Below are 57671 nucleotides of genomic sequence, written 5' to 3' on the forward strand. Positions count from 1 at the left end.
TGACGTTAGCAAGGTCGACGCCGGAGTTGTCCGCCTTGACGCGAACCTTGACGTTGTAGTCGACCACTCGTTTGACAGCTACAAGAACCTTCATGGATTCCTCGTTACTCTCCGGTGAATAGATAGTCGCCTGGGGCTGAGCCCGGCGATGCGCGTGGGTACAAGGGCACCTCTAAAAACGTACCGGGAGCCAGTATCTTCACTGTGACCGAACAGTCTTGTCCGGACTCTTGCGACAAATACTCACGGGTCATTTTCTGTCGTGGCGTGTAAACTCCACTACAAACCGGCCCAAGGCCGCAAAACCCTGCTCCACACCTGGTCTTTAGAGGTGTACCTGCGCCCGGCTGCAAGCCTACGGCGAACGTAAAACCGCTCGTATCTTGACCGTAACACCCCATCCGGTCAATACGGCAAATCGGTCACCCTCCAGCCGTGTTCCTTTGATTTTACTGGCCTGCGGCAAATTCAAACAAACGTTTGTATTGGACCCGCCAAGTGGTGTAGATATAATGCGCGGCCAAGACAAAACGGTGTAGTCCGTCATTTGCGCAGCTACAGTTTCGCTCCCGTGATGAGCCACTGCGCGCAAACACCCATAAGACAAAGCAACAGCACGAGCCTTGATGAGTAGGAGAGAACCAGTGGAACGCGAATACATGGAATTCGACGTGGTCATCGTCGGCGCCGGCCCGGCAGGCCTGTCCGCCGCCTGCCGCCTGAAGCAGAAGGCCGCCGAAGCCGGTAGCGAAATCAGCGTCTGCGTGGTGGAAAAAGGCTCTGAAGTCGGCGCCCACATCCTCTCCGGCGCGGTGTTCGAACCCCGCGCCCTGAACGAACTCTTCCCCGACTGGAAAGAGCTCGGCGCACCGCTGAACACCGAAGTGAAGCGCGACGACATCTATGTGCTCAAGGATGCCGGCAGCGCCACCAAGGTGCCGGACCTGTTCGTGCCCAAGACCATGCACAACCATGGCAACTACATTATCTCGCTGGGCAACCTGTGCCGCTGGCTGGCCCAGCAGGCAGAGAACCTGGGCGTGGAAATCTACCCGGGCTTCGCCGCCCAGGAAGCGCTGTTCGACGACAACGGCGTGGTCCGCGGCATCGTCACCGGCGACCTGGGTGTCGACCGCGAAGGCAACCCGAAGGAAGGCCTGTACACCCCGGGCATGGAACTGCGTGCCAAGTACACCCTGTTTGCCGAAGGCTGCCGTGGCCACATCGGCAAGCAGCTGATCAAGCGCTTCAACCTCGACAGCGAGTCCGATGTCCAGCATTACGGCATCGGCCTGAAAGAAATCTGGGAGATCGACCCGGCCAAGCACGAGCAGGGGCTGGTGGTGCACACCGCCGGCTGGCCGCTGGACGTGGTAGCCAAGGACAACACCGGTGGCTCGTTCCTCTATCACCTGGAAAACAACCAGGTGGTGGTCGGCCTGATCGTCGACCTGTCCTACGCCAACCCGTACCTGTCGCCGTTCGACGAATTCCAGCGCCTGAAGCACCACCCGGTGATGAAGCAGTACCTCGAAGGCGGCAAGCGCATCAGCTATGGCGCCCGCGCCATCTGCAAAGGCGGCCTGAACTCGCTGCCGAAGATGGTGTTCAACGGTGGCGCATTGATCGGTTGCGACCTGGGCACCCTGAACTTCTCCAAGATCAAGGGCAGCCACACCGCGATGAAATCGGGCATGCTCGCGGCCGAAGCAGTAGCGGACGCACTGATTGCTGGCAGCGAGGGCGGCGATGCGCTGAACACTTACGTTGACGCCTTCAAGGCCAGCTGGCTGCACGAAGAACTGTTCGCCAGCCGTAACTTCGGCCCTGCGCTGCACAAGTTCGGCCCACTGTTTGGTGGTGCATTCAACTACGTCGACCAGAACTGGTTCGGCGGCAAGCTGCCGTTCACCCTGCACGACACCAAGCCGGACTACGCCTGCCTCAAGCTGGCTGCCGACTCGAAAAAGATCGACTACCCGAAACCGGACGGCAAGCTGAGCTTCGACAAGCTCAGCTCGGTATTCCTCTCCAGTACCAACCATGAAGAGGAACAACCCTGCCACCTGAAGCTGACCGACCCGAGTATCCCGATCGCCAGCAACTTGCCGCTGTACGACGAGCCGGCCCAGCGCTACTGCCCGGCGGGCGTGTACGAAGTGGTCACCCAGGAAGACGGCAACAAGCGCTTCCAGATCAACGCGCAGAACTGCGTGCACTGCAAGACCTGCGACATCAAGGACCCGGCCCAGAACATCACCTGGGTCACCCCTGAAGGCGCTGGCGGGCCGAACTACCCGAACATGTAAGGCCTCTGCCCTGGCGGCAACAAAAAGCCCCCGGTTCTCACGAGCCGGGGGCTTTTTGTTACCGCCAAAATCAGGCAGTACGCACTTCCTCGAAGAGCTCTGGATGGCGATCCAGCAGCTTGAGCAGTTTCACCAACGCCACGGGTGGTGTGGTCTTGCCATTTTCATAACGGGAGAACGCGTTGACGCCACCACCGAAAATTTCCCCCGCTTCACGCTGGTCGAGATCGAACTTCCGGCGCATTGAAGCAATGAAGGAAGGATCCACAACAGTTGCGTTGACTTGGCGCTCGAATGCCGTCATCAGGTTACTGACACGCATGGCCTCATCGTGACTAAGTACACATTCACCACATGCGGAACAGTAATCGCCACTTACGTCAGGGATGACGGTTGCCCCTCCTTTATAGCTATAGGGCATGCCTTGAACATCAGGTGCAAGCTCCGCACCGCCGCATATTGGACATCTCATGGTTACAACCCCTTGAAAGACACGATGAGCACGTCGTCTACCACGGACACTTTCAGATAAACGTACCCAATTGCTGTAAGCGGACGATAGACGTCCTGCCAAACCCGATGATCCATATGGCTGGTCATGCTCTTGTAAAAATCAGTGCGCTCCAAACTGGAGATCACTTCAAGCATGCCCGGATAATCCATTCCCAGCGCTTTGGCGCCTCTCAGTGCAGCGCTTGTAGGGCTGATGCGCCTTGCAGCAGCCAAGACTTTTACCCGTTCCAGCGGACAGTGAGGCGTTCTCTTTTCCATGAGAAATTAACCTTCCAGGTTAAATTTGGCCAATAGGTTATTCCAATAACCCCCGCCCGGAAGTCTGCCTCAGCGCCTCGATAGCGTTACCCTCTCATTTGTCACCACACATGATCGGCATCGGCTCTGCCGCAAACGCCAATGGCTCGCGGCGCCCGAAATACAGGGCCGTCAGCAGCCCCACCATACCCATGATCAGACAAAACCCGACACACACCCACGGGCTCCACGGCATCAGCGCGATCAATGCCAGCGGCGTGGTACTGGCCCACAGTGCGTAGGCCACGTTATAGGTGAAGGAAATGCCCGAAACCCGGATCTCGGCGGGGAACAACCCGACCATCACCGACGGCACCACCCCCACCACGCCGCAGGACAGCCCTGCCAGCGCGTAGGCCAGCCAGGTCATGCCCCACTGCCCATTCAGGCTGGCGTACAACGCGCCGATGCCCAGCGGCAGCAGCACGCTGTAAAGCATCAGCGCACGCCAGGCGCCCACGCGGTCAACCAGCAGGCCGGCGAGTACGCAGCCGATATTGAGGAAGACGATGCCCACACTGCTCAGGGCAAAGGTGTGCCCGGCGCTCATGCCGAAGCGCTGCTGCATCACCGTCGGGGTTATCACCACCAGCACCACCACGGCAGAGGTCAACACGCAAGTCAGCAGCGCCGCCGGAATCAGCGCACGGCGGTGCTCGCCCAGTACCCGCCGCAGGGGGAACTTCACCGGCTGTTCCTGACGTGCGCGCAAGGCAAGAAACACCGGTGTTTCGCTCAGCCAGCGACGTAGCCACACGCCAATCACGCCAAACACCCCACCCAACAGGAACGGGTAACGCCAGGCGTAGTCGAGGATCTCCTGCGGTGTGAATACTTGCGCCAGCAAGGTCGCGGTCAGCGCCCCCAGCAGGTAGCCGAAGGTCAGCCCGGCCTGCAGGAAGCCCAAGGCATAACCGCGTCGGCCGGCTGGCGCGTGCTCGGCAACGAAGGTCCAGGCACTCGGCACCTCGCCCCCTACCGCCGCACCCTGGAAGATACGCAGCGCCAGTAGAATCAGCGGCGCGGCATAGCCGATGTCGGCATAGGTCGGCATCACGCCGATCAGCAGGCACGGCAGGGCCATCATCAGGATGCTCAGGCTGAACACACGTTTACGCCCCAGGTGGTCCGCAAAGTGCGCCATCAGGATGCCGCCCAGCGGCCGCGCCAGGTAACCGGTGACGAAGATGCCGAAGCTTTGCAGCAGGCGCAGCCACTCGGGCATTTCGGGCGGGAAGAACAGCTGGCTGAGGGTCAGCGCAAAGAACACGAAAATGATGAAGTCGTAGATTTCCAGCGCGCCACCCAGTGCCGCCAGGCCCAGGGTCCGGTGATCGCCGCGGCTGAACCGGGGCGGGCGAGCGGTATCGATGGCAGTCATGGCAGGGGTCCGCAAATCGGCAAAGGGCAAGAGGATAACAAATAGCTGCCCCGTTGCCCTGCACGCTGCGCCGCTAGCGGTTGAACACCGTGTGCGCGAAGTTGGCCCGCGGCCGTGGCCGCGCCACGGTAGCCGGCATGCTGCCCGGCAGCGGCAACTTGCCGACCACCAGCGGCGCGTCGATGATCGCCATGAATGACTCCAGCGCCTCGTTATCAGGCACCTGCGGGAGGCTCAGGCTGACCGCCTGGCGTTCGGCCTGCGGTACTGAAGGCACTTTCAACTGACTGGAGTGGTAAAGCAGGGCGTGCTGGATCTGCGTGCTGACGCGGCAGAAGCGCGCCAGGTCGACCCCGGCATGATTGGCCAGCTCGATATTGCCCAGCAGCAGATGAAAAGGCTGCAAGGCGCACTGAACAAGGCGCTGGAGCTCCTCGAAGCTCTCCACGGGGGCGATCCGGTAATAGCCCAGGCCATTGAGCAACCGCTCCAGCTGCAGGCGCTGGCACGGGTGTGCGTCGGCGATGAGGATGCGCAGGGTCTTGTTTGCCATGGTGGGACCTGGGCAGTTGGGTAATGGGTACGCTCCATGACCATACTGCGCCAGTACCGGCTACTGCCATGGCCAAGCCTGGCAGCGGTCTTCTTTGATAGAAGTCGGGAAACCCGCATAAATCAAGTGATTGACTGACGGAATTTGCATTTGCCTTTAAGCCGGCCTTCACGATTCCCACTCGCGCATGCGTAGCCGGCAGTGCTTCATCGCATTGACGATGTGTTTCTCCACCATGCTGCGGGATATGCCCAGGTGCTCGGCAATCTGCGGGTGCGACAGGCCATCGAGCTTGCGCAGCAGGAAGCAGTCGCGACACACCTTACTCAGCTCATCCAATGCACGCTGCATCAACGCCAGCCGCTGATCAAGCTGCAAGTCATGGGCCGGCGCCGCCGTGTGCCAGCGCTCGTCGCTATCCAGTACTTCCAGCGGCTCGGCTTGGCGCACCTGGTATCGCCTGTGGCGGTCAACCACCAGATTGAGCGCCGTGCGGTAGAGGAAGGCGCGTGGGTGCTCGATACGCTCGGCGTCGGTGCGCTCCAGCACCCGCAGGTAAGCATCGTGCGCCACATCCTCGGCGGCCTGACGACTGCCCAGGCGTGCGGAGAGGAAACCCACCAGTTCGCGATAGTAATGTTCCACGACGATACCTGAGATGTCCTGCCAGCTTTTGCCAGAAAGCCCTTTCAGGCAGCAATGCAGGACCGAGTGATGTCAACGTGCGATCTTACAAATTATAATTATTCTCAGCAACAAGCGCGGCTGGCCACGTGTTAGCCCGCACCCCTGCTAAATCCCCCGCTACCGCTTTCGTCTATCTGGCACCCGGTCCGCGCCCGCCACTTAATGCGCGTCCCCACACCCCTTGGCTGGATGTCTGCATGAGACCTTTAACCAACACCCGTCGCCGTGCCCTGCTCACTGGCCTGGGCTTGCTCGGCCTAGGCAGCCTGCTGGCCTTGAAGGCCCTGCCCTACGGCGCCCAGCCGTTGAGCACGGTCGCCGTGACCCGCACTGATATCGAGAGCAGCGTTACCGCGCTGGGTACTTTGCAACCGAGACGTTACGTGGATGTTGGCGCCCAGGCCTCCGGCCAGATCCACAAGCTGCACGTTGAAGTTGGCGACACCGTGCGCAAGGGCCAACTGCTGGTCGAGATCGACCCCTCCACCCAGCAAGCGCGTCTGGATGCCGGGCGCTTCTCTATCGACAACCTCAAGGCCCAGTTGGCCGAACAGCGCGCGCAATACCTGCTGGCCCAGCAGCAGCTCAAGCGCCAGCGCGACTTGGCCGCCGCTGGCGCCACCCGCGATGAAGACGTGCAAACCGCCTTCGCGCAGATGAAGGTCACCCAGGCGCGCATCGACATGTTCCTGGCGCAGATCCGCCAGGCCCAGGCCAGCCTGCGAAGCGACGAAGCCGAATTGGGCTACACGCGCATCTACGCCCCCATGGACGGCACGGTGGTGGCGGTTGATGCCCGCGAAGGGCAAACCCTCAACGCCCAGCAGCAAACCCCGTTGATCCTGCGCATCGCCAGGCTCTCGCCGATGACCGTGTGGGCACAGGTGTCGGAGGCCGACATTGGCAAGGTCAAACCAGGCATGACCGCCTATTTCACCACCCTGGCAGGCGGCAAGCGCCGCTGGACCAGCACCGTGCGGCAAGTGCTGCCAATCCCGCCCAAACCACTGGAACAGGCCAGCCAGGGCGGCGGCAGCCCGGCCAGCGTCAGCAATGGCAGTGCCGGCAGCCAGGTTGTGCAATACAGCGTGCTGCTGGATGTCGACAACCCGGACGGCGCGCTGATGGCCGAGATGACCACGCAGGTGTTCTTCGTCGCTGGCAAGGCCAGCCAGGTGCTGACGGTACCGCTGGCTGCGCTGGATGACGGTGACGGCCTGCGCCTGGCGCACGTGCTGACTGGGGACGGCAAGGTGGAACAGCGTCAGGTACGCACCGGGCTCAGTGACCGGCTGCGGGTACAGGTGCTGGACGGCCTCAACGAAGGCGAGCGCCTGGTCATCGGCGCCCCCGCCGTGAGCGGAGGCTGAATGAGCACACCTTTGATCGAGCTGATCGACATCCGCAAGTCCTATGGCGGTGTGGGTACCCCCAAAGTCGATATCCTCCATGGCATCAGCCTCAGCATCCACCCCGGCGAGTTCGTCGCCATCGTCGGAGCCTCAGGCTCGGGCAAGTCGACCTTGATGAACATCCTTGGTTGCCTCGACCGCCCAACCTCTGGCAGCTACCGCTTTGCCGGCAAAGATGTGGCCGAACTGGATAGCGATGAACTGGCCTGGTTGCGCCGCGAAGCATTTGGCTTCGTGTTCCAGGGCTACCACCTGATCCCCTCGGGCTCGGCCCAGGAAAACGTCGAGATGCCGGCCATCTATGCCGGCATTGACGCCAGCGAACGCCACGCCCGCGCCAGCGCCCTGCTCGGCCGTCTGGGCCTGGCCAGCCGCACCGGCAACCGCCCGCACCAGCTGTCCGGCGGGCAGCAGCAAAGGGTTTCGATTGCTCGCGCACTGATGAACGGCGGCCATATCATCCTCGCCGACGAGCCCACCGGCGCCCTCGACAGCCACAGCGGCACCGAGGTGATGGCACTGCTCGACGAACTGGCCAGCCAGGGCCATGTGATCATCCTGATTACCCATGATCGCGAAGTGGCCGCGCGGGCGCAGCGGGTGATCGAGATCCGCGACGGTCTGATCATAGGTGACTCGGCCGGCGAACAGCCGGCGATCGACCAAGGCCAAGGCCTGCAAGCCGAACAGTTGCGCCAGCGCCTGGACCGCGGCGCTACCCTGCGCGGGGCATGGAAGGGTGAACTGCTCGAAGCCCTGCAAGCAGCCTGGCGGGTCATGTGGGTCAACCGCTTCCGCACCGCCCTGACTCTGCTGGGTATCGTCATCGGCGTGGCCTCGGTGGTGGTGATGCTGGCCGTGGGCGAAGGCAGCAAGCGTCAGGTCATGGCTCAGATGGCCGCCTTCGGCTCCAACATCCTCTACCTCAATGGCAAGCCGGCGACGCTTGGCGAGCCTGCCGGCACCATCACCCTTGATGATGTGGCAGCCATTGGCGAACTGCCGCAGGTCAAGCATGTGATGCCGGTGATTGGCGAAAAACTGATGGTGCGCCATGGCAACAACAGTCAGACATTCTACGTAGGCGGCAATAACACCTTTTTCCCGGAGATCTTCAACTGGCCGGCGGCCAAAGGCAGCTTCTACAGCGAAAGCGACGAAGCCAATGCGGCCGCCGTGGCCGTGATCGGCCAGAAAGTGCGGGAGAAAATGCTCGACCCAGGGCGCGATCCGCTGGGGCAGTACATCCTGATCGGCAATGTGCCCTTCCAGGTGATCGGCATCCTGGCTGGCAAAGGCGCAAGCTCCGGCGACCAGGACAGCGATGGGCGCATCGCCGTGCCCTACTCTGCCGCCGCCATCCGCCTGTTCGGCCAGCGCGACCCGGACTACATCGCCGTCGCTGCCCTTGATTCTACCCGGGTCAACCAGGCCGAAGCAGCCATCGACCAGCTGTTGCGCCAACGCCACAATGGCCGCCAGGACTTCGAGCTGACCAATGACGCGGCACTGATCCAGGCCGAAGCACGCACGCAGAACAGCCTGTCGCTGATGCTGGGGGCGATCGCCGCAATCTCGCTGCTGGTAGGCGGCATCGGCGTAATGAACATCATGCTGATGACCGTGCGCGAGCGTACCCGGGAAATCGGTATCCGCATGGCCACCGGCGCGCGACAGCGCGACATTCTGCGCCAGTTCCTCAGCGAGGCGGTAATGCTGTCGATGGTCGGCGGCCTGGCTGGCATCGTACTGGCCCTGGCCATTGGCGGCGGCCTGATGCTGGCCGAGGTGGCAGTAGCCTTTGCCCTGCCAGCCATGCTCGGTGCCTTTGCCTGCGCCGTCGTCACCGGCATCGTGTTCGGCTTCATGCCGGCGCGCAAGGCCGCCCGCCTCGATCCGGTCAAAGCCCTTACCAGCGAATAACCCATGACATTGCCTAGCCGCATCAGCCTGTTGACGTTGTGCCTGCCCCTTTGTGCAACCATTGCCGCCTGCAGCACTCCCCCCACGCCTACCAGTGGAATCGTCGCGCCACCTGCCTGGCAAGGCGATGCCGCAGCGCCTTCGGCCCACCTGCCCGCAGCACAGTGGTGGCACAGCTTCGCCAGTCGCGAGCTGGACCGCCTGGTACAGCACGCCTTGGTCAACGCCCACGATCTGGCTGCTGCCACGGCGCGCGTCCGCCAGGCCCAGGCCCGCGCGCTCATTGCAGGCGCACCCTTGTTGCCAGAACTGCAACTGGACCTGAACGGCAGCCGCCAGCGCCTGCTGCATGGCGAAGGCAATGACCAGTTGGACGTAAGCCGTAACGCGCCCACCAGCACATCGTTCGACGCGCAGCTCAGCGCCCGCTACGAAATCGACTTCTGGGGTGGCCTGCGGGCAACGCGCGACAACGCCCTGCGCAGCCTCGACGCCAGCCGCTTCGACCGCCAGACGGTGGAGCTGACCTTGGTCAGCGCAGTCGCCGACAGTTACCTGCAGGGCCTGGCCCTGGAAGAGCAGCTGCGCATTGCCCGCCTCAACCTGCGCAATGCCCAGGACGTGCTAGGCCTGGTAGAGACGCGCCAGCGTAGCGGCTCCGCCACGCGTCTGGAACTGGCCCAGCAGCGCAGTCTGGTGGCCACCCAGCAACGCCAGCTGCCATTGCTGGAGCAGAAATGGCAAGACAGCCGGGTTACGCTGGCAACCCTGCTCGGCGACCCCGTGCAGTCGCTGCCCGCCAGCCCGGAAGCGATCGATGCGTTGCAATGGCCGACCATTGGCAGCGGTCTACCCAGCGAACTGCTCACACGCCGCCCGGACATTGCCGCAGCAGAAGCGCGGCTGGCTGCAGCCAGCGCCAATGTGCAGGTCGCCCGCGCCGCCATGCTCCCCAAGCTGACCCTAGGGGCCAATCTGGGCGCTGGCGCCAATACCTTTGCCCACTTGTTCGACAGCTCGTACTACACCCTCACCAGCGGCCTGGTCGCGCCGATTTTCAACAACGGCCGACTACGCGCTGCCCGAGAGCTGGCCGAGGCTGAACAGGAAGAATTGCTGGAGGCCTACCGCAGCAGCATCCTGGCGGGCTTTGCCGATGTCGAGAAAGCGCTCAATGCGATCCACGGTGTGGACCAGCAGCGGCAATGGCAGGATGAAGAGGTGCAGCAGGCACGACTGGCATTCGACCTTGCTCAGCAGCGTTACGGCGCGGGGGCCGAGACCTTGTTGAGCGTGCTTGAAACCCAGCGCACATTGTATGTGGCGCAGGACCAGCAGGCGCAACTGCGCCTGGCCCGCCTGCAGGCTAGCGTGGCGTTGTACAAAGCATTGGGTGGGGGGTGGCAGGTCGAACGTTAGTCCGAGTCTTCTTCGGGGGCTGCTGCGCAGCCCAATCGCGACGCATGGCCGCACCCACATTGACCGCGCAAGATTCAAGCCGTGCGCCGACCTGCGGGAGCGGCCTTGTGACGCGATTGGGGCGCAACGCGCCGCCAGTCAGCCCGAACGCTGCGCCACCCTGAGGTTACGCGCATACCAAGGCCGCTTCGGTACTTTGGGCTGCAACTTGTCGAACAGGTCTTCATCACTGTAAATGATGCGCAATGCCAGCTTCATCGTCTCCGGGTCCATCTCCACGCTGCGCCCGGGCCGTAGTCCCGGTACGGTCGAGCAACCGTGGGTGTCCGGCCCCAGCCACGGGTCTGCCACCTCGACCCAACGCCCCGGCGCAAACCACTGCACACCGTTAACCTCCAGCCGCCGCACCTCGCCCGGGTGCAGCCGCTCATGGGCACGGAACCAGTCTTCGATACGGTCGTCGATCCAGCCGTGAAAATGCCAGAACACCGGGTTCACATGAGAAGAAAACGGGTCTCCGAGAAAGTCGTTGTCCGCCGCGAACCAGCGTTCGGCAAAATCGTCCGGGGAGCGCGCCGTCGGCACCGGCATGCCGTTGGAAGGGTCCCGCGGCACCGATGCCCAGCGCATGTGCAACCAGTCGTGCAGGCCCAGTTCCACCTCCGAGCCGAACTGGCCCAGGGTCAGGCTGCTCAAGTAATCCGGGTCGGTGTACCGCGACTCCCAGACCTGGAAATTGCCGTGGAAGGTATCCGGTGACTTGATGTCACGTACCCACTGGGTGTACTCCTCGTCATCACTGGCCAGCCAGGTGGGTGGCAGGGCATTGCCGTCGTGGTTATCGAAGTAGCGGGCAAAGCCTGCACGGTCACGCTCCAGCTCCGGTTGTGGCAGCGGAAAGCGCGGCCAGGAGGGCAGGTCTTGGAGGGCACGGGCGCTGCCAAGCATGTGCCGGTGCATGAAGAAGAAGTCCTCACCCGAACCGTTGCGGTCCTTGTGCCGCCCGCGTGCGTCACGCTCGCGGTCACGCGGCCCCGGTTGCCAGCCAAGGCCACGCAGGGCCTTCTGCTTGCTCTTGTCCAGCTTGTGCCATTTGTCCCGCGAGGAGTGCCACAACTGATGAAAAAGGCGATGCTCCGGCGCAATGAGCCAGGCCAGCAGTCGAGGGTTCAGCGGGGTTCGTTCGCGCGCTTCGGGGAAGGTGCGTTTCAACGCCAGGAAGTGGTTGTCCTCCACCGGCAATGTCAGCGCACGGTCCATGCGCGCAATGTGCCCGTTGAGGGTTGCCGGACCGGCATTGCCGAACCGCCCCCAGACTTCATCGAGCACGATGTGGCATTCATAGCGCGCCTGGGCCGAAAACAGCCGCCAGCGCACGGTGCCCGGCTTGTCCGCCAGCAGGTCGCCGACCACCCGGTAGCGCGGCTCCTCGTCCCCACGCAGGCGCTCTGGAGTGTCCAGGTAACCGCGCAGTGCACGACCGCTGGCTGCCACATCCAGGAACAACTCCAGTTCACCTCCCGGCAGGCCATCCAGCCCCGCATCCTTGCCCTGCAGGGTCCAGCGCCAGATGCCGCGCAGGGTATCGCCCAACTGCTGCAAGGCGGTGTCGGCCAGCTCGACCACGGCCTCGCCAGGGGTTTGCGGAAACGCTTCGGCATCCCGCTGGCGCTGCACATACAACGCACCCAGCGCGCCAGGTACCACCACACCCGTCAATGCCACACCGGCGATGAAACCGCGTCGGGAAATCGTCATTGCTTACCTGTGCATTCATTGCGGCCATGGAGCACGGCCCGTCCAAGGCTAGAACGTTGCACGGACAGCGAAATTTAACGGCGCATGGCCAAGGACGCTGGCTAAATTTTGCGCGTGCGAGCTCGTTCATTGCAGGTAGCGGCGGCCTCTGTGCCCATCCCTGACGGTGAACCTACTGAGACCAAGATGACGACTCCACGCTGGAAGAAAGCCCTGTTTATCAGCCTGGCCACGGCGATTGCCGCCGGTGCCGGGTTTGCCGCCTGGCACTACCTGGCCACCCCAGCCGGCTATTCCCGCGAGGTGACCCGCCAGGCCAACGACCTGCAGGAACGCATCATCTCGTTCGACAGCCACATCACGTTGCCGCTGACCTTCGGGACCGAAGGCAGCGAGGCCGACAAGGATGGCAATGGCCGCTTCGACCTGGCCAAGGCCGCACAGGGCCGTTTGTCAGCAGCCGCCCTGACCATCTTCGCCTGGCCAGAATCCTGGACCGGCAACGATGGCCCGCACCGCCCTACCCCAGGCTTCGTCGAGGCCGCGCGCCACACCCAGGAGGTGCGCTACAACGCCATCACCGCCATGGTCCGCGACTTCCCGCAGCAGGTCGGTATTGCCTATACCCCGCAAGACATGCGGCGCCTGCATGGCGAAGGCAAGTTCGCGGTATTTCTCAGCATGCTAAACGCCTATGCCCTGGGTGACGACATCGACCAGCTCGACCGCTGGGCCGCGCGCGGCGTGCGTATGTTCGGCTTCAGTTACGTGGGCAACAACAGCTGGGCCGACTCTTCGCGCCCGCTGCCGTTCTTCAATGACACCGTCGATGCGCTGGAAGGCTTGTCACCAACCGGAAAGCGCGCCGTGCAACGGCTGAATGACCTGGGCGTGATCATCGACGTGTCGCAGATGTCGAGCAAGGCGCTGGCCCAGGTGGCCGCCCTGAGCCGCGCGCCGTTGGTGGCCTCGCACTCGGCGCCACGAGCGATGGTCGACATCAACCGCAACCTCTCCGACAAGGAGCTGCAACTGATCAAGGACAGCGGCGGGGTAATCCAGTTGGTGGCCTTCTCCACCTACCTCAAGCCACTGAGCAGCAAGACCCAGGACAAACTCGACATCCTGCGCGCCCGCTACGGCCTGCCGCCCTTGGCCAACCTTAACTACGCGCTGATGCCTGGCGACCCGGTGATCGCCGGCTGGCCCGAGCAGAAGGTCGGCCAGTACGCCAACGAGCTGTACGGCATCCTCGACGAAGAACCACCTGCCACGCTCAAGGACTATGGTGACGCCATCGACTACACCGTACGCAAGGTCGGTATCGACCACGTCGGCCTGAGCTCGGACTTCAACGAAGGCGGCGGCATCGAGGGCTGGCAGAACGCAGGCGAAGCACGCAACGTCACAGCCGAACTGATCAGCCGCGGCTATTCCGAAGCAGATATCGCCAAGCTCTGGGGCGGCAACTTTCTGCGCGTGTGGGAGCAGGTGCAGCGCGCCGCGCAACCCGTCGCCACTTCGTCCCCATGACCCTTGCGAGCACCTTGATGAACGACCGTCGCACATTCCTCAAGCAGGCCGGCCTGCTGGCTGCCGCCCTGCCACTGACCGGCCCCGGCCCGCTGCTGCCTGTCGCCCACGCTGCACCGGCCAAGCCCGCCACGGCCGATGACTGGGCCGCGTTTCGCGGCCTGTTCGAGCTGGACCCGACCTACGCACACTTTGCCAACTTCCTGATCACCTCGCACCCAAGGCCCGTACGCGAAGCCATCGAAGCCCTGCGCGCACAGTTCGACCGCCAACCGGCCTACATGGTCGACTGGGACAGCCAGTCGGAATGGAAGCACGAAGCTGACGTGCGTGAATGGGCTGCGCGTTACCTTGAAGTGAAACCGCGGCAGATTGCCTTGACCGGCAGCACCACCGAAGGCCTGGGGCTGATCTATGGTGGGCTGAAGATTGCGCCGGGGCAGGAAATTCTGACTACCGTGCACGAGCACTCGGCGGCCCGCCATACCATGGGCTTTCGCACCGCGCGCGATGGCACGGCTGTGCGGCGCCTGCGGCTGTTCGACGACCCCGCCAAGGTGAGTACCGACCAGGTGCTGAGCACGATTTCGGCCGCGATCGGGCCGAGAACCCGGGTTCTTGGCATGACCTGGGTGCATTCGGGCAGCGGCGTGAAACTGCCCGTGGGCGAGGTCGGCAAGCTGGTACGCGAGGTCAATCGCCAGCGTGACGAGCAGGACCGGATCATCTATGTGATTGATGGCGTGCATGGCTTTGGCGTCGAAAATACGCACTTCGCCGATTTCAACTGCGATTACTTCATCGCCGGCACCCACAAGTGGATGTTCGGGCCACGCGGTACAGGGATCATATGTGCAGCCTCCACCGAGCTGAAACAGCTGGCCCCGACCATTGCCACGTTCTCCGAAAATGAAGACTTCGCCACGGTGATGACCCCAGGCGGCTACCACGCGTTCGAGCACCGCTGGGCGCTGGGCAAGGCCTTCGAGTTGCACCTGCAACTGGGCAAGGCAGCCGTACAGGCGCGTATCCACGGGCTTAACGACTTCCTCAAGCAGCGCCTGGAGGCACTGCCGGGGATAGAACTGGTAACACCGCGCAGCGCTCACTATTCCGCAGGCTTCACCTTCTTCAGGGTCAAGGGGCAGGATGCCGATGAGGTGGCCAGGCACCTTAACAGCCAACGCATTGTGGTGGATGCAGTATCGCGGGATGCGGGGCCCGTGGTGCGCACCGCGCCTGGGTTGTTGAACACCGAGGCCGAGATCGAGCGATTGGTGGATGTATTGAAGCGCTATCGGCGCGCTTGAGGGCTGGCTTGTCGGCGATGGGGCGCGAAGCGCCCCTGGCAAGGCTAAGTCATGGCTGGCCGGCAATCCCTCCCAACCACTGCCCGACATCCCGGTAAATCTCCTCCACCTGCCCCACAATCCCCGACATGCGCAAGAAGTCGTGGGTCAGCCCTTGCAGCCGCGCAAACGTCACAGCCGTCCCGCCGGCCAGCAACCAGTCACGGTAGGCAATGCCCTCATCATGCAACGGGTCATACTCAGCCACGAACAGGTAGGCCGGCGCCAGCGGCTCACACAGCGTCGACAGAAGCGGCGACACCCGCCAGTCCCGGCGCTGCTCCGGCTGCGGTGCATAGTGCTGGTAGAACCACTCCAGGGTTGGCGTCTCCAGCAGGTAGCCCTCGGCATGCTCGCGATGCGAGCCCCGCTGGCAGGAAATATCGGTCACCGGATAGAACAGCAACTGTGCCAGTGGCTTGAACGCCAACACTTCGGGCTGCTCGACCGCCGTAATCGCCAGCACCGCCGCCAGACTGGCGCCCACGCTGTCCCCTGCCAGCACCACTCGGCGGTTGTCCAGGCCCAGCACCGCTGCCTGTTCGGCCAGCCAGTTGGCAACATCCAGCACGTCGTGCAGGGCGACCGGGAACTGCTGTTCCGGTGCCAGCCGATAATCCGCCGCCAGCACCGCGAACTCACCAAGGGCCGCAAGGCGGCGGCACACCGAGTCGTGGGAGTCGAGGCTGCCAACCACATAGCCGCCCCCATGCAGGTAGAAAATCACCGGTCGCAAGTCTGCGCCCGCTTCGCCCTGGCGATACAAGCGCGCATCCAGGCTGGCACCGTCGCGCGCGGTAACCTGCAACTCGCTGACCGTGACATTGCCCGGTGGGCTCGGGTCGAGCACCTGCGAGCTACCGGCGAACTCGGCCCGGGCCTGGGCCACGTCCATCGCGTGCATGGGCAGGCTCCTGCCCGTCAGCCGGCCAAACTCGACCAATTCCAGAAATGCCGCCAGATCAGGGTGCAGTGCCATGTGGGTTCCTTGGGTAAACAATGTGACTCAAGCCTCCCTACGGGACGTAGCAGCACACCGAAAAATTAACCGCCATACGGCTAAATCGTTGGCGCAGGCGCTCGTTATCCCTGCACAACGAAACACCGCCCGAGGCACACCGTGGACCTTCAGAGCATCCTCAGCAAACTGTTCGCCAACGCCCATGCCGTCGGCATCGAAGGCGTATTCCAGTTCGTCTTCGCCCAGGACCTGGCCTTCTGGTCGGAGGTACGAGACACCAGCCGCACCGGCGCCGGCCGGCACAGCGCCCCCGATGTCACCATCGAGGTGGCCGAGCGCGACTTTCTCGGCATCATGGGCGGTACGGCCAACGTCGAGGAACTGTTCGCCAGCGCACGACTGAAGATTACCGGCAACATGGGCCTGGCCACCCTGCTGCCGCAGATCATCAGCAACGCCCGTCGGGGTGCCGCAGCGGCCAAGGTGTCGATGAACCAGCGTTACCCGACCCCTGCCCGCCTCAGCGAACGGGTGTCGATCGCGCAGCCCGTGCAGCGCGAGGTGGCACGCATTGCCCACTCCGACATGCCAGTGGCACGCTTCAAGAGCGAGTATCTGAAGCACGGCACGCCGGTGGTCATCAGCGCTGCCTTGCAGGACTGGCCGCTATTCACCATGGGCCGCGAGGCATCACTGGAGCACTTCGCCGAATTGCAGGGCATCACCCGACACGGTGATTACGTGAAGAAGACCTTCTCCACCGACCGCGATTTCCGCTCAACCTCCATGGCCGCGTTCATCGCCTCGCTGGACACCCCGACCAAACCGGGGGCCCCCCCGGCCTACATGGGCAACAACATCGTGCCGGAGAAGCTGCTGGCGCTGATCAACTACCCGCAATACTTCAGCCGCGACAAATTCATCGCACCGCGCATCTGGATCGGTCCAAAAGGCACCTTGACGCCCCTGCACCGCGACGACACCGACAACCTGTTCGCCCAGGTGTGGGGGCAGAAGTCGTTCATCCTCGCCGCGCCGCATCACCGCCCTGCGCTGGGCACGTGGTCAACCAGCCCCAAAGGCGGCCTCGACGGCTGCGATTTCAATCCTGACGCCCCGGATTACCAGCGCTTCCCCGCAGCGCGCGACGTGCCGTTCTTGCGCGTGGTGCTGCAGGCCGGCGACCTGCTGTTCCTGCCGGAGGGCTGGTTCCACCAGGTGGAATCGGTGTCGACCTCGCTGTCGGTGAACTTCTGGGTGAACTCCGGGCGCGGCTGGTAACGGCCGATGCGGGGTTAATTTGCAGCGCCAGCGGCTCGTCCTAGAGGAAACCGCTTGCAAGAGGCCCATCGCATGTCCAGCTCCGCCAGCATCACCCATGCGCTGCAGCAAGGGCTGCGCCGCTTGATCAGAGGCCGCGCCCCCGCCACCGGCGCCTACCGCATTTTCGACCTGGTGCTTGCCCGGCGCATCCACCTCAGCCCCTCGCTGGCTCGCCTGGTATTCACCGGCCCGGATGTCGCCCAGATGGTCACCCTGGCGCCGGACCAGCGCGTCAAGCTGCTGTTTCCCGCGCCCGACGGCTCACTGCCCAACCTGAGCAACGCGCAGCATTGGAAGGCTGCGCACAGCGCCTTGCCGACAGCCCGGCGCCCACCGATGCGCACCTACACCATCCGCGCCTTGCGACCTGAGGCACTGGAGGTGGATGTCGACTTCGTACTGCATGGCGTCAACGGCCCCGCTTCGGCCTGGGCCACGCACGCGCAAGTGGGTGAGAGATTGCAGATGGTCGCGCCCAATCTTGCCCATGAAGGCGACCCCGGCGGGTATGAATGGAAACCGCCGCAGGGTGTACGCAACGTGCTGTTGGTTGGTGACGAGACGGCATTGCCGGCAATTGCCGGCATTCTTGAGCAACTGGCCGAAGACCAACCCGAATTGCCGGTGCAAGCGTTTATCGAAGTACCGCTGGAAGCGGACTGCCTGCCTTTGCGCCATGGCAACGCTACCGACCTTCACTGGTTGCCGCGCGAGTTGCTCAATTGCGAGCATGGCCAGGCCATGCAGCATGCAGTGCGCGAACTGGCCAGCCTGCCGCAGGTGCAAGCCGCGCCGCGAGTAAAGCTGGAAGAGGTGGATATCGACACGCGGATACTGTGGGAGCAGGCCAGTAGCGCCAACAGTGCGTTCCATGCCTGGGTGGCGGGGGAATCAGCGACAGTCATGGATATTCGCCGCTACCTGATCAAGGAACGCGGGCTGCAGCGCGAGTGCCTGACCTTGATGGGCTATTGGCGGGCCGGGCGGACCTTTGATTGACTGGAAATAACCGGGGGCGCTTTGCGCTCCTTTCGCCGGCAAGGCGGCCCCCGCCATGATTCAGACCGCCGCGATCAATGCCTTGGTAAAACGCTGCGCCACTTCATCAACCTGCTCGGCGCTGATGATCAGTGGCGGCAGGAAGCGCACCACCGCACCATGGCGCCCGCCCAGTTCCAGGATCAGCCCGCGCTTCAGGCACTCACGCTGCACCTTGGCCGCCAGCTCGCGGTTGGCCAGCGGGTGACCCAATGCATCCGCATTGCCCTGTGGGTCCACCAGTTCGACCCCAAGCATCAAGCCACGCCCGCGCACATCACCCAGTTGCGGATAATCGCGCTGCAACTGCAGCAGGTGCTGGCGCAAGCGCTGCCCCATAGCCTCGGCATGTTCGGCCAGGCGGTGCTCGACCAGGTAGTTGATTACCGCCGACCCCGCCGCCATGGCCATCTGGTTGCCACGGAAGGTGCCGGCATGTGCGCCCGGCTTCCAGGTATCCAGCCAGTCGCGGTACACCACTACCGCCAACGGCAGGCTGCCGCCAATGGCCTTGGACAGCGTGACCACGTCCGGCACGATGCCGGCATGCTCGAAGGCGAACATGCGCCCGGTGCGGGCAAAGCCGCTCTGGATCTCGTCGATGATCAGCGCCACACCGGCCTGCTTGGTGATACGGCGCACACCCCTGAGCCATTCAATATCGGCCGGGATCACACCACCCTCGCCCTGCACCACCTCAAGGATCACCGCCGCCGGAAGTGGCACGCCGCTTTCCGGGTCGAGCAGCAGGTTTTCCAGGTAATGCAGGTTGGCCTTCACCCCGGCTTCGCCGCCCAAGCCGAACGGGCAGCGGTAGTCGTAGGGGTACGGCATGAACTGCACGCCGTTGCCGAGCAAGGCGCCCAGCGGCTGTTTCGGCCCATTGCTGCCCATCAGGCTCAGCGCGCCCTGGCTCATGCCGTGGTAGGCGCCATGGAAGGCCAGCACCGTGCTACGACCGGTAGCCGTGCGTACCAGCTTGAGTGCCGCCTCCACGGCATCGGTGCCGGTCGGGCCGCAGAACTGCACCTTGGCCTCGCGGCGCAGCGCCTCGGGCAGGATGCCGAACAGGTCCTGGACGAAGCGGTCCTTGACCGGCGTGGTCAGGTCCAGGGTGTGCAGGGGCAGCTCATCGGCCAGCACACGCTGGATGGCCTCGACCACCACCGGGTGGTTATGGCCCAACGCGAGCGTACCGGCGCCGGCCAGGCAATCGATGAACTGGCGGCCTTCGACATCCTCCACGTAGATGCCACGGGCGCGCTTGAGCGCCAGCGGAATGCGCCGCGGGTAGCTGCGGGCGTTGGACTCCTGCTGTTGCTGGCGTTGCAGCAAGGGTGATTCGGTAAACTCGTACAAAGGTTGCGACGCGCTGACCGGTGCAACCTGGGCAAGGCTGGAAGCGGTGGACATGGGTAAATCCTCGCAAGCAAGCGAATGGGCAGTTATCGCTTGGAAAACGCTTGAGTGCCGGGAGGATTTAGCGGTTGTTACTGGATTTTACTTTGCCTGCGCCGGCCTCTTCGCGGGTGAAGCCGCGAAGAGGCCGGCGCAGCCGATAAAGATCAATGCCCGGAGCGCGCCGGTACTTGCAAGAGCACCCGCAATCCATCACTACGGCTGTCAAAGCGCAGGTTACCGGCACAACGTTGCACGATCGCCTGGACAATCGCCAACCCCAACCCGCAGCCCCCGCTCTGCCCATTGCGCCAGAAGCGCTCGGTCAGGTGCTCAAGGTCGGCTTCGGCAATCCCAGGCCCGTGGTCGCGCACCATGAAGCCCACTTGGCCGTCGGCCATCTGCACCTCCAGCTCCACCGCCTCGTCGCCGCCATGGCGCAGTGCGTTGTCCAGCAGGTTGCGCAGGGCGGCCACCGCCAACGGTGCGGGCATGCCGAGGTAGACCTGAGTGGCTGCTTCAGGCAGACGTAGCACGATACGGCGGTTGTCACCCCCACCGGCGTCCTGCACTGCCTGGCGGGCCACCTGCTCGGCACTGCACTGCACACCATCTTCGAAGGACAGGCTGCCTTCTACCCGCGCCAGCATCAGCAACTGCTCCAGCGTGCGGTGCATTCGGTCGGTGCCCTGCTCGGCATGCTCCAGCGCCTGCTCGCGCACCGCGCCATCGGTCATGCGTGCCACCTGCAGGTGGGTCTTGATCGCGGTCAGCGGGCTGCGCAATTCATGGGCCGCATCGTCGGTCAGGCGCCGCTCGCGCTCGATGGTCTGGGCAATGCGCAGGAACAGCTGGTTCTGGGTTTCCAGCAAGGGCTGCAACTCGCTGGGCATGCCCGCCACCTGCAACGGCTCGACACTGTCCGCTCGCCGTCGGCGCAAGGCGTCGCGCATGCGGTTGAGGGGTTCCAGGCCTTTGCCCAGGCCGATCCACAACAACCCCAGGCTGCCGAGCAAGGCCATCAGCACGGGTGCCGACGCCGCCAGCAGAATCGACTGGTTAAGCGCCTCGCGCTCCATGTGCCGGTCGGCAGTGGTGATGCGCACATCACCGTGGTTATAGGTGAAGGTGCGCCACAGTGCATCGTCGATAGTCTGGTCACGGAAGCCGCTGCGCTCGTCGTCCATGGCGCCATCGTGCTTGTGGTTGCTGGCGAGGATCTCGCCACGCAGCGAACTGACCTGACAAGCCATGCCGTCCGGCACACTGAACTGGTCGGCAGAAAAGTGCGCCTCCCCGCCCTTGGCGGTCAGCGGTTGTGGCAACTGGTCGATCAGCCCGGCGACCATACGCGCCGATGCCACCAGGCGCTGGTCGAGGGAAAACATCATCTGCTGGCGCAGGTCACGCAGCATCCACGCCGCGGCCAGCGCCCAGATGATCACGAAAGCGCTGCCCAGGATCAGGCTCAGGCGAACCCGCAGGCTCATGATGCAGCCTCTTCCGGTGCCTGCGCCGGGCCCAGCCGGTAACCCAGGCCACGCACGGTCTCGACAATGCTGTTGCCCAGCTTTCGCCGCAGGTGGTGGATATGCACGTTCAGGGCGTTGCTTTCGACTTCGTCGCTGAAGCCGTACACGCAGTCTTTCAGTTGTTCGCTGGACAGCACCCTCCCGGGGTTCTGCAGCAGTGCCTGGAGCAAGGCCTGCTCACGGCGGGACAGGTCGACGGGCTGCCCGGCCAGGCTCGCCTCGCAGCTGCTGGGGTCATACCGCAAGGGCCCGTGCTCGATCACATTCACCGCCCGCCCGGCAACCCGCCGCAGCAGGGTATGCAGGCGAGCGGCCAGTTCGCGCAGGTCGAACGGCTTGAGCAGGTAGTCGTCGGCGCCGGCCTGCAGGCCATCGACGCGGTCGGTGACGGCATCGCGGGCAGTGAGCACCAGCACTGGCAAGTCCACCCCCTGCTGGCGCAAGCGACGCAGCAGCTTGAGGCCGTCTTCGTCGGGCAGGCCAAGGTCGAGGATCATCACGTCGAACTGCGCGGCCTGCAGCATCGCCCGCGCATCGGCGGCATTGCCCACCCGGTCCACGGTCAGGCCCTGGGCGGTAAGACCGGCGCAGATGCCGGCGGCGATCAGGTCGTCGTCCTCGCAGAGCAGAACGTGCATGGTGGGGCTCCCGGAGTGGTGTGGCTGGCATTGCACCTTGGGCGGATTAAGGGGGGATTATGGACCTTTTAGGGAGGGTTGGGGGGAGATCGAGCGCCGCGCGGGGTCGCCACCCTGCCCTAAGCAGCCTCACCCCAATCCCCGAGCTTCTCGAACACAACAGAAACGAAGTCGCCTTTTCCTACAGCTGACGCAGAAACCTCTGATCCGAATCCATGATGGGATTTCCCCCTGCACACGTTGTCAGGGAGACACCTCATGTACCTGGATTACCTCGTGCCCTCGTGGCACGAGATCGAGTCACGTGTCATCGCCATGGTGGGCTACCAAAGCAGTGGCCAGTTCCGCACCAGCCTCAATGAAGAAGTCGCCTCACTGGGCCTCAACCTGCGCCGGGTCAACGCTGTACGCACAGCCTTCTACCAGGCTGAATGGCAGGCGGCGCACATGCTACGCCAGCGCTTTGCCGACCTCGACCTCGACATCAACAGCATCAGCGACGAACTGCTGAGGATCGTGCAGCAGATGGCGATGATCGTCGCCGGCAGCACCATTACCGGTGGCCTGCTTGGCGCGGGGGTAGGCGCATTCGCCGGCGGCGCCGGAACCATTCCGTTCGCTGGCGCAGGCGCGGTCATGGGCCTCAAGGTCAGCGGCTGGATCCTCGGCGCGCTGGGGCTGGCCTCCATTACCGAGTTCTTCATCGACGGCTTGCCGCGGATCGGTGAGTACTACGTCGATGGCATCCGCTTCGCCTGGGAAGGCACCTGCGGCAATGAAGGCACCGGCCCGTTCTGCCGGGACGACCCCTATGCGATATCCCGGGCCACGCATCAGATTGCCCAAGGCCATGTGGAAGTCGTGGTGCTGTTGTTGGGGGCGATCGTGTCGTACCTCACCCGCGGGCGCGGCGATGCCCGAGTGCTGGCCCAGGAGATGGCGGCCAGCCGCAAAGGCGCGCGGCTGGGGCAATGGATGCTCCAGCATGAAGAGGGGTTGAAGAAACGGCCGGATCTGCAGGTGCCGGAGCGGCGCAAAGGGGCGATGGATGATCCGCAGCCAGTTCAGCCGAATCGGCAGGCGGGAAAAGACAAAGAGCCCTCTACAGCTAAGCCCGGTAGGATGCCGTTGCATACGGTGGCGTGTTTCAAGGCAGATAAACTGCCAGCGTCGAAGCATGGCGAGTTTGAGCGGCAGTTAAAGGGACAACAAGATGGACTCAATCGGCTGACGATTGAAGAGTTCCTGGAAAATATTGCAAACCCCATAAATCGAGATCCGAAAACTGCGAGAAAAGCAAGACAAAAACTGTATGACGACCTAAGGAAAAGAGCTTATAGAAAATTGCCCAAGGACATGAACCCAATTGAAGCAAGAACAATTTCAACGATGCAGGCTAAGGAAACGATGTCCTCTCTTGCTGCGCTGCACAATCCAGATCTAATCGCCGGCGGCAAGGATGTCATCTCTGACTTCGGGGATAGGCAAGTAAATTCCACTATAGGTCCCCAATGGAGAAGCAGGGTAGGAGAGCTGACAAGATCAGTCGAAGAACAAGCCAAAGATGGCCGCGCATCAGGCTTTTTAAATGTCAGACTGCACAAATGCTAACAAGATAAGGAGCGCGACAATGGACGAATTTTTCTCCCTCTTCATAGAAGAAATGGGCGAGCCGATTTTCAGGCAGGAGGTGGCACCTTCTAGCATAGAGCGCTACAGCGGTAAATTGCCGAAGAAACTGTTGGAATACTGGGCCGAGCATGGATGGTGCGGATATGGTGATGGAATATTCTGGACGGTCAATCCGCAAGACTACGAGGGTGTCGCCGCCTCATTCATAGAGGGCACTGCGCTCGAAGGGCGAGATACCTATCACGTCATCGCTCGAGGCGCCTTTGGTGATCTCTATCTGTACGGAGAAAATTCCGGGTTTTCATTAGACATCGTAGCCCACACTTCACAATACTGCGGCAGAGTGAATAAACTTGATGCAGGCAACATGGACAAGGAGGTGCAAGGCTTCTTTCTATTGATCGAACGGGAGTCCAACGACTTTGGCGATTTATTCGAGCCTGCATATAACAAATTAGGCAAACTCAATCATGATGAGATGTATGGTTTCGTTCCAGCCTTGGCATTCGGTGGACCCTGCGATCTTGCCCACCTAGAAAAAGTCAAAGCTGTCGAGCACTTGATACTACTTGCACAGATCTCCCCCCTCGAACCCTATAGCTTTTCTGACTTCTAAACACAGTATTGGCCCTGAAAAGCGGCGGATGAGATGCACGGCTTCGTCCCGGCGTTGGTGCTGGGCGTGTCTGCCAGCCTGGCCAATCTTCAGCGGCTGAAGGCCGACGTGCATCTGATTCTGCTAGCGTAGACGGGCGAACTGGGACCCTACGAACTCGATGAAAAGGAAGATGATTAGCACGCGCTTACAACGCTCACTGGCGCAGCGCATCGGGCGAATCGACATCCTGCAGCACGCCGACATCTTCGACATCCAACCGGACGCAACGGTCCGCATGGGTCTTCAGCACCGAACGCGCCCCTTCATCACCCTTCAGCCGGGCAAGCGCCGGCCAGAAATCACGCCCGAACAACACCGGATGGCCCTGTCGTCCAGCATGACACGGCAGGACTATCGTTGACCCACTGGCCACGCGTGCAAGCAAATCCAGGGTCGCGGACTCCACCCAGGGCATGTCACCCAACAGGATCGCCACCGCTTGCGCCTCACTGTCGGCCAGCGATGCGGCACCTGCTGCCAGGCTATGACCCATGCCCCGAGCGTAATCGCCACTGGAGACCACCCTGCATCGCGCTGGCAACCCCAGGTCCACACCTCGCTCCCCTTCACGCAACACCACCCGAACATCATCGAACACTGCGCAGGCGCTCTCTACGCTGTGCACCAGCAAGCTTCGACCGTCAGCCAGCAGCGAACGGCGCTTGTCAGAGCCAAAGCGCACACTGCTGCCTGCCGCCAATACCAACGCAACCACGCTCACAGCGCCGCCCGCTCGATGCCGTTGCGCACACGAAGGATATCGGCCAGTACCGCCAGGGCAATCTCGGCCGGGGTCTTGCTGCCCAGGTTCAGGCCAATCGGCGCATGGATGCGCGCCAGCTCGTCGCAACCCAAGCCACCAATTCGCTGCAAGCGTTCACGGCGCTTGTCGGAGGTCACCCGGGAGCCCATCACGCCAATATAGAAGGCCTCGGTACGCACCGCTTCAAGCATCGCCAGGTCGTCGATCTTGGGGTCATGGGTCAATGCCACCACCGCCGTGTCGGCATGGCAACCGCCACGGCGGATAAACTCCGACGGCAACTCGCGGCGCACTTCGATGCCGTCCAGCCGCACGCCATCCAGCACTTCGTCCCGCGGCTCGCAAAGGATGACTTCAAACCCCATGCCCTTGCCGAACTCGGCGCAAAAATGCGCCACGCTGGAATAGCCGGCCAGAAGCAGGCGCTGGGCGGCGCCGACGCGCAGGCGAACACGGGCGCTATCCCGCTCGACGCGTGGCCCTTGGCAATGGTCATCGGCCAGCTGGCGGGTACCGTCCGGCAGGCTCACTTCACGCAGCACCCGACGCTGGCCCAGCAGCGCGCTTTCCAGCTGACGCAGGTGCGCCTGCACCTCGCACTCGGCGGGCAGGTTCTCCACCAGCACTTCGAGCACGCCACCACAGGGCAAGCGGATACTCGAACGCGGGTCGCTGTCGTCACCGTAGCGCACGATGGCAACCGGCTCCGGGAACTCACCCAGGGCCACACGTTCGAGGAAGTCGTCCTCGACGCAGCCACCCGACAGCGACCCCAGCCACCGGCCGCTGGCATTGACTGCCAGCAGCGAGCCCGGCGCGCGGGGCGCCGAGCCGTAGGTGGCGAGCACCGTACATAACCAAACCCGCTGACCGTTGCACGACCACTGCAAGGCCTGACGGACCACCTGTAGATCGAGATGCTGCACGTTTATTCCACCTTCAGCTCGGCGAGCTGCTGTACGTTCAGGTCACCGGGCAATCCACCCCAGGCCTGGCGCAGGTAGTTGACCATATCCGTCACCTGTTGGTCATCGAGCTTGTCGGCAAAGCCCGGCATCGGCTGCATGCGCTCGAAGCCGGTGAACTGCTGTTCACGGATGCCTTCGAGGATGACCTTGACCAGGTTGCGCGAGTCACCCTGGCGCAGCACGGTGTTGCCCTGCATGGCCACGGCAATGTGCGGCTTGCCCTCGCCGTCGACACCATGGCAACCGGCGCACACGTTGAGGTACTGCTGGTGGCCGCGCTTGGCGCTGTCGCTCATCTGCTCCAGGGCAACGGCCTGGATTGCCTTGGCCGGCGGTGGCTGGTCGCCCAGCAGGTAGGTGGCCATGGCCGCCAGGTCGGCATCTTCCAGGTGTTGGGTGCTGTGGTGCACCACCGGGAACATCTCGTTGAACATGCTGCCCTGGGCGCTGATGCCATGCTTGAGGAAGGTGGTCAGGTCTGGCTGGGTCCAGCCGCGCTCGGCCAGGTCCTGGGCCAGCAGGCTCGGCGCCAGGTAGCCGCCCAGCAGGCCGCCGGTCATGCGCAGGTCCTGCTGCAACGCGCCGATGGGGTTGCGCGGGGTATGGCATTCGCCGCAATGGCCCATGACTTCGACCATGTACTGACCACGCTGCCAGGCCGGGCTTTTGCCTTCGGTTGGCTGCAGCTGCACGCTCTTGCCATACAGCATGTTCCAGCCACTCAGGCCTATGCGCACATTGAACGGGAAGCGCAACGCAGTCTGCGGCGCCGGGCGATTGATCGGCGGTATGGTCATCAGGTAGGCGAGGATCGCGTCCGAATCTTCACGCTTGATCAGGTGGTACGAGGTGTAAGGCATGGCAGGATAAAGGTTGGCGCCGTCCTTGCGCTTGCCCTCAGTGACTGCGGCGAAGAACTCGTCGGCGCTGTAGTTGCCGATGCCGTACTGTTTGTCCGGGGTGATGTTGCTGCCATAAATGGTGCCGAACGGCGAATGAATCGGCAGCCCGCCGGCATACGGCGCGCCGCCTTCGGCGGTGTGGCAGGCCATGCAGTCGGCCGCGCGTGCCAGGTACTCACCGCGCTTGACCTGAGCCTCGTCGGCCGCTTGGGCAACCGAGCTGACGGCCAGGGCCATTGAACTGACGGCCAAGGCCAATGCCAGTGCGTTACGAACGAAGCCCATGCTCAACCCTCCTTGACCAGGCCGAGGTCGTTGAGCACCTTGCGGGTGGCGTCGTAATAACGCACGTAGCCGGTGCAGCGGCAGATGTGGTGCCCGAGGCTGGCCTCGATGCGGTCTTCCACTTCGCTCTTCTTCAATGGCTGGCGCTGGGCGGTTTCCACCAGCACGGTAGCGGCGTTGACGAAGCCCGGCGCGCAGTAGCTGCACTGGAAGGCGAACAGGTCGACGAACTTCTGCTGGATAGGGTTCAGCGTGAGGTTACCGGCCGCGTCCGGTTTGGCGTGGCCCTCAATGGTGCGTACCTTCTTGCCCTCAAAGTAGTGGGCGCCGGTGATGCAGGTGCGCACTTCTTCGCTGGTGCCGTCGGGGTTGTCGACGATCACCACGCAGGCGTGGCAGATGCCCTGGCCGCAACCCAGGCGCGAGCCGGTGAGGTTCTGGTGTTCGTGCAGGTAGTCGATCATCGCCAGGTCAGCGGGGACCTCGACCGGGCCGACCGGTTGACCGTTGAGGGTCAGTTGCAGTGGACGGTTAGCCATTGAGGGCCTCCTTGATACGGGCTGGAGTGATGGGAAGATCGCGCACGCGCTTGCCAATGGCATGGGCGACGGCATTGCCGATGGCCCCCACGACCGGGATCATCACCACTTCGGCGATGCCCTTGGACGGGTCGGTCGGTGACAGCGGCGGGAGGATTTCGCTGGTCTGCTTCCACACCGCCACGTCTCGCGCATGCGGCAGGCGGTAGCGGTTGAAGTTCCAGTCGCCCTCCCCGGGCCCGCCCTCGTACATCGGCATTTCTTCGGTCAGCGCGTGGCCGATGCCCATGGCGATACCGCCTTCGAGCTGGCCCTTGACCAGCTCCGGTACCAACACTCGGCCGCACTCGACCCAGCTGTGGTGGTTGAGCACCTGCACTTCATGGGTGCCCTTGTTCACCTTGACTTCAACAATGGTCGCCACCGGGCTGTAGTAGGTAACCATGGCATTGTTCAGCTGGGTGTCGGGGTAGGCAGCGTTCTGCCGGTCGAGCAGGTGGTAACCGTGGCTGCTCATCTGCGCCTTCTTGGCGTTCACCGCGCCATCGCCGTATTTCACCGCCACGGCGTCAAGCGGGAAGCGCTCGCGCACACCGTCGATGACGAAGTCGGCCTCGGCCCAGCTCCAACGGTTGAAACCGTGCACGCTGGCGCCGGTGACCAGGCCCATGTCGTGGGCCTTCTGTGCCAGCTGGGCGAACGGGATCGGCTGCAGGCCGTTACCGGTCAGCTCGCCGTTGACCCACACCGCGTTCTCGCGGCGTACCACCAGCGGGTTGGCCTGGCCGCCATGCGGGCCCTGGCTCCAGATGGCCATGGCCGCCGGCCACAGGCCGTGGTTGAACAGCACGCGCGCCGCTTCGCGGGTGGCATGGCTGAAGTAGAAGGCCGAGTTGGTCGCCGACGATGGCGACGCCAGCTTGCCGACCCAGCGCGGGTTGCGCAGCGCGGCGTCCTGCTCGGGCTGGCTGATCAGGTACGGGTTGCCGCTGGTGCTCAGTTGCAGCTCTGGCCATTCGGTAACCGCCGTCCTCACCTCGTCAGCCGAGCGCCCCAGGAAGTCGCTGACCACCAGGGCCTGGGAGGTAGACATGCCGGTGCCCAACTCGGTGCCGATGTGGCGCAGGCTGATGCGGCCGTCGCGGCTGAACTCGATGCTGGCCATCGGTGCTTCGGAACCGGTGCCGAAGTCCTTCTGGCAAATCGCAAAGCCCACGCCGTACCAGTGGTCCTGGTCTTGCGCATCCATCTGCTGCTTGCGTGCGTCGCGGTTGCGCCACCAGTCGTGCACGGCGGCCTTGTCGAGAATCTCGTACAGACGCAGCGCGCCCGCCGGAACCGCGCCCTGGGTGTTCTTCATGCCCGATTTCAGCGCGTTGGCACGGCGCAGGTCGATGGCATCGACGCCCAGGCGGCCTGCGATTTCGTCCACCATCATCTCGGTGGCAGCCATGCTCTGCAAGGTGCCGTAGCCGCGCATGGAGCCGGCCTCGACACCGCGGGAATGGTAGGCGGTAACCGACAGGTCGTTCTGCGGCATGTAATAGATCGACTGCGCAGCAGTGGCGCCTACCGCAGCTACGGACGGGCTGTAGTTGATGCGCCCGCCGCCGTCGCAGCTCATGTCGGCGCGGAAGATCTTGAAGCTGTTGTCCTTCTTGTCCACGGCCAGCTGGTAGCGGATATCGAAGGCATGGCGCTTGATGCCGCTCTGGAACTGCTCGTAACGGTCATTGGCCAGGCGGATCGGCACGCCGGCGCCATACAGCGCGGCCACGGCGGCGTAGAAGACGAAGATGTTGTTGTCTTTCGAGCCGTAGCCCACGGTATAGCCCGGGTGCATGTTCAGCGTGTTCAGGGCGAAACGCGACGGCTTGATCATGTGCACGCATTCCTGCGCCACTTCAAACGGGCACTGGGTGGCAACCACGAAGTGCAGCGTGCCGCTGGCCGGGTCGTACCAGCCGTTGCCGTTGTCCGGTTCCAGCGCGGCGGGTTCGATGGACGGCGTCTTGTAGCGCTCGTCGAACACCAGCCAGTCCTCGGGCGGGTTGTCCAGCTGCTCGGCCATGCGATTGGCGTAGAACAGCCCCTGCTCGGTCAGGTCGCCGTGCTGGTTGGGCTGCTTCGACCACAACGGCTTGCGGTTGAGAATGGTCGGGAACAGCATGGAATTCTTCAGGCTGGAGAACTCATCGTCGTCGAACGGCGTGGCACCGCCCACCCGCACGAAGCGAAAGCTGCCGTATGGGTCGCGCTGGTACAGCGGCGCCTGGGCGCCGTAACGGATCGCCTTTTCGTTGAACTGCAGCTTGCGCTTGGCCTGGCGGAAGCGCTCGAAGTCGTGCCAGATCAGGATCGCCACCGGGTGGCCGATGAACATCGGCACCTTGCCGGGCGGCAGCAGCGGGTCGGGCGAATGGGCTTCCGGCCAGGCAATGCCGTCTTTCTCGAGATCGGCGGCGGTAACGATGCGGTCAGGCTGCAGCTCGCCACCGAGCAGGCTGAGGTCGTGACCGGCATAGATACGGTCGGCCTTGGTCGCCTTGAGCAGCAGCGCATGGCCCTGCTGCGTGGGCCAGCCGGGCATGTCCTTGGCGCGGATATCGCGGGCGAACACCTTGTCGCCGCACACCTTGGACAGGGCATCGTTACGGAAGCGCGCCTTGCCGTCATGGTTCATCCACTTCTGCGGCGAGGTGGTGACGCGGTCCTCCATCAGGGCGGCGAATGCCTGGCTGCCGAGTGGCGCCATGGTCACGCCGACACCAGCTATCAGCCCGCCTTGCAAGAAGGCGCGCCGGGAAATATCACGGTTGGACATGCTTGATCCTCTGGGCAGTTGGGGGGCCTGCCCTATTTTGATTCTAGTGCTAGCGGGGAAAAGCTGACTTGTACGTCAACTTTACAGGAAGTGTGTGGGGATTGGCAAAGTCAAGCCGACAATATGTCGCGGTGTGTCTGGGATGATGGGTGGCATTGGGTGGGGCTGGCAGACCAAAAACCAGAGTTAACCTTCATTTAATCAACCCCAGCCAGCATGGCCCCATTCCTAGATCTGCCAAGGCGAAGACATGCGCGTCCTCCTGCTCTTCCTGACACTGCTTCTGGCCGGCCCGTTGCAGGCCAACCCGTTCGATGTAAAACCGGACTTCCTGCCGGTCGACCAGGCCTTTGTGCTTACCCACGACCGCCAGGCCGACGGCCAGATGCGCCTGTACTTCCAGATCAAGCAGGGCTACTACCTGTACCAGAAGCGCCTGAAGTTCGATGGCCTGCCTGCCGGGCAGCACCCGCAATTGCCGCCGGCGCTCAACCACCATGACGAATTCTTTGGTGACAGTGCGGTGTACCGCGACCAGCTCGAACTGCTGCTGCCGGCCAATGCCCAGGGCCAGTTGCGCCTGGGCTGGCAAGGCTGCGCCGACGCCGGCCTGTGCTACCCCCCGCAGACCACCCTGATTGACCTGGGCGGCAGTGTGGCACCCGCCGCCGAGCAAGCCAGCGACCAGGCTCTGGCCAGTGGCCTGCAACAGGGCCACCTGGCCTGGAGCCTGCTGGCGTTCTTCGGCCTTGGGCTGCTGCTGGCCTTTACCCCCTGCTCGCTCCCGATGCTGCCGATCCTTGCCGGGCTGGTGCTGGGCAATGGCGCCAGCGCCCGACGCGGCTGGCTGCTGGCCGGGGTGTATGTGCTGAGCATGGCACTGGTGTACGCCGCCCTGGGCGTGGTCGCCGCACTGCTGGGTGCCAGCCTGCAGGCCTGGCTGCAGCAACCCTGGCTGCTGGGCAGCCTGGCGGGGCTGTTCGTGCTGCTGGCCCTGCCTATGTTTGGCGCCTTCGAACTGCAACTGCCCGCCGCCCTGCGGGACCGCCTTGACCGCGCCGGGCAAGGCACCCGGGGCGGCAACCTGTATGGCGCGGCGCTGCTCGGGGCGTTGTCCGGCCTGCTGCTGGGCCCATGCATGACCGCGCCGTTGGCCGGCGCGCTGCTGTACATCGCCCAGAGCGGCGACGTGCTGCAAGGGGCACTGGTGCTGTTCAGCCTGGGCCTGGGCATGGGCGTGCCGCTGCTGTTGCTGGTGACCCTGGGCAACCGTTACTTGCCGCGCCCAGGCGCCTGGATGGACCGGGTCAAGGGCGTGTTCGGCTTCGTGTTCCTGGCCATGGCCTTGTACACCGTGCGTAGCCTGTTGCCCGCCACGCTGCTGCTGGCACTGAGTGGCGGCTGGTTGATCGCCCTGGCCTGGGCCACATGGCCCGCCCTGCAGCGCCTGCCAGCATTGCGCGCAGTACCGCTGCTGGGTGCCTTGTGGGGCAGCCTGTTGCTGGTCGGTGCCGCCGCCGGTGGCGATGACCTCTGGCAGCCGCTGCGCCCGTTCACCGGTGGGGGTACCGCGGCCGTTGCTGCCCAGCATGCCGAAGACAGCTTCGTCACGGTCAGCCGCCCTGAAGACCTGCAACGTGAACTGGATGCGGCCAAGGCCCGTGGCCAATGGGTGATGCTCGACTACTATGCCGACTGGTGCGTGTCGTGCAAGGTCATGGAAAAACAGGTGTTCGCCCGTGGCGACGTACAGGCCGGCCTGGCCGGCGTGCACCTGCTGCGCCTGGACGTCACCGCCGACACGCCGGCCAGCAAAGCCCTGCTGCAGCGCTACCAGGTACCCGGCCCGCCCAGCATCATCTGGATCGGCCCGGAAGGCGACGAACGCCGCGCGCGGCGCATTACCGGTGAAGTGGATGCCGCCGCGTTCCAGCAACACTGGGCCCAGACCAGGAGCCAAGGCTGATGTTGACCGTAACCCTCGGGCCACTGACCATGGCCCTCAACCACCTGCTGATGCTCACCGCCCTGGTGATCGCCAGCGTGGTCGGCTGGTGGGTCGCCCGGCGTGGCGGCGAAAGCCCGGAATCGGCGCTGTTCAACCTGTTCCTGATCGGCCTGCTGTGCGCCCGTGCCGGCTTCGTGCTGGCCTATTGGCCGATGTACCGTGATGAGCCGTTGCAAATGATCGACATCCGCGACGGCGGCTTCCTGCTCTGGTCGGGCCTTGCCGGCATCGTCCTCGGTGCGGTGTGGCAGGGCTGGCGTCAACCGGGCCTGCGCCGCCCGTTGGGCTGGGCATTGTTCAGTGGCGCGCTGTTCTGGGGCCTGGCCAGCTTCGGCGGACACTTGTACAGCAAAGGCACCGAGCTGCCTGAACTGAGCCTGCGAAACGCTGGTGGCCAACCGGTGGCGCTGCACAGTTACCGCGGCAAGCCGCTGGTCATCAACATCTGGGCCACCTGGTGCCCACCGTGTCGGCGTGAGATGCCAGTGCTGCAACAGGCACAAAGCGATTACCCGCACGTGACCTTCCTGTTCGTCAACCAGGGCGAAACTCCGGAGAACGTCAGCACCTTCCTCGCCACCACCGGCCTGAGCCTGACCCACGTGCTGTTCGACGGCACCGGCCTGCTGGCCCAGCGCGTCGGTTCCATGGCCTTGCCCACCACCCTGTTCTACGACGCCAACGGGCGGCTGGTTGGCAGCCACCTGGGCGAGCTGTCCCGGGCCAGCCTGCGCCACGCCCTGGAACCTTTCGACCGGGCCATTGCGCCCGCCCCTGCCGCACAAGGAAACTGACATGCGATTGACTGCACTGCTGCCCCTGTCCCTGGCCCTGCTGGCCTCCCCTGCCCTGCAGGCCGAAGAACTGCCCAAGGCAGTTCAGCAGCTGCAAGCCAAGGGCGCCGTGATCAAGGGCAGCTTCGATGCGCCCAACGGCCTGCGCGGTTATGCCGCCGAGTACCAGAACAACGCCCTGGCCCTGTACCTGACCCCTGACGGCAAGCACGTGCTGGTCGGCAGCCTGTTCGACGAACAGGGCAAGGACCTGAGCGCCGAGCCGCTGCAAAAGCTGGTATACGCGCCGATGAGCAAGGAAATCTGGGCGAAAATGGAAAAGACCGCGTGGATCGCCGACGGCAAGGCCGATGCGCCGCGCAAGGTGTACCTGTTCAGCGACCCGAACTGCCCGTACTGCAACATGTTCTGGGAACAGGCGCGGCCCTGGGTGAAGTCGGGCAAGGTGCAGTTGCGCCATATCATGGTCGGCATCATCCGCGAAGACAGCCCGGGCAAGTCGGCGGCGCTGCTGGCGGCGAAAGACCCGGCCAAGGCACTGCAACAGCACGAGAAGGCCGGTAAGGCCAGCACCCTGAAGGCGCTGGAACAGGTGCCAGAGGCTGTGCAACAGAAGCTGGCGGCGAACATGGCGTTGATGGAAGAGATGGGGTTGCAGGCGACCCCGGCCATTTTCTACCAAGATGAGCAAGGCAACCTGCAAAGCCAGCAAGGGGCACCACGGCCGGAGATGCTGGGGAAGATTCTGGGCAAGCGCTAGGCTTCTCTTGAATGTTGCTGTGATACACAGATCGAGCGCATCGCGCGCGAAGTTCGCTCCTTGATATGTGAGTGGTCAAGCTTTTTGAGGTGTTCAGCACTGAAAAGGTTGGCTGTATCAAAGGGTTCATACCCGCGAAGCAGGCGACGCGGGGCATGGCACCGGCTACGCCGGTGTTCGCGGGTGAACCCGCTCCTACGGGGGTTCGTGCTAACGGCGGGATTTTGCGCCAGGCATGTGATCGCAAGGCTACTAGCCTGCCGCAAGACATACGCTGTAGATGTAGGAACAACTGTCTTGCTCTAAATTCGAAAGGCCTGCGCGGTCGGGTGTAGGAGCGGGTTTACCCGCGAACACGGGCAAAGTCTGTGCTATCCAGCGCGCCACACTCGAGCATCGCGCAATTATTGAACCTATTATTTTTGCTAGTTTTCATTACCCTTCTGCAATGCAATACTTACAAGCAGAGTGTCAAGCTTGGAGAACACCGCCATGTCGATTGCCAGGCACATATTCAAGAAGAACAGCATGACCCACGCTATTGCCTATTCGCCATATGGTTATTGCCCCCCTGCGCCAATGCAGATGGCTGCTACTGGATTTAATGGGGAGCGATCTGACCCAGTAACTTATAATTATGCACTGGGCGCTGGCTATCGATTTTTTAACCCAGCCTTGATGCGCTTCACTTCTCCAGATGCTGTGAGCCCTTTCGGATCTGGAGGTCTTAACCCGTATTGTTATTGCCTGTGCGACCCGATAAATTTATCTGATCCCGATGGGCGAACCCCGGTGCAATCCTGGAATATCATTAGGCTTCGAACTATGTTCCCAAGCCTACACAAAAGTAAGACAAGATTTGAAATAAACCTGGAGGAGTTTAATGAAAATATGTCTAACTATAAAAGAACTTTGGGAAGGCGACATGAGTTTGGCTCGGCCCGTTCGCTAGTAGCCAGCCCAGCCGTTGATGAAATTCCACCGGGGTGGGACCGGATAGGTATTCACGGTTCTTCAACCCCTAATAAAAAGGGCTTACTGAAATCGCTTGACCCGAAATTTATAAAATCACGCGATGGGTATCAGGAGCTTGGGCGTGGATTTTATGTTGCAGTGGATTCGTCGTGGTCAATGTTCGGTTCCGGCGACGGAGGACAATCGTATAACGTATATACCCCAAATATGGCCCGCCTCACACCTGGGAAGCATTTCGACTTTTCGCATGCCGCCCAGCAACCTTATGAAAAAATGCAAATTGCTATTCGGGAATCGGGATATGACTTATTTATCGTCCGGCAGGCGCGGGTTGGACCGATAGTGCGGCCTCGACCTTATGAGGCGCCATTTTAAAAGTTTTTGGGGCATTCGTTTAATGGTTAACACTGGTCTGTCAAGGCTTCCCGCATCAAGTCAGCATAGGCCGTCTGACCCGGGCTGAAATAGCCTTGGGTTCAGCCATATCCAGCAAGCGTATTATGCGACTTCCTCAGGTACTTTGACCCTGTTGTAGAGACCGGACACATCGCTGACACGTGTACGGAGACATGGTTGACACATTATGGTCCGTAATCAGGTTTATTTACGTCGATGGTTCGCAGCCGCTGATGGCAAAAATAGACATCGAACATGTCCCCGCCATCCCGCCCAGGGCGAATCGCTACAGTATGCCCAACCAGGCCTTTTGCGATGCTGAAATAGCGTTTCTGGAAGCGGAAGCGACTGTGATAAACCTTGGCGAGGATATCGTCCGGCCCATATTCAAACTCCTCAAGCCGATTGGGGTAGGCCCACGGGCTGGTGTGATATCTGGCCATCGGTACTTGGTACCCCAAAGCCTGGTGGGGTCGCTGTAGGTTGTAAATTTCACGCCATCGATCAAACGCCGTTTGGGCTTGTTCCAGGGTCGAGAACTGCCGACCATCGAGTACTTCAGCCTTCAAGGAGCGGTGGAAACGCTCAATCTTGCCATTCGTCTGAGGGTGGTACGGGCGACTAAAACTGATCCTTATTCCCAACTGAATCAACCAGATACTTAGTTCTGTCACCTCTCCAGGGTTGCGCGGCGAACCCCAGGGAGCACCATTATCGACGTTGATTCGTACCGGTAGGCCATAGCGCTGGAAGACCTCGATCATTTTAGCCCTGACCGTCGCTCCTCGCTCGTTATCGCAAGCATGAATGGCCAAGTTGAAGCGGGAGTGATCGTCAAGAATGGTCAGCGGGTGGCACCGGCCTTGCTGCAGGGCGAAGTGGCCTTTGAAGTCCATCTGCCAGAGATCGTTGGGCGCATCGTGTTCAAACCTAAGCCGCGCCTCTCGCGTCTTTTCAGGACTCTGGATCAGTTCATGACGGTGCAACACGTTAGTGACGGTACTGGGGGCAATACCCTTGCTCAGCAGGTTGCTGATGGTGCGTCCGCCCCAGGCCGGATGCTCCTGTCGAAGGGCTACGACTTGGGCTTCCAAGCTAGCCTCGGTCAAGCGAGGGCTGCTAGCCGGCCGCCGAGATCGCTCTTGTAAAGCGGCCGAGCCGCCTTCTTCAAAACGGCGCAGCCATTTGTATCCGGTTTGAGGGCTGATACTGAAGTGTCGGCATAACGCTCGAATATTGGCATCCGGTTGTCGCGCCAGGGATACGAACTCTTCTTTCAGGCTCATGGCGTTTCTCACGTTCCAAGGCATGGTGAAAATCCTGGCAAGTGGGCTACCAGAAAGTGTCAACCATGTCTCCGTACACGTGTCCACCATGTGTCCGGTCTCTACACCCTGTGAAAGGGGCACCAAGCGCCCCTGCCCATCACAGCCCCTCCAGTTCCGCCATCAGGTCACTGAGCCGGTCGACCTTGTCGTCATCCAGCGCACTGCCCTGCAACCCCTGCACATACTCGGCCAGCTCCTCCACCGTGCTGCACTCGAACATCGCCCGCAGCGGCACGTTCAGTTGCAGCTGCTTCTGCACCCGCGAAGCGATCTGCGTGGCCAGCAGCGAATGCCCGCCCAGCTCGAAGAAGTTGTCGTGCACCCCCACCCGCTCGGCTTTGAGCACATCGGCCCAGATACCCGCCAGCACCTCCTCCAGCTCATTGCGCGGCGCCTGATAGGCCTGGCTGTGCTGGCCGCCAATGTCGATGGCCGGCAGCGCCTTGCGGTCGAGTTTGCCGTTGGCGTTGTGCGGCAGGCTGTCGAACCAACCCCAGTGCAGCGGCACCATGTACTCCGGCAACTCGGCACGCAGGCGCTGCTTGATCTGCTCCAGCAATGCGGCATCGGCGGCGATACCCTGGTGTGCCACCAGGTAACCGACCAGGTGCTTGCCGTTGACGCCTTCCTGCACGCCCACCGCCGCATCACGAATCTCGGCCTGCTCGTGCAGGCGGGCTTCGATTTCGCCCAGTTCGATGCGGTAGCCGCGAATCTTCACCTGGTGGTCGATGCGCCCGACGTACTCCAGCACACCGTCCGGGCGCTGGCGCGCCAGGTCACCGGTGCGGTACAGGCGCTCGCCCGCGGCACCATGGGGGTGTGGGATGAACGCCAGGGCAGTGCGCACCGGATCGCCGACATAGCCACGGCCCACGCCGGTACCCGCCACGCACAGCTCGCCCACCGCGCCCAGCGGCACCAGCGCCTGCTCCTCGCCGAACAGGTATAGGCGGTTGTTGTCGGTCGGCGTGCCAATCGGCAGGTAGCTGCCTTGGGTCGATGCGGCATCGACGCGGAAGAACGCCACATCATCGGAGCATTCTGCCGGGCCGTAGGCGTTGACCAGGCCGATCTGCGGGTACCGCTGCAACCACTGCGAGGCCAGCTCAGGTGGCATGGCCTCGCCGGTCGGCAGCATCCAGCGCAGGCCGTCGAGGGCCTGGTGGTCGTTGGCCAGCATGCCCTGGATCAGCGACGGCACGCTTTCCAGCACGGTGATGCCGGTGGCTTGCACATGCGCCAGCAGGCCCTGCGGATCATGGGCGATGGCATTGGGCACGATCTCGACCCTGGCGCCGAACAGCGGCGCGGCAAGGAACTGCCACACCGAAATGTCGAAGCTTTGTGAAGCTGTCTGGGCAATGACGTCCTGATTGCTCAACGCCAGATACGGCACCTTGCTCAACTGGTTGTTGAGCATGCCGCGCTGCTCGACCATCACCCCTTTTGGCAGGCCGGTCGAGCCGGAGGTGTAGATCACATAGGCAAGGTTGTCCGGGCCACTGTGGATGCCTGGGTTGTGGCTGGCAACCTGGCTGGCCTGGGTGTCTTCCCACACCAGCAGTTGTGGCCGTACCGCAACGTCCAGCTCACCCAGCAACTGCCGGCCTTGCTCGGCACAGGCCGCGCTGCACACCAGCACCGGGGTACGGCTGAGCTGGATGATGCTTTGCAGGCGCGCAGCCGGCAGCCCCGGGTCCAGCGGCAGATAGCCGGCGCCCGCCTTGAAGCTGCCAACGATCATGCCCAGCAGCGGCAACCCGCGCTCGGCCAGCAACGCCACCGGCTGGTCCACCTTTACGCCGGCCGAGATCAAGGCGTGGCCCAGGCGGTTGGCCGCCAGGTTCAGCCCGGCGTAGTCATAGGAGGCCTCCAGGCAGCGGGCCACAGTACGTTCAGGGTGCGCAGCCACCTGCGCTTCGAACTGCGCGATGTAGCTCTGCTCCAGCGGATAAGCCCGCTCGGTGCGGTTGCAGTCTTCCAGCAGGAAGCGCTGTTCGTCTGCGCCCATCAGAGGCAGCGCGCTCACCTCTCCATCGAAGCCCTGCACCAGCGCCAGCAGCAGGCGCTTGAACTCGGCCAGCAGGCGCTCGACGGTCGGGTAATCAAAGTAACGCTGGTCAAACGACAGGTGCAGGCCCAGGTCATCACCCGGGTAGCACACCGCCGTCAACGGGAAGTTGGTGTGGGTACGGCCCGAGTCGGAGCTGGCGTTCAGGTGCTGGGCGTGGTCGAGCACGGCGGTTTCCACCGGCGCGTTCTCGAACACGAACAGGCTGTCGAACAGCGGCTGGCCCTTGGGCAGCTCGCTGCACTCCTGGATCGCCACCAGCGGCAGGTACTCGTACTCGCGCAGCTCCATGTTGCTTTGCAGCAGGCCCTGCAACCACTGGCGCACACTGCAACGCTCACCCGATACGGGCAACTGCACACGCAGGGCAACGCTGTTGATGAACAGGCCAACGGTGCGCTGCATCTGCGGCATGCTCACCGGGCGCCCGGCCACGGTCACGCCAAAGGCCACATCGCGGTCGCCACTGTAGCGCGCCAGCACCAGCGCCCAGGCCGCCTGGGCGAAGGTGTTGACGGTAAGCTGGTGAGCCTGGGCCAGTTCGCGCAGGCGCACGCCATCACTTACCTCCAGGCGGGTGTAGCAATCGCCGACGATCATGCCGCTACCGGCGTGGTCATGGCGCAGCGGGCGGTCGCTGGGGATGGCCGTGGCGCGCTCGAAGCCGGCCAGGTTGGCCTGCCACCAGGCGCGTGCGTCGTCCAGGCCCTGGCGCTGCAACCAGCCGATGTAATCGCGGTAACGCGGCGGCACCGGCAACTGGGCCTGACGGCCTTCGCCGAGGGCCTGGTAGACCTCGAAGAAATCGTTCATCAGCAGCGAGCGGCACCAGGCATCGATCAGGATGTGGTGGTTGCTCATCATGAACCAGTAGCGCTCGTCGGCCACGCGTACCAGGCGCAGGTGGAACGGTGCTTCACTGAGCAGGGCAAACCCGGCCTCGCGCTCCTGCTTGTGCAGGGCTTGCAGGCGCTGCTCCTGGGCGTCGTCAGCAAGGCCGCGCCAGTCCTGGTAGTCCACCGCGAGGTTGCCCGGTTTGTGGATGATCTGCAGCATCGCCTCGCCGCTGTTCCAGCTGAACGAGGCGCGCAACGCTTCGTGGCGCGCCACTACCGCCTGCCAGGCCTGGGCGAAACGTTCAGGGTCCAGGGCGCTGTTGATGCGGTAGCGGTCCTGCATGTAGTAGAGGCCGGTGCCCGGCTCCAGCAGGGTGTGCAGCAGCATGCCTTCCTGCATTGGCGTCAGCGGGAAAACGTCCTCGATCTGCGCAGCCGGTACCGGCAATGCGTCGATCTGCTCCTGGGTCAGGTGCGCCAGCGGGAAGTCCGACGGGGTGAAGCTGCCGTTGCCATCGGCCAGGCAATGCGCGACCAGCGCCAGCAACTCCTGGCGATAGGCCTCGGCCAGGCGGGCGATGGTCTGCGGGTCATAGCGCTCGGCGCTGAAGGTCCAGCGCAGTTGCAAGGCGCCGCCGTACACCTGGCCATCGACGCTCAGCCAGTTTGGCAGCGGTGCGTCGAGGTCATGCGCCAGACCGGCCGGTGCCTCCAGTGGCTGGAACAGCGCCGCACTGTCGAATTGCTGGTCGAACTGGCCCAGGTAGTTGAAGGTGATACGCGCCTGCGGCAAGGCTGCCATCTGTTCGCGCCAGGCCGGGTCGGCGAGGTAGCGCAGCACCCCGTAACCCAAGCCCTTGTGCGGCACCTGGCGCAGTTGTTCCTTGATGCGCTTGATCGAGCCGGCCCGCGCCGCCTCGTGTTCGCCTGCCAGCGGGCGCAGGCTCAGTGGATAGGCGTTGGTGAACCAGCCGACGCTGCGGGTCAGGTCCATGTCTTCGAACAGCCCGTCACGGCCGTGGCCTTCAAGCTGCACCAGCACTTCCTCATCGCCGCTCCAGCGGCACAGCGCCCGCGCCAGTGCAGTCAGCAGCAGGTCGTTGACCTGGGTGTGGTAGGCCGCCGGAGCCTGTTGCAGCAATTGCCGGGTCTGCTCCACGTCCAGGCCGATGGCCAGGGTATGGGCGTGGCGGTGCAGGTTGCCACCCTGCGGATGATCGCACGGCAGTTCGCGGCGCACGCCGCCCAGCTGGCTTTGCCACCAGCCCAGTTCGTCCCGCAGCGAATCGCTGCCGGCGTAGCTGGCCAAGCGCGCGGCCCAGTCGCCCATGCTGTGAGTCTTGGCCGGTAGCGGTTGGCCACGGTAAAGCGCCTGCAGGTCTTCCAGCAGCACCCGCCAGGACACGCCATCGACCACCAGGTGATGGATCGCCACCAACAAACGCTGGCTGGCTTGCCCGTCCCGCACCAGCAAGGCGCGCAGCAGCGGGCCTTGCTGCAGGTCGAGGCTGCGCTGCAGGTCGGTGTACAGCGCCTGACAATCGGCAAAATCGGCCACGGTGGCGGTCCACAGCAATTGCCTCGCGTCAGGCTGGGCGTATTCGGCCTGCCAGCGGCCACGGGCCTCGTCGAAGCGCAGGCGCAGGCTGTCGTGGTGCTGCACCAGCGCAGCCAATGCCTGGCCAAGTGCGGCCTCATCCAATGGTTGGCGAGCTTCCAGCAGCACCGCCTGGTTCCAGTGCTGCGGCTGTGGCACTTCACTGTCGAAGAACCAGTGCTGGATCGGCGTCAGGCCGGTCTGGCCTTGGCGCAAGCCCTGCTCGATGCTGCTCGCGGCTTCGCTGTACCGAACCACGGCCGCCAGGGTCTGGATGGTCTGGTGCTGGAACAGGTCGCGCGGGGTGAATTGCAAGCCGGCCTGACGGGCCCGGCTGACCACCTGGATCGACAGGATCGAGTCGCCGCCCAGTTCGAAGAAGTTATCCTGCACCCCTACCCGGGCAACGTTGAGCACGTCGCGCCAGATCTGCGCCAGTTGCGCTTCCACCTCGTTGCCGGGGGGCTGGTACTGTTGACGCGCCTGCTCCAGGTCTGGCAGTGGCAGCGCACGGCGGTCGAGCTTGCCGTTACCCATCAGCGGCAAGCTGTCGAGCAACACCAGATGCGCCGGCACCATGTAATCCGGCAGGTGCTGGCGGGCATCAGCCTTCACGGCTTCACGCAGCTGGCTTTGCGCCTCGCTGCCAGCCGTGGCCTGCTTGCACAACAGGTAACCCACCAGCTGCTTGCCGCCCGGTAGATCCAAGGCCAGCACCACGGCCTCGTCGACATCGGCATGCGCCTGCAAGCGGCTCTCGATCTCGCCCAGTTCGATGCGGAAACCGCGAATTTTCACCTGCTGGTCGGCACGGCCGACGTACTCGACAAGGCCGTCAGTGCCCAGGCGCACCAGGTCGCCCGTGCGATACAAGCGGCCCCCTTCGGCGCTGAACGGGTCCGCGACGAATCGCTCGGCGCTCAGGCCCGGCCGGTCGTGATACCCCTGAGCCAGCCCGGCGCCGCCGACATACAGCTCACCGATGCCACCTTGCGGCAACAGGGCCAGGTCTTCGTCGAGGATGTAGGCCGAGCGGCTACCGATGACATGGCCAATCGGCACACTGCCAAGGTTTGCAGGCAACGCCTCTGGCGCCAGGCAGGCCAGCGGCATGACCACGGTTTCGGTCGGGCCGTAGGCGTTGAAGAACTGCTGCGGCGCAAAGGCCTGGCGAATACGCTGCAGGTGCTCGCCGGTCAGCGCTTCGCCACCGGTGATCACCAGGCGCACCGGCAGTTGCTCGCCCTGCCCGCCCAGGTATTGCGCCAGCTGGCTACCGTAGCTGGGGGTAAAGCCCAGGATGCTCACCTGCTGCTCGCGCACCAGCTGGCAGATGTCCTCGGCGCCCCACTGCCCCTGGGCGCGCAGCACCACGCGGGCACCGCACAGCAACGGCACCCACAGGCGCTCGCTGGCAGCGTCGAAGTTGATCGAATAGAAATGCAGCTCGCAATCATCGCTGCGCATGCCGAACGCGGCGATGACCGCCTGGCAATGCATGGCGAACTCACCATGGCTGACCACCACGCCCTTGGGCTTGCCGGTGGAGCCGGATGTGTAGATCAGGTACGCCTGATGCTGCGGCAGGTTGAGGTTGTCCAGCGGCGCATCGCTGTAGGCCGACAGGCTGGCGGCATCGTCCTCCAGGCTCCAGCGGGCCACGCCCCCAGGCAGCTCGCCCAGGGTTTGCAACAGCTCACGCTGGCTGAGCAGCAGGCCGATGCGGCTGTCTTCGATCATGTAGCGCAAGCGGTCGAGCGGGTACTCGGGGTCAAGCGGCACGTAGGCGCCGCCGGCCTTGAGGATGGCCAGCAGGCCGACGACCATTTCCAGCGAACGCTCCAGTGCCAGGCCCACGCGCACCTGCGGGCCGACGCCACGCTCACGCAGGGCACGGGCCAGGCGGTTGGCCTGCTGGTCGAGCTCGGCATAGCTCATGTGCTGGCCGGCGAAGGTCAGCGCGCCAGCCTGTGGTGTGCGCGCCGCCTGGGCGGCGAACAGGCCGTGCAGGGTCTGGTCGAGGTCGAAGTCCTGCTCGCCCTGCAACTGGCCCGCCAGCACCTGCTGTTCGGCGCTGCTCAGCATCGGCAGCTCGCACAGGCGCTGTTGCGGGTTGTCGAGCAGGCCGACCAACAGCTGCTGCCAGTGCTCGGCCATGCGCGCTATGCGGGGTTCGTCGAACAGGTCGCGGCTGTAGGTCAGGCAACAACCCAGGCGGCCGTCGAGGTCGGTGACCTCCAGGTACAGGTCGAACTTGGTGGCACTGGCGTCATTGAGCAGGTAATCCACCTGCATGCCGGCCAGTGTGCGGCTTTGCTGGAAAGCCCAGCGCTGCACGTTGCACATCACCTGGAACAGCGGGTTGTAAGCGCTGCTGCGCGGCGGTTGCAACGCCTCCACCAACTGGTCGAACGGCAGGTCCTGATGCGACTGGCCTTCGATGGCTGCCTGGCGCATCTGCTCCAGCAGTGCGTTGGCGGTCATCTGGCCATCCAGCTCGCAGCGCAGCACCTGGGTATTGAGAAATGCGCCAATCAGGCCTTCGCTTTCCGGGCGGATGCGGTTGGCCACCGGCGCGCCGATGCGCAGGTCACGCTGGCCGCTGTAGCGGTGCAGCAAGGCGGCCAGGGTGGCGGTCATGGTCATGAACAAGGTCAGGCCGCGCTGGCTGTTGAAGGCATGCACGCGGGCGACCAGCGCCGGGTCGAGTTCAAAGCGGTACAGCTCGCCGCGGTGGCTCTGTACTGCCGGGCGCGGGCGGTCGGCAGGCAACGCCAGCACCGGGTGCTCGTCGCCCAGGCGGTCCTTCCAGTAGGCCAGTTGACGAGCGCCCTCGCCGCTTTCCAGCCATTGCCGTTGCCACACGCTGTAGTCCAGGTATTGCACCGGCAGCGGCGCCAGCGGCGACTCGCGGTCATCGACAAAGGCTTCGTACAGTTCGCCTAGCTCGCGGGCGAAAATGTCCATGGCCCAGCCTTCGGTGACGATGTGGTGCAGGGTGAGCACGAAGAAATGCTCGCGCTCGTCAGCCTTGACCAGGCAGGCGCGCAGCAGCGGGCCGCGCTCCAGGTCGAACGGCTGGTGCGCCTGGTCGTCGGCAAGTTGTTGCAGGTGTTGCTGGCGGGCATCAATGGGCAAGGCACTGAAGTCCTGCCAGTCGAGGTGCAGGCCACTGTCTTCGGCCACGCACTGGTACGGCACCCCGTCGACGCTGGGGAAGGTGGTGCGCAAGGTTTCATGGCGCACGATCAGCGCCTGCAGCGCACGCTCGAAAGCGTCCACATGCAGGGTGCCGCGCAGGCGTGCCATGCCGCCGACGTTGTACGCCGGGCTGTCCGGCTCCATTTGCCAGAGGAACCACATGCGCTGCTGCGAATACGACAGCGGCACCGCCTGACGGCGGTCGACGCGGGCGATTGCGCCTTGCAGGTTGCGCTCGCCGGCCGCGCGGATACGTGCGATCTCGGCACAGAAAGCGCCCAGTTCGCTGGCTTCGAACAGCGCCTTGAGCGGCAGCTCGACATCGCAGGCCTGGCGGCTGCGCGAGACGATCTGAGTGGCCAGCAGCGAGTGCCCGCCCAGGGCGAAGAAGTCGTCCTGCAGGCCGACGCGCGGCAGGTTCAGCACCTCACGCCAGATGGCGGCGACCTGTTGCTGCAACTCGGTGTGGGGCTCGACATGTTCGCGTTGCTGCCACACCGGGGCCGGCAGTGCCTTGCGGTCGACCTTGCCGCTGGGGCCCAGCGGCAGCTGTGCCAACGGGATAAGCTGGGCCGGCACCATGTACGCGGGCAGTTGCTCAGCCAGCACGGCCAAGACTTCGGCTGGCTGTGCACTGCCACTGTAGTAACCCACCAGCTGCGCGCCAACGGCGTCCTTGTGAATCAGCACCAGCGCCTGTTCCACACCCGGCTGTGCCAACAGGCAAGCCTGTACTTCTTCTGGCTCGACGCGGAAACCCCGCACTTTTACCTGCTGGTCGAGGCGACCGAGGTATTCCAGGGCCTCAAGCTGCACCTGCCAGCGGGCGCGGTCGCCGCTGCGGTACAGGCGCTCGCCATGGCCGTCGGCCTGGGGCACGAAGCGCTCGGCAGTGAGGCCGGGGCGGCCCAGATAGCCACGGGCCAGGCCCGCGCCACCGAGGTACAACTCGCCCGGTACACCGGGGGCGGCCAGTTCAAGCTCATCGTCCAGCACACGGCACAGCACATTGCCCAACGGGCGGCCGATGGGCGAGCGCTCGCCGTCCGCCGCCTGACAGTGCCAATGGGTGACGTTGATAGCGGTTTCGGTCGGGCCATAGCGGTTGTGCAACTGCACCTGCGGCAACACTTGCAGCACGCGGTCACGCAGCGCCGCAGGCAATGCTTCGCCACCGGAGAACACCCGGCGCAGGCTGCTGCAGGCGCCCGCCTGCGGCTCTTGGGCAAACACCTGCAATAGCGGCGGCACGAAGTGCAGCGTGGTCACGCCATGGGCCTGTACCAGCGCGGCGATGCGCTGCGGGTCGCGGTGTTCGCCGGGGCCGGCGAGTACAAGCTTGCAGCCGGTTACCAGCGGCCAGAAGCATTCCCACACTGACACATCGAAGCTGATCGGCGCCTTTTGCATCAGCACATCGCTGTCATTCAGCGCGTAGGTGGCCTGCATCCACTGCAGGCGCTCGGCCAGCGCCGCATGGGTATTGCCCACGCCCTTCGGCTGGCCGGTGGAGCCGGAGGTGTAGATCACGTAGGCCAGGTTGTCGCCGTGCAGGTGCAGGCCAGGCGCGTGGCTGGGCCAGCTGTCCAGGTGCAACTGGTCGAGGGCAATGGCGCTGACCCCGTCGACTTGCGGCAGCTTGCCCAGCAGGCTGCTGTGGCTCAGCAGCAGGCCGGCGTTGCAGTCGGCGAGCATGTAGGCCAGGCGTTCGGCCGGGTAGTCGACGTCCAGCGGCACGTAGGCGCCTCCGGCCTTGAGGATGGCCAGCAGGCCAACCAGCAACTGTGGCGAACGCTCGATGGCAATGGCTACGCAGGTGTCGGGGCCGACGCCTTTGTCGCGCAGGTAATGGGCCAGGCGGTTGGCCTGCTGGTGCAGTTCGGCGTAGTCGAGGCTGCCGCCGTCCCAGGCCAGTGCAGTGCGTTGAGGGGTCTGGCGGGCCTGTTCGTTGAGTTGTTCGACCAACAGGCTTGGCGGCGCGGCAGCCGGTGCGCGGCCCCAGCCCAACAGTTGCGCGCGGCCAGGCTCGTCGAGCAATTGCACTTCGCCCAGCGGCCGCTGCGGCGCGGCGCACACCTGCTCCAGCAGCGCCAGCAGGTGATGGGCGAGACGTTTGACGGTGCTGGCTTCGAACAGCTCTGCGGCATAGTCGAAGGCCAGGCTCAGGCGGCCCTGATGATCTTCTTCGCTGTGCAGCTGAAGGTCGAACTTGGCTTCGCGGCTGTGCCACGGCAGCTCCTCGGCCAACAGCCCCGGCAGGCGGCGCAGGGCCGACAGGTCGCGTTGCTGGTGGTTGAACATGACCTGGAACAAGCCTTGCTCACGGGCGTCAGGCAGGGCTTCGACCAGCTGTTCGAACGGCAGGTCCTGGTTAGCCTGCGCCGCGAGGGTGGCCTGGCGCACCTGGGCCAACAACTGCGCGAATGGCAGGCGGCCATCGAGCTGCGCGCACAGTACCTGGGTATTGATGAAGAAGCCGACCATGCCTTGGGCTTCCAGGCGCGGGCGGTTGGCGTTGGGCACACCGACGCGGATGTCAGCCTGGCCGCTGTAGCGGTGCAACAGCGCCTGCCAGCCGGCCAGCAGGACCATGAACAGGCTGGCCTGCTGTTCGCGGGCCAGGCCCTTGAGGGCTTCGGCAAGCTTGGCAGGCACCTTGAGGTTGAACCGCGCAGCACTGTACTCGCGCTGGCTGGCGCGGGGGTGGTCGGTGCACAGGTCAAGCACCGGCAGTTCATTGCCCAACTGTGCCTTCCAGTACTGCAGTTGGCGCTCGGCTTCACCGGCGGCCAGCCATTGTCGCTGCCAGGTGCCGTAGTCGGCGTAACCCAGGGTCAGCGGCGCCAGGTTGGCCTCAAGGCCTTGGCAGCGGGCGGCGTAAAGCTTGGCAAATTCATCCAGCAGGATATTCAGCGACCAACCGTCAGCGACGATATGGTGCAGGGTCACCCACAGCTGGTGGTGTTCGTCGTCCAGGCGTGCCAGGGTCACCCGCAGCAACGGGCCCTGGGTCAGGTCGAACGGCTGACGGGCTTCGGCTTCACGCTCGGCGCTGACCTGCTCGGGGGTTTGGCCTTCGAGACCCAGGCGGCGCAGGCTGAACGGCTGGTGCGGCAAAATGCGTTGCAGGGCCAGGCCGTTTTCTTCGCTGAATACGGTGCGTAGGGATTCGTGGCGCACCACCAGCATGTGGAAGGCGGCTTCCAGGGCGCTTTCATCCAGCTCGCCGCGCAGTTGCAGGCCGGCCGGGATGTTGTAGGCGGCCGATTGTGGCTGCAGCTGCCACATCAGCCACAAGCGGTTTTGCGCCAGCGACTGGGGCAAGGCCTGGGCGCGTTCCAGCGTTGCGATGGTGGCGGTGCCGGCTGCGCCTTCAGCGATGATCGAGGCCACGGCGTTACTGTAATCAGCCAGCACTGGCACTTCGAACAGGGTGCGCAGGCTCAGGTTGATGCCCAGCTCATCGGCCAGGCGTGCGGTGGCCTGGGTGGCGGCGATGGAGTTGCCGCCCAGCAGCAGGAAGTGGTCGTCTGCTGCAACCGCCTCCAGCTTGAGGATGTCGCGCCACACGGCGGCGATGCGTGTTTGCAGTTCATCGCCAGCAGCCGCGCTTGCAGCGGCTTCGCTCACATCAGGAAAGCGGGCGTAGCAGTCCAGGCTGCCATCGTCCATGCGCAGGCGGCAGGCCGAGCGCTGCAGCTTGCCACTGGAGGTCTTGGGCAGCGCGCCCGGGTTCAGCAACAGGACCACAGCCGGGGCCTGGCGGCAGGCGTCGGCGATCACTTGGCGCAGGGTTTTGATCAGGTCCTGGGGCTTGATTGCCTTTTGCACGTTGCGGCTGATCTCCACCGCCACGCCGATGCCCTCCTCGCCCTGCTGCTCGACGGCAAACACGGCCACCCGGCCTTTGCGCAGCACCTCGACTTCGCGTTCGAGGGTTTTTTCCAGGTCCTGCGGGTACAGGTTCTGGCCGCGCACGATCAGCATGTCTTTCAGGCGCCCGGTGACAAACACCTCACCGTCGCGCATGAAGCCCAGGTCACCGGTGCGCAGCCAGGTCTGCCCGTCCATTTCAACGAAGGTGCGGGCACTGGCTTCGGGGTTGCGCCAGTAACCCAGGGCGATGCTCGGGCCACCGGCCCAGATTTCGCCGACCTGGTTGTCGCCCAGCACCTGCAAGTGCTGCGGCTCGACGACCCGTACCGCGTGACCGGGCTGCGGGTAGCCGCAGCTCATCAGCACGCTGCCTTTGCCCGGCTCGGCGCGGTTGGCGGCGAAGGCTTCGGCGTCCAGTTCCAGCGCGGCGATGCCCTGGCCACGGCGGCTGCCGCTGACGAACAGGGTGGCTTCGGCCAGGCCGTAGCTGGCGAAGTAGCTCTGCGGGTCGAAGCCGCAGGCCCGGAACTTGTCGGCGAACGTCGCCAGGCTGTCCTGGCGGATCGGTTCGGAGCCGGAATAGGCCACGCGCCAGCGGCTCAGGTCGAGACCGGCCAACGAGGCCTCGCTGACCCGCTCGCTGCACAGGCGGTAGGCAAAGTCGGGGCCACCGCTGATGGTACCGCCATACTCGCTGATGGCCTGCAACCAGCGCTGCGGCCGGGCCAGGAAATAACCCGGCGACATCAGCACGCACGGCACGCCGCTGAAGATCGGCTGCAGCAGGCCGCCAATCAGGCCCATGTCGTGGTACAGCGGCAACCAGCTGACGATCACGTCGTCGGGGTTGAGGTCGATGCCGAAGCCCTGGCGGATCAACTGCTCGTTGGCCACCAGGTTGCCATGGCTGACCTGCACGCCCTTGGGCAGCGCAGTGGAACCAGAGGTGTACTGCAGGAAGGCGATGTCATCACCTTGCAGCGCGGGCTCGCGCCAGTCCGCGGCCAGCGCCGGGTCCAGGCCGTCCACCGCCAGCAGTTCAGGGCCGTTGTCCGCCGCCAGCGCTTCCAGGCCTTGCAGGCTGCCGTGCAACGCCGCGACCGTCAGCAGCAGGCGCGGCTCGGCATCGTCGATGATCGACAGCAAACGCTCCTGATGGTGCTGACGCGCAGACTCCGGCGGGTAAGCCGGCACCGCGATCACCCCGGCATACAGGCAACCGAAGAACGCCGCCACGTAGTCCGGACCACTGGGGAACAACAGCACCGCACGGTCGCCGAAGCCGGCACGGGCCTGCAAGGCGGCGGCGATGGTGCGTGCGCGCTGGTCGAGGTCCCGGTAACTGAGCACGGCCTGCTCGCCGGGGGCGTCGGCCAGAAAGCGCAAGGCGATCTTGTCCGGGGTCTGCGCGGCGCGTTGCGCCAGTGCCTGGACCAGCGAGAGCGGGAGTTCGAAGGCGTCCGTCATGGGGTGTTCCTGCCAGTGTCTGTTGGGGCGTGCCGGCTGCTCCGCGAACGTGGGCGGACAGCGAGTGGCGACCGAGGATGTACACAGGAGAACGGATGGGCGGGGGCAGAAATTAGCGGGGATTACGCGGTGCCAGAAGGGGCCAAGGGTGAACCGTTTCACACTGCGGGCTTAGAACTGAAAGATACAGATACTAATTACGTTTCGTATTTGACAATCATTATCATTCTGAATAGCTTGTCGCACGTCGTAGGAAGCTTCCCAGCCTTGGGGGCCTCCTTTCCCCTCTGTGACAAGGTGATTTCCATGGCGGAACAACTATCCACAAGTAAGTGCGATTCACCATTACTGCAGGCCTTCGTCGACAATCGCAGCATCCTGGTCAAGATCGCCGCCCGCATCACCGGCTGCCGCTCGCGCGCCGAAGATGTGGTGCAGGATGCCTTTTTTCGGCTCAACGCCGCCCCGCAGATCACCTCGTCGTTCAAGGCGCAGCTCAGCTACCTGTTCCAGATTGTGCGCAACCTGGCGATTGACCACTACCGTAAGCAGGCGATGGAGCTGAAGTACTCCGGCAGCGAGGAGGAAGGCCTGAACGTGGTCCTCCAGAACGCCTCGCCCGAAGCGACCCACATCAACCTCGCCGCGCTGGATGACATTGCCGAGGCGCTGAACGAACTGCCGCAGCGTACCCGCTATGCGTTCGAGATGTACCGCCTGCATGGCGTACCGCAGAAGGACATTGCCAAGGAGCTGGGGGTGTCGCCGACACTGGTCAACTTCATGATCCGCGATGCGCTGGTGCACTGCCGCAAGACGGCCAACCGGCAGGTTTAAAACCAAGGCTCCTACCTACAGCCCCCCCCCGGCCCGAGGTAGGAGCAGCCTTGTGCTGCGAAGAGTCCCACCCCGACACAACATATCGCTTGTCTTGCCGACCCCTTCGCAGCACAAGGCTGCTCCTCCAAAAGGCCACCATCTCCTGCAGGAGCCACCAGAACCCTCAAGCCAGCTTGCAGCGATCGAAGAACCGTTCCCGCCCCAGAATCATCAGCGCCGCACGCTTGTGCGGGAAGTCGAACTCTTTGTCGCAATGGAAGCACTGGTCGTGCATGTAGCCGATCATCTTGCCGTTGTCAGCACGTGGCTCAGCCACCACCCGCTGGGTACGCGGGTCATCCAGGAACAGGTAGTGCACCAGCGCCGATAGCCAGCTGGCCACCTTGTGCGGCCCGCGATGGTTCTCCTCCCCTACCAGCATGTGAATGCCGCGGTCGTAGTCATCGGCCGCGTAGAACGGAGCAATGCGATCTTCCTTGGCCCAGTACGCCTCGAAGTAGGCAAACGGCTCATCATCAAAGCAGCCGATCAGTGTCAGGGTATGCGGGTCGGCCTCCAGCTTGCCCAGGTACTCGCGGTGCTGCGCCAGCGTGCCGCCCTCCTGCCAGAACGCATCCACCCGCGGGTTGTTCTGCCAGCGGTTGAAACGCTCCAGGTCGTGCTCGATCTCCAGCGTGCGCAGCGACACCCAGCTACCCAGGCGCGCATCGAAGCGCCGGTACACCTCACAACGGGGCTTGGGCGCGCGGCGCGGGTGACGCTTGCCGTTGCTGATCTGCATCTGCTGCGGGTACACCGAGGCCAGCGCATCACCCAGCCATGGCTGTGGCAGTTGCCAGAACAGCGCCCGCTCGCACAGGTACTGACCAGCTTGCTCAGCCACCAGCAGCAAGCCACTGGCCAGTGCCTGGGGCTGTACCTCGGGCAAGTGCCAGACCAGGCGCTGGCAGCCCGTATCGCGGGATAGCAGCCAGTAGCAGGCAGCCCACAAGGCTTGATAGGGGCGCTCATGGCAGACGCGCTCAAGGTGGACGTGCAAGCTAGCGACCGCCTCCAGGCGCACCTGGATCAGTGGGCGGCCTTCGAGGGTGAGGCTTAGCCAGCTGTCACCCTCCTCGGCACTGAGGCTGCGCCAGCGTGGCGGTGACTGAGGCTGCGAAGCGGCATCGAACGGCATGGGCTGGACTCACGAAAATGAAGAAAAGGCTCACTGTTGAGAACGTTGCCGCAGTGCGTGAATTTAGTCTTGGGGGACCGAGACGGTAATGCGGTAGGGCTCGAAGATCCGTGCCAGTTCACCGCTTTCACGCAGGTCACGCAGCAGGCCGGCAAACGACTGCTCGCCGATAGGGGCACCCGGGCGCAGCAAGGCGTAGTGGTGATAGACCTGGTCGATACGCTGCGAAGGCACCAGCTGCGCCTTGCTGGCCGGGTTGCGCGCCAGGAAATCACTGAGGTAGGAGCGCGTGACCAGGGCGATATCGGCGCGGCCGGCCTGCACCATCAGCAGGTTGCTGTCGTGGGAGTAGGTCAGGGTCGCGTTGTAGGCTTCGCGCAGGTAGTCGGGGTCGGAGTTGAAGCGGGCGAACGCGTAGTGGTAGCCGTTGAACAATGCCAAACGTTTGTCACTCAGGTCGTCGAAGTAATGCGGGTCGCTGCCATTGGCCTGGCGGGCAACGAACACTTCGGCATCCTCCAGGCCCATGTCGACGGTCTGGTGGGCAATCTGCTCCCAGCCCCATTGTGGGTTCTCGAAAATCGCCATGTCGGTGCGGCCTTGCTGGAAGTCACCAAAACGCCGCTGGATGGAAGTGGGCACCAGGACGAAGTGATAACCCTGCTGCAAGCGGTTGAGCGCGTCGACCAGTTGCGGCAACAGGCCGGTGTCGGCCCCCTGTTCAGGGCGGACCGTGTAGGGCGGGAAATGCGCCGCGCCAATCTTCACCTCCACGGCGTCGGCAGCCCATGCCGGCACCGCCAGCCAATACACGGCCAGCAACATCAGGGTGGACAAGGCCTTGGGGCCGGGTGCAGGAGTCAAGACGGACGCTCATCACGGTTCATGCCTGGGTCCGCTTAAGCTAGGCGTTTTCCGGAAGCGGCACAACTGCCGGTGCGCGCTCTTTGTGACAAAGCAGGCGGCAATATGCCAGGGGGTGCCGTATGCGCGGAGTTTGGCTACGCTCTAGCAGGATCTGCAAGGGAGCCTGGTATGGGCCATTGGTTGGTGATCGACCTGGAAGCCACCACCGACGAGGGTGGGTGGCCGGTAACAGAAATGGAAGTCATTGAAATCGGCGCCAGCCTGGTTACCCGCGAAGGCCGCGAGGTCGACCACTTTCAGTGTTTCGTGCGGCCACGGCGGCGGCCACAGCTGACCCCTTTTTGCCGCGAACTGACGCACATAAGCCAGGCCGATGTGGACAGCGCTGCGCCGTTTCGCGAGGTGTGGGCAAGCTTCGAGCGCTGGCTCGGGCCCCACCGTGAGCAGATTCAGGCCTGGGTCAGCTGGGGCGACTACGACCGCCAGCAACTGCACCAGGAATGGCAGCTTCACGGGCTCGACAGCCTGCTACGGACCTTGCCGCACATCAACCTCAAGCAACGCTTTGCCAAGGCTCGCCACCTGCAGCGCCCCACCGGCCTGAACGGTGCCCTGCACCTGGCCGGCATGCACTTTTGCGGGCAGCAGCACCGGGCCCTTGAAGATGCGCGCAACACGGCGCGGCTATTGCCGTTGACCCTGCCCGCCAACAGCCCCTGAAAGCAGATGACGAGGCCTGTGGGCTTGGGCATACTGGCCAGCCCTTTTTCATCCCCCTTTTCAGGAGTCGCCCATGTTCCAGGTCAACGAGTACTTCAACGGCACCGTCAAGTCGATCGCATTCGCGGGCGAAGAAGGCCCGGCCACTGTCGGCGTCATGGCCCCGGGCGAATACGAGTTCGGCACTGCCAAGCGCGAGATCATGCACGTGGTATCGGGCGCGCTGACCGTGAAGCTGCCAGGCAGCGACAACTGGGAAACCTTCAATGCGGGCGACAAGTTCAATGTTGCCGCCAACAGCAAGTTCCAGCTGCAGGTGAAGGTGGATACCGCTTACCTGTGCGAGTACCGCGACTAAGCGTCGGCCTGTGCCGGCCTCTTCGCGGGCATGCCCGCGAAGAATCCAGCACTAATCCTTCAGGAAATCAGCAACGCGTTCCGCCGCCGACTGCATATGCTGCTCATGGCTGAACCCCGAGGCCTTCAACGGCTTCAGGTCATGGTCCCCCGCCACTAGCCAGCTCACTTCGATTGCCGGCGACAACGCATACCCCGCCACCGCCTCGCGGTTACCCAGCGCATCCCGTTCGCCCTGCACGATCAATGTCGGGGTTTTCAGCCCGGCCAGGTGCTCCACACGTGGTTTCTCGGGTTTACCCACCGCATAGAACGGATAGCCCAGGCACACCAGCGCATCCGCGCCCAGTTCGTCGGCCAACAGGCTCGCCATGCGCCCGCCCATGGACTTGCCACCCACGGCCAGCCTGCCCGCGACCAAAGGTCGCACCTGCCGGTACACCTCGCGCCAGCATTCCAGCAGCACCTTCTGCGGGTTCGGCGGCCGTTTGCCGCCGGTAACCCTGCGCTCGGCCATGTACGGGAACTCGAAGCGCACTACCGCCACCCCAAGCGCCGCAAGCCTTTGCGCCATTTCGTCCATGAACCCGCTGTCCATCGGCGCACCTGCGCCGTGGGCCAGGATCAGGCAGCCCTTGTAGCCGTCCTTGCCCTGAGCCTGTGGAGGATCGCAGCGCAAGCCTGGGACATTTCCGACCTTCGCCCATTGATCCCCGTCAATACCGGCACTTTGCCCATTAATCATGCTTGCCTCGCTGTAAAGCCTGCCAAATAACCGTGGATGGGAACCCATACATGAACACAACCAGCAGTACCGCCTATAACTACAAGGTGGTCCGCCAATTCGCCATCATGACGGTGGTGTGGGGAATCGTCGGGATGGGGCTCGGCGTCTTCATCGCCGCCCAGCTCGCCTGGCCTTCCCTCAACTTCGACCTCCCCTGGACCAGCTTCGGCCGCCTGCGCCCCCTGCATACCAATGCGGTGATCTTCGCTTTCGGCGGCTGCGCGCTGTTCGCCACCTCCTATTATTCGGTGCAACGCACCTGCCAGACCACCCTGTTTGCACCGCGCCTGGCCGCGTTCACCTTCTGGGGCTGGCAACTGGTGATCCTGCTGGCGGCCATCAGCCTGCCACTGGGCTACACCAGCTCCAAGGAATACGCCGAACTGGAATGGCCGATCGACATCCTGATCACCATCGTCTGGGTGGGCTACGCCATCGTGTTCTTCGGCACGCTGATGAAGCGCAACACCAAGCACATCTACGTGGGTAACTGGTTCTTCGGTGCCTTCATCCTCACCGTGGCGTTACTGCACATCGTCAACAACCTGGAGCTGCCGGTCAGCCTGACCAAGTCGTACTCGGTGTACGCCGGCGCCACCGATGCCATGGTGCAGTGGTGGTACGGCCACAACGCGGTAGGCTTCTTCCTGACTGCGGGCTTCCTGGGGATGATGTACTACTACGTGCCCAAGCAGGCCGAGCGGCCGGTGTATTCCTATCGCCTGTCGATCGTGCACTTCTGGGCGCTGATCACCCTGTACATCTGGGCCGGCCCGCACCACCTGCACTACACCGCCCTGCCCGACTGGGCGCAGTCGCTGGGCATGGTGATGTCGCTGATCCTGCTGGCACCGAGCTGGGGCGGCATGATCAACGGCATGATGACCCTGTCGGGCGCCTGGCACAAACTGCGCAGCGACCCGATCCTGCGCTTTTTGGTGGTATCGCTGGCGTTCTACGGCATGTCCACCTTCGAAGGGCCGATGATGGCCATCAAGACGGTCAACGCCTTGTCCCACTACACCGACTGGACCATCGGCCACGTGCATGCCGGCGCCCTCGGCTGGGTGGCAATGATCTCGATCGGTGCGCTGTACCACACCATCCCGAAAGTGTTCGGCAAGGAACGCATGTACAGCCTTGGCCTGATCAACGCGCACTTCTGGCTGGCCACCATCGGCACCGTGCTGTACATCGCCTCGATGTGGGTCAACGGCATCGCCCAGGGCCTGATGTGGCGCGCAGTCAACAGCGACGGCACGCTCACCTATTCGTTCGTGGAAACCCTGGTAGCCAGCCACCCAGGCTTTGTCGTGCGCTTCGTCGGCGGCGCGATCTTCCTCAGCGGCATGTTCCTGATGGCCTGGAACACCTGGCGCACCGTGCGTTCGCCAGCGCTTGACGTCGCCCCTGCGAACGCCCAGTTGGCTTGAGGAGAAACGCCTGATGAAACATGAAGTCATCGAGAAAAACGTCGGCCTGATGGCCCTGCTGATGGTGTTCGCCGTCAGTATCGGCGGCCTGACCCAGATCGTCCCGCTGTTCTTCCAGGACGTCACCAACAAGCCGGTGGAAGGCATGAAACCCTACACCGCACTGCAACTGGAAGGCCGCGATATCTACATCCGCGAAGGCTGCGTGGGCTGCCACTCGCAGATGATCCGCCCGTTCCGCGCCGAAACCGAGCGCTACGGCCACTACTCGGTGGCCGGCGAGAGCGTGTGGGACCACCCGTTCCTGTGGGGCTCCAAGCGCACCGGGCCGGACCTGGCCCGTGTTGGCGGCCGCTACTCGGACGACTGGCACCGCGCGCACCTGTACAACCCGCGCAACGTGGTGCCGGAGTCGAAGATGCCGTCGTACCCGTGGCTGGTCGCCCAGCAGGTCGACAACAGCCACACCGACGTCAAGATGCGCACCTTGCGCACCTTGGGCGTGCCGTATTCCGACGACGACATTGCCGGCGCCCGCGACGCGGTCAAGGGCAAGACCGAGATGGATGCACTGGTCGCCTACCTGCAGGTGCTCGGCACCGCGATCAAGAACAAGAGGTGAGTGCGATGGAAATGGACATCGGCATGATCCGCGGCCTGGGCACCCTGGTGGTGATGATCGCCTTCATCGGCCTCTCCCTGTGGGTATTCAACCGCCGCCGCGACCGTGATTTCGCCGAAGCGCGCCTGCTGCCCTTCGTCGACGACCACCTGCCCACTAACGGGCAGGAACCTGCTGCCACGACTGCTGCAAGGAGTAACGGGCAATGACCACCTTCTGGAGTACGTACATCAGCGTACTGACCATCGGTAGCCTGATCGGCCTGACCTGGCTGCTGCTCGCCACCCGCAAGGGCGAGAGCAAGAACACCACCGACCAGACCATGGGCCACAGCTTCGACGGCATCGAGGAGTACGACAACCCGCTGCCCAAGTGGTGGTTCTGGCTGTTCGTCGGCACCCTGGTGTTCTCGGTCGGCTATCTCATCCTCTACCCGGGCCTGGGCAACTGGAAAGGCATCCTGCCGGGTTATGAAAATGGCTGGACCGGCGTCAACGAATGGCAAAAGGAAATGGACAAGGCTGACGCCAGGTTCGGCCCGATCTTCGCCAAGTACGCCGCCATGCCCGTGGAAGAAGTGGCCAAGGACCCGCAGGCGCTGAAAATGGGCGGCCGCCTGTTTGCCTCCAACTGCTCGGTGTGCCACGGCTCGGACGCCAAGGGTGCCTTCGGTTTCCCCAACCTCACCGACAAGGATTGGCGCTGGGGCGGCGAAGCAGAAACCATCAAGGCTTCGATCATGAATGGCCGTCATGGCGTGATGCCAGCTTGGGCCGAGGTGATCGGTGATCAGGGCGTGGCCGATGTGGCCGCATTCGTGCTGACCAACCTTGACGGCCGCAGCCTGCCTGAAGGGAGCAAGGCCGACGTGGTCAAGGGCAAGCATATCTTCGCTGCCAACTGCGTGGCCTGCCACGGGCCTGAAGGCAAGGGCACTCCCGCCATGGGCGCACCCGACCTG

The 57671-nt window shown here is 63.8% G+C and carries 41 protein-coding genes and 2 pseudogenes (2 of these 43 running past the window's edge); 22 read left to right on the plus strand and 21 right to left on the minus strand.

The window, feature by feature from the left end:
* Positions 1 to 94, minus strand: partial view of an electron transfer flavoprotein subunit beta/FixA family protein gene (locus MRBLPB4O_RS19640; RefSeq protein WP_016498683.1) — the beginning only. 656 nt of this gene lie to the left of the window's left edge; the window shows 94 of its 750 coding nt (coding positions 1–94); its start codon is at positions 92 to 94; its stop codon lies beyond the left edge, outside the window.
* Between the two features lie 532 nt (positions 95 to 626).
* Between MRBLPB4O_RS19640 and MRBLPB4O_RS19645 the strand changes: the two genes are divergently transcribed.
* Positions 627 to 2309: an electron transfer flavoprotein-ubiquinone oxidoreductase gene (locus MRBLPB4O_RS19645; RefSeq protein ID WP_080642769.1), complete on the plus strand. Its 1683-nt coding sequence runs from the start codon at positions 627 to 629 to the stop codon at positions 2307 to 2309.
* A 70-nt stretch (positions 2310 to 2379) separates the two neighbouring features.
* On the opposite strand, the gene MRBLPB4O_RS19650 is transcribed toward MRBLPB4O_RS19645, so the two are convergent.
* The 5 genes from MRBLPB4O_RS19650 to MRBLPB4O_RS19670 form a co-directional block, all read right to left on the minus strand.
* Positions 2380 to 2781 (minus strand): type II TA system antitoxin MqsA family protein, encoded by a 402-nt coding sequence (locus MRBLPB4O_RS19650; protein WP_341796342.1) that lies wholly within the window; start codon positions 2779 to 2781, stop codon positions 2380 to 2382.
* Between the two features lie 2 nt (positions 2782 to 2783).
* Positions 2784 to 3080: a type II toxin-antitoxin system MqsR family toxin gene (locus MRBLPB4O_RS19655; RefSeq protein WP_341796343.1), complete on the minus strand. Its 297-nt coding sequence runs from the start codon at positions 3078 to 3080 to the stop codon at positions 2784 to 2786.
* A gap of 94 nt (positions 3081 to 3174) precedes the next feature.
* Complete coding sequence (locus MRBLPB4O_RS19660; RefSeq protein WP_341796344.1) at positions 3175 to 4500, minus strand: MFS transporter; 1326 nt, start codon at positions 4498 to 4500, stop codon at positions 3175 to 3177.
* Positions 4501 to 4573: 73 nt separating this feature from the next.
* A complete protein-coding gene (locus MRBLPB4O_RS19665; RefSeq protein WP_341796345.1) occupies positions 4574 to 5053 on the minus strand; it encodes a histidine kinase in 480 nt (159 codons plus the stop codon).
* 168 nt (positions 5054 to 5221) lie between these two features.
* A complete protein-coding gene (locus MRBLPB4O_RS19670; protein ID WP_016498679.1) occupies positions 5222 to 5698 on the minus strand; it encodes a sigma-70 family RNA polymerase sigma factor in 477 nt (158 codons plus the stop codon).
* A 239-nt stretch (positions 5699 to 5937) separates the two neighbouring features.
* Here MRBLPB4O_RS19670 and MRBLPB4O_RS19675 point away from each other — a divergent pair, with 239 nt between their 5' ends.
* Genes MRBLPB4O_RS19675 through MRBLPB4O_RS19685 form a run of 3 tightly spaced genes read left to right on the plus strand, consistent with a single transcriptional unit; the run spans position 5938 to position 10494 of the window.
* Entirely contained in the window at positions 5938 to 7110 is a 1173-nt protein-coding gene (locus tag MRBLPB4O_RS19675) for an efflux RND transporter periplasmic adaptor subunit (RefSeq protein ID WP_341796346.1), read from the plus strand.
* Complete coding sequence (locus MRBLPB4O_RS19680) at positions 7111 to 9075, plus strand: MacB family efflux pump subunit (RefSeq protein WP_341796347.1); 1965 nt, start codon at positions 7111 to 7113, stop codon at positions 9073 to 9075.
* Positions 9076 to 9078: 3 nt separating this feature from the next.
* Entirely contained in the window at positions 9079 to 10494 is a 1416-nt protein-coding gene (locus tag MRBLPB4O_RS19685) for an efflux transporter outer membrane subunit (RefSeq protein ID WP_341796348.1), read from the plus strand.
* 138 nt (positions 10495 to 10632) lie between these two features.
* On the opposite strand, the gene MRBLPB4O_RS19690 is transcribed toward MRBLPB4O_RS19685, so the two are convergent.
* Positions 10633 to 12252: a PvdJ/PvdD/PvdP-like protein gene (locus tag MRBLPB4O_RS19690; RefSeq protein WP_341796349.1), complete on the minus strand. Its 1620-nt coding sequence runs from the start codon at positions 12250 to 12252 to the stop codon at positions 10633 to 10635.
* A 186-nt stretch (positions 12253 to 12438) separates the two neighbouring features.
* Here MRBLPB4O_RS19690 and MRBLPB4O_RS19695 point away from each other — a divergent pair, with 186 nt between their 5' ends.
* Together MRBLPB4O_RS19695 and MRBLPB4O_RS19700 are read left to right on the plus strand one after the other, a co-directional pair.
* Positions 12439 to 13785, plus strand: coding sequence for a dipeptidase (locus tag MRBLPB4O_RS19695; protein WP_341796350.1), 1347 nt, complete (start codon positions 12439 to 12441; stop codon positions 13783 to 13785).
* Between the two features lie 17 nt (positions 13786 to 13802).
* Positions 13803 to 15095 (plus strand): aminotransferase class V-fold PLP-dependent enzyme, encoded by a 1293-nt coding sequence (locus tag MRBLPB4O_RS19700; RefSeq protein ID WP_341796351.1) that lies wholly within the window; start codon positions 13803 to 13805, stop codon positions 15093 to 15095.
* Positions 15096 to 15144: 49 nt separating this feature from the next.
* On the opposite strand, the gene MRBLPB4O_RS19705 is transcribed toward MRBLPB4O_RS19700, so the two are convergent.
* A complete protein-coding gene (locus MRBLPB4O_RS19705) occupies positions 15145 to 16113 on the minus strand; it encodes an alpha/beta hydrolase (protein WP_341796352.1) in 969 nt (322 codons plus the stop codon).
* A 141-nt stretch (positions 16114 to 16254) separates the two neighbouring features.
* Between MRBLPB4O_RS19705 and MRBLPB4O_RS19710 the strand changes: the two genes are divergently transcribed.
* On the plus strand, positions 16255 to 17376 hold the full coding sequence (locus MRBLPB4O_RS19710) for a cupin-like domain-containing protein (RefSeq protein ID WP_341796353.1): 1122 nt from the start codon (positions 16255 to 16257) through the stop codon (positions 17374 to 17376).
* A gap of 72 nt (positions 17377 to 17448) precedes the next feature.
* Positions 17449 to 18417, plus strand: a complete 969-nt coding sequence (locus MRBLPB4O_RS19715) for a siderophore-interacting protein (RefSeq protein WP_341796354.1) — start codon at positions 17449 to 17451, stop codon at positions 18415 to 18417.
* Positions 18418 to 18477: 60 nt separating this feature from the next.
* Here the strand turns inward: MRBLPB4O_RS19715 and MRBLPB4O_RS19720 are convergent, their stop codons facing one another.
* The 3 genes from MRBLPB4O_RS19720 to MRBLPB4O_RS19730 all read right to left on the minus strand — a co-directional run bounded on the left by MRBLPB4O_RS19720 (position 18478) and on the right by MRBLPB4O_RS19730 (position 22024).
* Complete coding sequence (locus MRBLPB4O_RS19720; protein WP_341796355.1) at positions 18478 to 19869, minus strand: aspartate aminotransferase family protein; 1392 nt, start codon at positions 19867 to 19869, stop codon at positions 18478 to 18480.
* Between the two features lie 152 nt (positions 19870 to 20021).
* Positions 20022 to 21344, minus strand: a complete 1323-nt coding sequence (locus MRBLPB4O_RS19725; RefSeq protein ID WP_341796356.1) for an ATP-binding protein — start codon at positions 21342 to 21344, stop codon at positions 20022 to 20024.
* A complete protein-coding gene (locus tag MRBLPB4O_RS19730) occupies positions 21341 to 22024 on the minus strand; it encodes a response regulator transcription factor (protein WP_341796357.1) in 684 nt (227 codons plus the stop codon). The genes MRBLPB4O_RS19725 and MRBLPB4O_RS19730 overlap by 4 nt, the downstream gene beginning before the upstream one ends.
* Before the next feature lie 258 nt (positions 22025 to 22282).
* Between MRBLPB4O_RS19730 and MRBLPB4O_RS19735 the strand changes: the two genes are divergently transcribed.
* From MRBLPB4O_RS19735 to MRBLPB4O_RS19745, 3 genes and pseudogenes are all read left to right on the plus strand, one after another.
* Complete coding sequence (locus MRBLPB4O_RS19735) at positions 22283 to 23635, plus strand: DUF6861 domain-containing protein (RefSeq protein ID WP_341796358.1); 1353 nt, start codon at positions 22283 to 22285, stop codon at positions 23633 to 23635.
* A 19-nt stretch (positions 23636 to 23654) separates the two neighbouring features.
* The gene (locus tag MRBLPB4O_RS19740) at positions 23655 to 24272 is read left to right on the plus strand and encodes a GAD-like domain-containing protein (RefSeq protein WP_341796359.1); all 618 of its coding nucleotides are present in this window, start codon (positions 23655 to 23657) and stop codon (positions 24270 to 24272) included.
* 27 nt (positions 24273 to 24299) lie between these two features.
* Positions 24300 to 24404: pseudogene (locus tag MRBLPB4O_RS19745) on the plus strand (T6SS immunity protein Tdi1 domain-containing protein); the annotation flags it as partial.
* A 64-nt stretch (positions 24405 to 24468) separates the two neighbouring features.
* Here the strand turns inward: MRBLPB4O_RS19745 and MRBLPB4O_RS19750 are convergent.
* Genes MRBLPB4O_RS19750 through MRBLPB4O_RS19770 form a run of 5 tightly spaced genes read right to left on the minus strand, consistent with a single transcriptional unit; the run spans position 24469 to position 30595 of the window.
* Complete coding sequence (locus MRBLPB4O_RS19750) at positions 24469 to 25035, minus strand: nucleotidyltransferase family protein (RefSeq protein WP_341796360.1); 567 nt, start codon at positions 25033 to 25035, stop codon at positions 24469 to 24471.
* Complete coding sequence (locus MRBLPB4O_RS19755) at positions 25032 to 26003, minus strand: XdhC family protein (protein ID WP_341796361.1); 972 nt, start codon at positions 26001 to 26003, stop codon at positions 25032 to 25034. Before MRBLPB4O_RS19755 ends, MRBLPB4O_RS19750 begins: the two co-directional genes overlap by 4 nt.
* 2 nt (positions 26004 to 26005) lie before the next feature.
* Positions 26006 to 27232, minus strand: coding sequence for a cytochrome c (locus tag MRBLPB4O_RS19760; RefSeq protein WP_341796362.1), 1227 nt, complete (start codon positions 27230 to 27232; stop codon positions 26006 to 26008).
* A gap of 2 nt (positions 27233 to 27234) precedes the next feature.
* The gene (locus MRBLPB4O_RS19765) at positions 27235 to 27771 is read right to left on the minus strand and encodes a (2Fe-2S)-binding protein (RefSeq protein WP_016498661.1); all 537 of its coding nucleotides are present in this window, start codon (positions 27769 to 27771) and stop codon (positions 27235 to 27237) included.
* The gene (locus MRBLPB4O_RS19770; RefSeq protein ID WP_341796363.1) at positions 27764 to 30595 is read right to left on the minus strand and encodes a xanthine dehydrogenase family protein molybdopterin-binding subunit; all 2832 of its coding nucleotides are present in this window, start codon (positions 30593 to 30595) and stop codon (positions 27764 to 27766) included. Before MRBLPB4O_RS19770 ends, MRBLPB4O_RS19765 begins: the two co-directional genes overlap by 8 nt.
* 250 nt (positions 30596 to 30845) lie before the next feature.
* On the opposite strand from MRBLPB4O_RS19770, the gene dsbD reads away from it, so the two are divergent.
* The 4 genes and pseudogenes from dsbD to MRBLPB4O_RS19790 all read left to right on the plus strand — a co-directional run.
* Positions 30846 to 32561, plus strand: a complete 1716-nt coding sequence (gene dsbD / locus MRBLPB4O_RS19775) for a protein-disulfide reductase DsbD (RefSeq protein WP_341796364.1) — start codon at positions 30846 to 30848, stop codon at positions 32559 to 32561.
* A complete protein-coding gene (locus MRBLPB4O_RS19780) occupies positions 32561 to 33397 on the plus strand; it encodes a TlpA disulfide reductase family protein (RefSeq protein WP_016498658.1) in 837 nt (278 codons plus the stop codon). The genes dsbD and MRBLPB4O_RS19780 overlap by 1 nt, the downstream gene beginning before the upstream one ends.
* Position 33398: 1 nt before the next feature.
* Positions 33399 to 34157, plus strand: a complete 759-nt coding sequence (gene dsbG / locus MRBLPB4O_RS19785; RefSeq protein WP_341796365.1) for a thiol:disulfide interchange protein DsbG — start codon at positions 33399 to 33401, stop codon at positions 34155 to 34157.
* A gap of 540 nt (positions 34158 to 34697) precedes the next feature.
* Positions 34698 to 34940 (plus strand): annotated as a pseudogene (locus tag MRBLPB4O_RS19790) (RHS repeat-associated core domain-containing protein); the annotation flags it as partial.
* Between the two features lie 773 nt (positions 34941 to 35713).
* Here the strand turns inward: MRBLPB4O_RS19790 and MRBLPB4O_RS19795 are convergent.
* Both MRBLPB4O_RS19795 and MRBLPB4O_RS19800 read right to left on the minus strand, forming a co-directional pair.
* On the minus strand, positions 35714 to 36838 hold the full coding sequence (locus MRBLPB4O_RS19795; RefSeq protein WP_341796366.1) for an IS481 family transposase: 1125 nt from the start codon (positions 36836 to 36838) through the stop codon (positions 35714 to 35716).
* A 115-nt stretch (positions 36839 to 36953) separates the two neighbouring features.
* Positions 36954 to 49907, minus strand: coding sequence for a non-ribosomal peptide synthetase (locus MRBLPB4O_RS19800; protein ID WP_341796367.1), 12954 nt, complete (start codon positions 49905 to 49907; stop codon positions 36954 to 36956).
* A gap of 306 nt (positions 49908 to 50213) precedes the next feature.
* Between MRBLPB4O_RS19800 and MRBLPB4O_RS19805 the strand changes: the two genes are divergently transcribed.
* Positions 50214 to 50744 carry an RNA polymerase factor sigma-70 gene (locus MRBLPB4O_RS19805; RefSeq protein WP_341796368.1) on the plus strand — a complete coding sequence of 177 codons (531 nt, stop codon included), beginning with the start codon at positions 50214 to 50216 and terminating at the stop codon, positions 50742 to 50744.
* Positions 50745 to 50910: 166 nt separating this feature from the next.
* Here the strand turns inward: MRBLPB4O_RS19805 and MRBLPB4O_RS19810 are convergent, their stop codons facing one another.
* Both MRBLPB4O_RS19810 and MRBLPB4O_RS19815 read right to left on the minus strand, forming a co-directional pair.
* On the minus strand, positions 50911 to 51924 hold the full coding sequence (locus MRBLPB4O_RS19810) for a GNAT family N-acetyltransferase (protein ID WP_341796369.1): 1014 nt from the start codon (positions 51922 to 51924) through the stop codon (positions 50911 to 50913).
* A 63-nt stretch (positions 51925 to 51987) separates the two neighbouring features.
* A complete protein-coding gene (locus tag MRBLPB4O_RS19815) occupies positions 51988 to 52788 on the minus strand; it encodes a transporter substrate-binding domain-containing protein (protein ID WP_341796370.1) in 801 nt (266 codons plus the stop codon).
* A gap of 171 nt (positions 52789 to 52959) precedes the next feature.
* Here MRBLPB4O_RS19815 and MRBLPB4O_RS19820 point away from each other — a divergent pair, with 171 nt between their 5' ends.
* The gene (locus MRBLPB4O_RS19820; RefSeq protein ID WP_341796371.1) at positions 52960 to 53511 is read left to right on the plus strand and encodes an exonuclease domain-containing protein; all 552 of its coding nucleotides are present in this window, start codon (positions 52960 to 52962) and stop codon (positions 53509 to 53511) included.
* Positions 53512 to 53584: 73 nt separating this feature from the next.
* A complete protein-coding gene (locus MRBLPB4O_RS19825; protein WP_016498651.1) occupies positions 53585 to 53869 on the plus strand; it encodes a pyrimidine/purine nucleoside phosphorylase in 285 nt (94 codons plus the stop codon).
* 51 nt (positions 53870 to 53920) lie between these two features.
* On the opposite strand, the gene MRBLPB4O_RS19830 is transcribed toward MRBLPB4O_RS19825, so the two are convergent.
* A complete protein-coding gene (locus MRBLPB4O_RS19830; protein WP_063423129.1) occupies positions 53921 to 54613 on the minus strand; it encodes an alpha/beta family hydrolase in 693 nt (230 codons plus the stop codon).
* A 50-nt stretch (positions 54614 to 54663) separates the two neighbouring features.
* Here MRBLPB4O_RS19830 and ccoN point away from each other — a divergent pair, with 50 nt between their 5' ends.
* The 4 genes in view from ccoN to ccoP are tightly spaced (at most 13 nt apart) and all read left to right on the plus strand, a layout consistent with a single transcriptional unit that may run on beyond the window.
* A complete protein-coding gene (gene ccoN, locus MRBLPB4O_RS19835) occupies positions 54664 to 56088 on the plus strand; it encodes a cytochrome-c oxidase, cbb3-type subunit I (RefSeq protein WP_016498649.1) in 1425 nt (474 codons plus the stop codon).
* Positions 56089 to 56101: 13 nt separating this feature from the next.
* Positions 56102 to 56710: a cytochrome-c oxidase, cbb3-type subunit II gene (ccoO, locus tag MRBLPB4O_RS19840; protein WP_016498648.1), complete on the plus strand. Its 609-nt coding sequence runs from the start codon at positions 56102 to 56104 to the stop codon at positions 56708 to 56710.
* Between the two features lie 5 nt (positions 56711 to 56715).
* Positions 56716 to 56919, plus strand: a complete 204-nt coding sequence (locus MRBLPB4O_RS19845; protein ID WP_341796372.1) for a CcoQ/FixQ family Cbb3-type cytochrome c oxidase assembly chaperone — start codon at positions 56716 to 56718, stop codon at positions 56917 to 56919.
* Positions 56916 to 57671 carry the 5' portion of a cytochrome-c oxidase, cbb3-type subunit III gene (ccoP, locus tag MRBLPB4O_RS19850; RefSeq protein WP_341796373.1) on the plus strand. The gene runs 186 nt beyond the window's last position, so the window shows 756 of its 942 coding nt (coding positions 1–756); the start codon lies at positions 56916 to 56918; its stop codon lies beyond the right edge, outside the window. Before MRBLPB4O_RS19845 ends, ccoP begins: the two co-directional genes overlap by 4 nt.

Origin of the sequence: Pseudomonas sp. LPB4.O, assembly GCF_038383825.1 — a bacterium.
Lineage (GTDB): Bacteria > Pseudomonadota > Gammaproteobacteria > Pseudomonadales > Pseudomonadaceae > Aquipseudomonas > Aquipseudomonas putida.

Excerpts from the sequence above, each read along its gene's own strand:
- MRBLPB4O_RS19645 (WP_080642769.1), top strand. The coding sequence starts at position 627 with ATGAGTAGGAGAGAACCAGTGGAACGCGAATACATGGAATTCGACGTG.
- MRBLPB4O_RS19650 (WP_341796342.1), bottom strand. The coding sequence starts at position 2,781 with ATGAGATGTCCAATATGCGGCGGTGCGGAGCTTGCACCTGATGTTCAA.
- MRBLPB4O_RS19655 (WP_341796343.1), bottom strand. The coding sequence starts at position 3,080 with ATGGAAAAGAGAACGCCTCACTGTCCGCTGGAACGGGTAAAAGTCTTG.
- MRBLPB4O_RS19660 (WP_341796344.1), bottom strand. The coding sequence starts at position 4,500 with ATGACTGCCATCGATACCGCTCGCCCGCCCCGGTTCAGCCGCGGCGAT.
- MRBLPB4O_RS19665 (WP_341796345.1), bottom strand. The coding sequence starts at position 5,053 with ATGGCAAACAAGACCCTGCGCATCCTCATCGCCGACGCACACCCGTGC.
- MRBLPB4O_RS19675 (WP_341796346.1), top strand. The coding sequence starts at position 5,938 with ATGAGACCTTTAACCAACACCCGTCGCCGTGCCCTGCTCACTGGCCTG.
- MRBLPB4O_RS19680 (WP_341796347.1), top strand. The coding sequence starts at position 7,111 with ATGAGCACACCTTTGATCGAGCTGATCGACATCCGCAAGTCCTATGGC.
- MRBLPB4O_RS19685 (WP_341796348.1), top strand. The coding sequence starts at position 9,079 with ATGACATTGCCTAGCCGCATCAGCCTGTTGACGTTGTGCCTGCCCCTT.
- MRBLPB4O_RS19690 (WP_341796349.1), bottom strand. The coding sequence starts at position 12,252 with ATGACGATTTCCCGACGCGGTTTCATCGCCGGTGTGGCATTGACGGGT.
- MRBLPB4O_RS19695 (WP_341796350.1), top strand. The coding sequence starts at position 12,439 with ATGACGACTCCACGCTGGAAGAAAGCCCTGTTTATCAGCCTGGCCACG.
- MRBLPB4O_RS19700 (WP_341796351.1), top strand. The coding sequence starts at position 13,803 with ATGAACGACCGTCGCACATTCCTCAAGCAGGCCGGCCTGCTGGCTGCC.
- MRBLPB4O_RS19705 (WP_341796352.1), bottom strand. The coding sequence starts at position 16,113 with ATGGCACTGCACCCTGATCTGGCGGCATTTCTGGAATTGGTCGAGTTT.
- MRBLPB4O_RS19715 (WP_341796354.1), top strand. The coding sequence starts at position 17,449 with ATGTCCAGCTCCGCCAGCATCACCCATGCGCTGCAGCAAGGGCTGCGC.
- MRBLPB4O_RS19720 (WP_341796355.1), bottom strand. The coding sequence starts at position 19,869 with ATGTCCACCGCTTCCAGCCTTGCCCAGGTTGCACCGGTCAGCGCGTCG.
- MRBLPB4O_RS19725 (WP_341796356.1), bottom strand. The coding sequence starts at position 21,344 with ATGAGCCTGCGGGTTCGCCTGAGCCTGATCCTGGGCAGCGCTTTCGTG.
- MRBLPB4O_RS19730 (WP_341796357.1), bottom strand. The coding sequence starts at position 22,024 with ATGCACGTTCTGCTCTGCGAGGACGACGACCTGATCGCCGCCGGCATC.
- MRBLPB4O_RS19735 (WP_341796358.1), top strand. The coding sequence starts at position 22,283 with ATGTACCTGGATTACCTCGTGCCCTCGTGGCACGAGATCGAGTCACGT.
- MRBLPB4O_RS19740 (WP_341796359.1), top strand. The coding sequence starts at position 23,655 with ATGGACGAATTTTTCTCCCTCTTCATAGAAGAAATGGGCGAGCCGATT.
- MRBLPB4O_RS19760 (WP_341796362.1), bottom strand. The coding sequence starts at position 27,232 with ATGGGCTTCGTTCGTAACGCACTGGCATTGGCCTTGGCCGTCAGTTCA.
- MRBLPB4O_RS19765 (WP_016498661.1), bottom strand. The coding sequence starts at position 27,771 with ATGGCTAACCGTCCACTGCAACTGACCCTCAACGGTCAACCGGTCGGC.
- MRBLPB4O_RS19770 (WP_341796363.1), bottom strand. The coding sequence starts at position 30,595 with ATGTCCAACCGTGATATTTCCCGGCGCGCCTTCTTGCAAGGCGGGCTG.
- dsbD (WP_341796364.1), top strand. The coding sequence starts at position 30,846 with ATGCGCGTCCTCCTGCTCTTCCTGACACTGCTTCTGGCCGGCCCGTTG.
- MRBLPB4O_RS19780 (WP_016498658.1), top strand. The coding sequence starts at position 32,561 with ATGTTGACCGTAACCCTCGGGCCACTGACCATGGCCCTCAACCACCTG.
- dsbG (WP_341796365.1), top strand. The coding sequence starts at position 33,399 with ATGCGATTGACTGCACTGCTGCCCCTGTCCCTGGCCCTGCTGGCCTCC.
- MRBLPB4O_RS19795 (WP_341796366.1), bottom strand. The coding sequence starts at position 36,838 with ATGCCTTGGAACGTGAGAAACGCCATGAGCCTGAAAGAAGAGTTCGTA.
- MRBLPB4O_RS19800 (WP_341796367.1), bottom strand. The coding sequence starts at position 49,907 with ATGACGGACGCCTTCGAACTCCCGCTCTCGCTGGTCCAGGCACTGGCG.
- MRBLPB4O_RS19805 (WP_341796368.1), top strand. The coding sequence starts at position 50,214 with ATGGCGGAACAACTATCCACAAGTAAGTGCGATTCACCATTACTGCAG.
- MRBLPB4O_RS19810 (WP_341796369.1), bottom strand. The coding sequence starts at position 51,924 with ATGCCGTTCGATGCCGCTTCGCAGCCTCAGTCACCGCCACGCTGGCGC.
- MRBLPB4O_RS19820 (WP_341796371.1), top strand. The coding sequence starts at position 52,960 with ATGGGCCATTGGTTGGTGATCGACCTGGAAGCCACCACCGACGAGGGT.
- MRBLPB4O_RS19825 (WP_016498651.1), top strand. The coding sequence starts at position 53,585 with ATGTTCCAGGTCAACGAGTACTTCAACGGCACCGTCAAGTCGATCGCA.
- MRBLPB4O_RS19830 (WP_063423129.1), bottom strand. The coding sequence starts at position 54,613 with ATGATTAATGGGCAAAGTGCCGGTATTGACGGGGATCAATGGGCGAAG.
- ccoN (WP_016498649.1), top strand. The coding sequence starts at position 54,664 with ATGAACACAACCAGCAGTACCGCCTATAACTACAAGGTGGTCCGCCAA.
- ccoO (WP_016498648.1), top strand. The coding sequence starts at position 56,102 with ATGAAACATGAAGTCATCGAGAAAAACGTCGGCCTGATGGCCCTGCTG.
- MRBLPB4O_RS19845 (WP_341796372.1), top strand. The coding sequence starts at position 56,716 with ATGGAAATGGACATCGGCATGATCCGCGGCCTGGGCACCCTGGTGGTG.